The organism is Nocardia sp. NPDC004711, assembly GCF_053601595.1.
Genome location: NZ_JBSGCB010000067.1, coordinates 1 through 41844, shown reverse-complemented (window position 1 = coordinate 41844; position 41844 = coordinate 1). Strand labels below are relative to the sequence as shown.

28 protein-coding genes are annotated in these 41844 nt (G+C 67.2%); 16 read left to right on the top strand and 12 right to left on the bottom strand.

All coding sequences use genetic code 11. The annotated features are described in order from the left end of the window. Positions 1–495: 495 nt before the first annotated feature. A complete protein-coding gene (locus tag ACWEKS_RS41830) occupies positions 496–1497 on the bottom strand; it encodes a helix-turn-helix transcriptional regulator (RefSeq protein ID WP_452345264.1) in 1002 nt (333 codons plus the stop codon). 113 nt (positions 1498–1610) lie between these two features. Between ACWEKS_RS41830 and ACWEKS_RS41825 the strand changes: the two genes are divergently transcribed. The 9 genes from ACWEKS_RS41825 (at position 1611) to ACWEKS_RS41785 (ending at position 8044) form a co-directional block, all read left to right on the top strand. After that, the gene (locus ACWEKS_RS41825; RefSeq protein ID WP_452345263.1) at positions 1611–2072 is read left to right on the top strand and encodes a VOC family protein; all 462 of its coding nucleotides are present in this window, start codon (positions 1611–1613) and stop codon (positions 2070–2072) included. 429 nt (positions 2073–2501) lie between these two features. Continuing rightward, complete coding sequence (locus tag ACWEKS_RS41820; protein ID WP_452345265.1) at positions 2502–2996, top strand: diadenosine tetraphosphate hydrolase; 495 nt, start codon at positions 2502–2504, stop codon at positions 2994–2996. 315 nt (positions 2997–3311) lie between these two features. After that, positions 3312–4511 (top strand): SDR family NAD(P)-dependent oxidoreductase, encoded by a 1200-nt coding sequence (locus ACWEKS_RS41815; protein ID WP_452345262.1) that lies wholly within the window; start codon positions 3312–3314, stop codon positions 4509–4511. Positions 4512–4563: 52 nt separating this feature from the next. Beyond that, positions 4564–5442 carry an LLM class F420-dependent oxidoreductase gene (locus ACWEKS_RS41810; protein WP_452345261.1) on the top strand — a complete coding sequence of 293 codons (879 nt, stop codon included), beginning with the start codon at positions 4564–4566 and terminating at the stop codon, positions 5440–5442. A gap of 51 nt (positions 5443–5493) precedes the next feature. Continuing rightward, complete coding sequence (locus ACWEKS_RS41805) at positions 5494–6447, top strand: amidohydrolase family protein (protein WP_452345260.1); 954 nt, start codon at positions 5494–5496, stop codon at positions 6445–6447. Positions 6448–6503: 56 nt separating this feature from the next. Beyond that, a complete protein-coding gene (locus ACWEKS_RS41800; RefSeq protein WP_452345259.1) occupies positions 6504–6905 on the top strand; it encodes a hypothetical protein in 402 nt (133 codons plus the stop codon). 17 nt (positions 6906–6922) lie between these two features. Beyond that, the gene (locus ACWEKS_RS41795) at positions 6923–7546 is read left to right on the top strand and encodes an alpha/beta hydrolase (RefSeq protein ID WP_452345258.1); all 624 of its coding nucleotides are present in this window, start codon (positions 6923–6925) and stop codon (positions 7544–7546) included. Positions 7547–7730: 184 nt separating this feature from the next. Further along, positions 7731–7901: a hypothetical protein gene (locus ACWEKS_RS41790; RefSeq protein WP_452345257.1), complete on the top strand. Its 171-nt coding sequence runs from the start codon at positions 7731–7733 to the stop codon at positions 7899–7901. Between the two features lie 29 nt (positions 7902–7930). Continuing rightward, positions 7931–8044, top strand: a complete 114-nt coding sequence (locus tag ACWEKS_RS41785) for a DUF308 domain-containing protein (RefSeq protein WP_452345256.1) — start codon at positions 7931–7933, stop codon at positions 8042–8044. A gap of 8 nt (positions 8045–8052) precedes the next feature. On the opposite strand, the gene ACWEKS_RS41780 is transcribed toward ACWEKS_RS41785, so the two are convergent. Together ACWEKS_RS41780 and ACWEKS_RS41775 are read right to left on the bottom strand one after the other, a co-directional pair. After that, positions 8053–10506 (bottom strand): flippase-like domain-containing protein, encoded by a 2454-nt coding sequence (locus tag ACWEKS_RS41780; RefSeq protein WP_452345255.1) that lies wholly within the window; start codon positions 10504–10506, stop codon positions 8053–8055. Between the two features lie 69 nt (positions 10507–10575). After that, positions 10576–11439: an SDR family oxidoreductase gene (locus ACWEKS_RS41775; protein ID WP_452345254.1), complete on the bottom strand. Its 864-nt coding sequence runs from the start codon at positions 11437–11439 to the stop codon at positions 10576–10578. Positions 11440–11550: 111 nt separating this feature from the next. On the opposite strand from ACWEKS_RS41775, the gene ACWEKS_RS41770 reads away from it, so the two are divergent. Continuing rightward, the gene (locus ACWEKS_RS41770; protein WP_452345253.1) at positions 11551–12207 is read left to right on the top strand and encodes a TetR family transcriptional regulator; all 657 of its coding nucleotides are present in this window, start codon (positions 11551–11553) and stop codon (positions 12205–12207) included. 79 nt (positions 12208–12286) lie between these two features. Here ACWEKS_RS41770 and ACWEKS_RS41765 read toward each other — a convergent pair whose 3' ends face one another. Continuing rightward, the gene (locus ACWEKS_RS41765) at positions 12287–13213 is read right to left on the bottom strand and encodes a cupin domain-containing protein (protein ID WP_452345252.1); all 927 of its coding nucleotides are present in this window, start codon (positions 13211–13213) and stop codon (positions 12287–12289) included. A 75-nt stretch (positions 13214–13288) separates the two neighbouring features. On the opposite strand from ACWEKS_RS41765, the gene ACWEKS_RS41760 reads away from it, so the two are divergent. Beyond that, positions 13289–14140, top strand: a complete 852-nt coding sequence (locus ACWEKS_RS41760; protein WP_452345251.1) for an NmrA family NAD(P)-binding protein — start codon at positions 13289–13291, stop codon at positions 14138–14140. Next, positions 14137–14577 (top strand): nuclear transport factor 2 family protein, encoded by a 441-nt coding sequence (locus ACWEKS_RS41755; RefSeq protein WP_452345250.1) that lies wholly within the window; start codon positions 14137–14139, stop codon positions 14575–14577. The genes ACWEKS_RS41760 and ACWEKS_RS41755 overlap by 4 nt, the downstream gene beginning before the upstream one ends. A gap of 97 nt (positions 14578–14674) precedes the next feature. Here the strand turns inward: ACWEKS_RS41755 and ACWEKS_RS41750 are convergent, their stop codons facing one another. Further along, positions 14675–15370, bottom strand: a complete 696-nt coding sequence (locus ACWEKS_RS41750) for an alpha/beta fold hydrolase (RefSeq protein ID WP_452345249.1) — start codon at positions 15368–15370, stop codon at positions 14675–14677. Between the two features lie 161 nt (positions 15371–15531). Further along, the gene (locus ACWEKS_RS41745) at positions 15532–16137 is read right to left on the bottom strand and encodes a TetR/AcrR family transcriptional regulator (RefSeq protein WP_452345248.1); all 606 of its coding nucleotides are present in this window, start codon (positions 16135–16137) and stop codon (positions 15532–15534) included. Positions 16138–16193: 56 nt separating this feature from the next. Here ACWEKS_RS41745 and ACWEKS_RS41740 point away from each other — a divergent pair, with 56 nt between their 5' ends. Together ACWEKS_RS41740 and ACWEKS_RS41735 are read left to right on the top strand one after the other, a co-directional pair. Beyond that, on the top strand, positions 16194–17432 hold the full coding sequence (locus ACWEKS_RS41740; protein ID WP_452345247.1) for a cytochrome P450: 1239 nt from the start codon (positions 16194–16196) through the stop codon (positions 17430–17432). Positions 17433–17496: 64 nt separating this feature from the next. Then, positions 17497–17844 (top strand): nuclear transport factor 2 family protein, encoded by a 348-nt coding sequence (locus ACWEKS_RS41735; RefSeq protein WP_452345246.1) that lies wholly within the window; start codon positions 17497–17499, stop codon positions 17842–17844. Positions 17845–17901: 57 nt separating this feature from the next. On the opposite strand, the gene ACWEKS_RS41730 is transcribed toward ACWEKS_RS41735, so the two are convergent. The 3 genes from ACWEKS_RS41730 to ACWEKS_RS41720 all read right to left on the bottom strand — a co-directional run bounded on the left by ACWEKS_RS41730 (position 17902) and on the right by ACWEKS_RS41720 (position 18892). Continuing rightward, on the bottom strand, positions 17902–18048 hold the full coding sequence (locus ACWEKS_RS41730) for a hypothetical protein (RefSeq protein ID WP_452345245.1): 147 nt from the start codon (positions 18046–18048) through the stop codon (positions 17902–17904). A gap of 100 nt (positions 18049–18148) precedes the next feature. Continuing rightward, positions 18149–18475 carry a putative quinol monooxygenase gene (locus tag ACWEKS_RS41725; protein ID WP_452345244.1) on the bottom strand — a complete coding sequence of 109 codons (327 nt, stop codon included), beginning with the start codon at positions 18473–18475 and terminating at the stop codon, positions 18149–18151. Positions 18476–18517: 42 nt separating this feature from the next. Continuing rightward, entirely contained in the window at positions 18518–18892 is a 375-nt protein-coding gene (locus ACWEKS_RS41720; protein WP_452345243.1) for a nuclear transport factor 2 family protein, read from the bottom strand. A gap of 128 nt (positions 18893–19020) precedes the next feature. Between ACWEKS_RS41720 and ACWEKS_RS41715 the strand changes: the two genes are divergently transcribed. Beyond that, positions 19021–19839 (top strand): MerR family transcriptional regulator, encoded by an 819-nt coding sequence (locus ACWEKS_RS41715; protein ID WP_452345242.1) that lies wholly within the window; start codon positions 19021–19023, stop codon positions 19837–19839. Between the two features lie 56 nt (positions 19840–19895). On the opposite strand, the gene ACWEKS_RS41710 is transcribed toward ACWEKS_RS41715, so the two are convergent. The 3 genes from ACWEKS_RS41710 to ACWEKS_RS41700 form a co-directional block, all read right to left on the bottom strand. Continuing rightward, the gene (locus tag ACWEKS_RS41710; protein WP_452345241.1) at positions 19896–20549 is read right to left on the bottom strand and encodes a TMEM175 family protein; all 654 of its coding nucleotides are present in this window, start codon (positions 20547–20549) and stop codon (positions 19896–19898) included. 778 nt (positions 20550–21327) lie between these two features. Beyond that, complete coding sequence (locus tag ACWEKS_RS41705) at positions 21328–21921, bottom strand: hypothetical protein (RefSeq protein WP_452345240.1); 594 nt, start codon at positions 21919–21921, stop codon at positions 21328–21330. Next, the gene (locus ACWEKS_RS41700; RefSeq protein ID WP_452345239.1) at positions 21918–40139 is read right to left on the bottom strand and encodes an amino acid adenylation domain-containing protein; all 18222 of its coding nucleotides are present in this window, start codon (positions 40137–40139) and stop codon (positions 21918–21920) included. Before ACWEKS_RS41700 ends, ACWEKS_RS41705 begins: the two co-directional genes overlap by 4 nt. An 850-nt stretch (positions 40140–40989) precedes the next feature. Here ACWEKS_RS41700 and ACWEKS_RS41695 point away from each other — a divergent pair. Next, positions 40990–41736: a glucose 1-dehydrogenase gene (locus tag ACWEKS_RS41695; RefSeq protein ID WP_452345238.1), complete on the top strand. Its 747-nt coding sequence runs from the start codon at positions 40990–40992 to the stop codon at positions 41734–41736. The last annotated feature ends 108 nt before the right edge of the window (positions 41737–41844 follow it).

Below are 41844 nucleotides of genomic sequence, written 5' to 3'. Positions count from 1 at the left end.
CCAGTCCAGGGTGGTGGCTCGGCAGGATGAGCAGGCGTTGGTCATTGGTGCGACCAATGTTGCGCAGTCGGTGCAACGCCGGATCATCAGGGTCGCGCCGTCGTGGCGCCCGGTGGGGTCGTTGAGGTGTCGGGGGTTTTCCGGCTTGTGGTCGAACATCGCAATCCTCGCCAGTTCTTGCCTGCGCTGTCACTGACGAGCCTGCATTGCGGGCGCCCTTGCCCGCGACGGCAGAACTACCCACGACATACCTATTTTTGCCACCCCCGCCCAGCGGGGGTGCTGGTCGACGCGGGTTTCACCGTGTCCAGGCGATCAGCACAAACGGGCGGTCGTGGCCGATGGTCGCTCAGGGGCATTGGAGGTCGGCGGTATGACGACCTGCCGGCCTATCGAGGCCGCGCCTGGGGCATCGGCAGCGTCGAGGTCTCGTAGGAAAGCGAGTTGCAGATCTGGGAGGGGTGCCAGGTTCCGGCGGCGGCGGTGCCCTCGAACCTATGTCCTCGTGCGTGCGGCGCGGGCTGCGCGGCGCGACAGTTCAGCGAACGCGTCGCGTAGCGGATCCGGGCCTATGACTTCGATTTCGGTGTCGAAACGTGCCAGCGTCGCCGCGAGTGCGGGCCAGGACCAGGAGCCGGTCAGCAGTCTGGTTCGGGTGGGGCCGAGTTCCTCGATGATGCCGTCGGCGGCGAAGGGGGCCACCTGGGTGGCGGGGAGATCGAGGATCACCTCGCCTTGGCATGGCCAGGAGTTCGCGCCTTCGGAGCCTTTGAACCGGGCGGAGAGGAAGGTCGCGATGTCGCCACCCGGCAGTTGCCGGGGGGTGAAGCGCGGCCCGTTGGGGATACGAAGTGTCATCCGGTCGGCGCGGTAGATACGCCAGTCCGAACGGTGCGGGTTCCATCCGATGAGATACCAGCGTCCACCGCGGAACACGAGGTGATGGGGCTGTACTCGTCGCGGCGGCTGAGGGTCGGTGTCGTGCGGCGGTTCCGGTGACTGGTAGTCGAACCGCAGTTCCTCTCTGGATCGGATGGCAGCGCTCAGCGCGAGCAGGACGTGGGTGTCGATTTGGGGATCGGTCTCGCGCGCGGCTGGTTCGACGGTCGTGATTTCGAGCATGTCGATGCGCTGGCGCAGGCGGGATGGCAGGACCTGGCGGACGGTCGTCAGCGTTCGTGCCGCAGCTTCTTCGATACCCGCCCCGGTCCCGGCCGCGATCCGCAATGCCACGGCCAGCGCGACGGCCTGCTCATCATCGAACAGCAGCGGCGGCAGTTCGATTCCCGCTTCGAGCCGGTAGCCGCCCTCGGGTCCCTTGACCGCTCGGACGAGGTAGCCGAGCTCGCGCAGGCGATCGACGTCGCGGCGCACCGTGCGTTCGCTGACACCGAGCCGCTGGGCGAGCAGGCCTCCCGGCCAGTCACGGCGGACCTGCAGCAGCGACAGCAGTGAGAGCAGGCGGCGGGAGGTCACCGTCGAGGAGGCGGTCGGCATGGCGGCCAGACTGCCATAGGTAGCGGACGTTCCCTGTCCGGTATTGCTGACAGGGTGGCTCTCGTCGCGGGAAGAACCCGCGTCGAAACCACTTGTGAAGGGACCGAATCACCATGTCGGTAAACGCTGTTGCCCACCTCAACTTCCACGGACAGGCTCGTGCGGCCCTGGAGTTCTACCAGTCGGTGTTCGGCGGTCGACTCGCTGTGGCCACCTACGGTGACTTCGGGATGCCCGCCGAATTGCCGGACGCCACCAAGGTCGTGTTCGGCCAGGTCATCGCCGACAACGGATTCCGGGTCATGGCCTACGACGTGCCCGGTGAGAACGCGCCGGCCGCCCAGGGCGCGCCCACGACCCGCCGCGAGAACGGCACCACCATCACGGCGGAGCCGTTCTTCCTCTCCGTGCGCGGTGACACCATCGAGGAGGTCGGCGCGTTGTGGGAACGCCTCGCGGCCGGTGCGACCCTCATCGAAGAATTCGGTCCGGCCCAGTGGGCGCCCGGCTTCGGGATGCTGCGCGATCGCTTCGGTATCACCTGGATCCTCGACGTCGCGCGAGCGGCCCGGTAACAGTCCCCCGATCGCCGAGCCCGGCCATGACTGGGAGGCCGACCCGATCGCTCCGGACGGAAACCACTCCACGCCACAGGAATTCGTCGACGACGCTCGCGCACGACAAGTGCTCTCCGATGTCCGGTCACAGGGTTCGGTCGGCGTCGCCTCCCACGGCGACGACGTGGTGATCCTCCCCCTGAAAGACGCCCTTCCACGCTGAACCCACCACCTCGCAATGCGGATCCGTTCTCGGCGCATTCGTTCGGACAAGGCCCCACCATGATTTTGCAAGGGCGACAGGCATTCCCGACTGAGAATGGGCAGAGAGCGGGCGGCGAGGCCGGATCGACTGTCGATGCCCCACAAAGGTGCGTCCCACCCGAGTGGGGCACACTTCAGCGCACTCGAGTGGCTCGTCCCGCTCGGCACCCGTCGGTGCAGCTGATGCGGGCTCGCTCAAGTGTGGAGATGAGCGATTGGCGCGGTGACCGGATCGGCAGCGCCTTGGGTGGGGCGAATCCAACAGTGATGTGTCGGCTCACGGCCGGGTTCGCCGTCATCGGTGATACTCAGTTCCTGCCCGGCTATTTACTGCTACTGACCGATGATCCTGCGGTGCAACGCCTTTCCGGGTTGTCGCGCCCGCGGCGTGCTGCGTTTCTTGCCGATATGGATCGGTTGGGGGAGGCGGTCGAGCGGGCGTGCACCCGACTGGATCCGGCCTTCCGGCGGGTGAATCTGGAGATCCTCGGCAACACCGATGCCTTCCTGCACGTTCACATGTGGCCGCGATTCGATTGGGAGCCAGACGATCTGGTGGGCGGCCCGGTGTGGCTCTATCCGCCCGATCGATGGACCGATGAGCGCTACGTACTCGGCGCACGCCATGACCAGATCCGGCAGGCGATCACCGGCGAGCTGCATACGCTGTCCGCCTGAGAACGGCGCGCCCTCGTCAACGTTCGTACCGGGGAGCTTGATGACTGGCCCGACGTTCGGTCTCACAAAAAACTCTTGTCCCGCTTGGTATTCGGGCTTCCTGAAACTGCCTGCCCGGTCCGCCACTCACAAGATGGAGAGATTTGCCTACGGTGAAAAGAATTCGATAGCAGATCGGACATGAACAGGACCGTCCTGGTAATTACACCGTTTCGGTGACCGATGCTGGGCGTACAAGATACGACGATGCCAGGCCGGGGGGAAATCGGGGTGCGGACTCTGCGGCGGCGCCTGCGAGGTAGATGGAATGTTCATGTGTACATCGACTTCGACTGTGTTGGGCGTGACAATTGGATTGCTGGTAAGAGCGTCCTGGTCGGGAGTCGGTGCGGGCGGAGACGGTTTGCGGCTCGCCAGGCGGTGGGATTGTCGTTCGGTCGGTTGGATGGCCCGGCGGCGGGTTGGAGGAGTCCGGCGCGCACGGCGCCGATCGGTATTGCCGGCGGTGGAGACAGACGTTTTTTGCGTGTGCGGACGACGTGGATTCGGTTCACGCGGAAGGAGCTCACGATGCCCACTACTGTTTACGGCGCCGCGACCACGGCGGCCGAGATCGTCGCCGATATCGATCTTCATGGTCGGCGTGTCGTCGTCACCGGCGCGAGTTCGGGGATCGGTACCGAGACCGCTCGTGCGCTGGCCTCCGCCGGTGCGGAGGTGACCCTGGCGGTACGGAATGTAGAGGCCGGTAGGAAGGTTGCGGAGGAGATCGGGGAGAAGCTGCCGGGCGGGGGCGGTGGGGTGCACGTGGCCCGGTTGGATCTGGCCGATCCTGAGTCGGTGGCCGATTTCGGGCGTGCCTGGGACGGGCCGTTGCACGTGCTGGTCAACAATGCCGGCGTGATGGCTCTGCCTCGACTCACCCGCACCCGGGCCGGGTACGAAATGCAATTCGCTACCAATCATCTCGGTCATTTCGCATTGACGACCGGCTTGCACCGGTCCCTGGCCGCCGCAGGCGGTGCCCGGGTGGTCTGCGTGGCCTCGATCGGGCATTTGTTCTCGCCGGTGGTCTTCGACGATCTGCATTACCGGTTCCGCCCGTATGACCGGTGGACGTCGTATGGTCAGTCGAAGTCGGCCAATATCTTGTTCGCTGTCGGCGCTGCACGGCGTTGGGCCGATGACGGTGTCATGGTCAATGCGTTGATGCCTGGCAATATCGCCAGTACCGCGTTGGCGCGTCATATGAGTCCGGGCGACCTCGAGGCTTTCGGGGAGCAGACCGACCTGTCGTTGCCGCCGGTGAAAACGGTCGAGCAGGGTGCCGCGACATCGGTGCTGCTCGCCGCCAGCCCCCAGGTGGAGGGCGTTACGGGTCGCTACTACGAGGATTGCGCTCCGGCACCGAAGATCAGCGAACGCGCCGGCCACACCGGTGGGGTCGCGCCCTATGCACTCGATCCGGACAATGCCGAGCGTCTCTGGCGGGTCTCGGAGGAGCTGACCCGATGATTTCGAGGTTGATCCTGCCAGGAAAGGCTCGATGACGTCGCGAGGAGCAGCAATGACCGCACCAGAGAAGGCCACCGGCGACCTCGGCAAATTCGGCGTTTTCACTTTGTACGGCGCCAGCTCGGGCGGCCCCACCCCCGAGCTGGCCCAGGAAATCGAACGGCTCGGCTACGGCACGTTATGGGTCTCCGGTTCTCCGCCCGCCGAATTATCGTTCGCGGAGCCACTTTTGGAGGCGACAACCTCGCTGAAGGTGGCGACCGGCGTTGTCAACATCTGGTCGGCGGACGCCAAATCTGTCGCCGAGTCGTTCCATCGCATCGAAACCGCCTACCCGGGCCGATTCGTGCTCGGCATCGGGGCCGGTCATCCCGAGCACACCGAGGAATACCGCAAGCCCTACGACGCGCTGGTCGACTACCTCGACGCGCTGGACGAGAACGGCGTACCGGCTGATCGGCGCGTGCTCGCCGCGCTCAGGCCGCGCGTGCTGAGGCTGGCGGCACAACGCACTGCCGGGGCGCACCCGTACAACACCACACCCGAGCACACCGCACAGGCCCGCGACATCATCGGGCCGAACGCACTGCTGCTCCCCGAGCACAAGGTGGTGCTGTCCACCGACACCGACGAGGCCCGCGCGATTGCCCGCAAGGTCATGGCGGAAACGTACAACTACTTCGCCCTCACGAACTACGTGAGCGCCTGGAACCGGATGGGTTTCACCGACGCCGACCTCACCCGGCCCGGCAGCGACAGGTTCATCGACGCCCTGGTCGCCTACGGCACCCCCGACGACATCGCGGGCCGGCTGGGCGAGCATCTGCGGGCCGGTGCCGACCACGTCGTGATCCAGGTGCTCGGCGGGCCCGACAAGCTGTTGCCGACACTTTCCGAGCTGGCCGGTGCGCTGGGGCTGACTCCGCCATAACTTCGTCCTTTCCGGAGCGCCGATCGGGTCCCGAGAGTAGGAGGTATCCGAGTGCGAGTAGATGTGCATGCCCACTATTGGACCGACGACTATCTCGACCTACTGGTCGATCTGGGCAAGACCGACACCGATACTCAGCGCGGCATGGGTGCCGGCGGGGGCACCGAACTCGAGGCGCGGCTGCGGCTGATGGACCGCGCCGGAGTGGATGTGCAGATTCTGTCCGCGGCACCCCGGCTGCCCAATGGCCGCAACCGCGAAAAGGCCGTTGCCGCAGCACGCCTTGTGAACGATCAGTACGCGGACGTGGTGGCGCGCCACCCGGATCGGTTCCTGGCCTTCGCGACGACGCCCATGCCGCATATCGACGAGTCGCTCGCCGAGCTCGGCCGCGCGATCGACGAATTGGGCATGGTCGGAGCCGTCATGAACACCACGGTGCTCGGACGGGCCCTGGTCGACCCGGAATTCGCGCCGGTGTTCGCCGAACTCGATCGCCGTGGCACGGTGCTGCACCTGCACCCCGCGGGCAACAGCGCGTGCAGTCCGCTGATCGCCGACTACAACCTGACCTGGATGGTCGGCGCGCCGATCGAGGACACGATCAGCGTCATGCAGTTGATCACCCACGGATTTCCGGTGCGCTACCCGAACATCAAGGTGATCAACTCGCATCTGGGCGGAGCCCTGCCGATGATGTTGCAACGTGCCGACAACCAATACCGTTGGGAGGCACCGCAAACCCCGGACCTGCCGAGCGCTCTGGCCCGCCGGATGTGGTACGACACCGTCGGGCACGGCCATCTGCCCGCCCTGCGTGCCGCCATCGATTCCTTCGGCGCCGACCGACTGATCCTGGGCACCGACTTTCCCTACGAGGCCGACGAGATCTTCGTCCGTGCCGTCGACTACATCAACAGCCCCGACATCGCCGCCGCCGATGCGAAGGCGATCCTGGAAACCAACGCCGAACACCTCTTCCGCATCTGTCGTCGATATGGCTGAAACTGATTCGGGCACAATCGACTTCGGTCCGGCCCGACCCGATGCTGGGCAACCGGGTGGACGTCCTGACCCACGTCGTGGTCTTCGGCGATGTCAACACCTACCTCAGCGCCGAGCTGTCCGGGCTCGACCTCCGGTATCCGATGCCCGGCGACCACCCACTGCCGGGAGGCCGCGTCCCCGACGCGGACATCAACTCCGCGGCAGGCGACGAGCGGTTCTTCGACCTGCTCGTCACGGCACGCCCTGTCGTGCGCGCCTTGGCGGCGGGTGGGTGTCGTGTTGCCGGTCTCGAAGTGCCCCGGGCAGTCGACGACGGGCCGGACGCCGCGACCGCGCTCACTCATTCGGGTGAGTGCGACAGCGACGCCGACTGCTGCAAAGTGGGAACATGCCGAGCGCCCAGCAACCAACGAAGCGGTTACCGACCGGAAATGGACGCGAGGGAGGTTCGATGACCAGGACGCACATAATCGTGCTGCCCGGCGGTGGATACGCCGAACACGCACCACACGAGGGAGAACCGGTTGCCGACTGGCTGCGCTCCATCGACGTCCAGGCAAGCGTCTTCCGATATCCGCTCAATGTCCGGCACCCGGTTCCACTGCGGGCTCTACGCGCCGAGATCCGGCGCCGACGGGCCGAGGGGGCACAACGAGTCGGGCTCGTCGGATTCTCCGCCGGCGGCCATCTGGCCGGAATGGCGGCGTTGGCGCCCGGCGCGGACACCGACGAAGCGGTTCAGTTCGCCGTGCTCGGCTATCCGATCACGTCGATGGAGACCGAGACCTACCGTCCTTCCCGGCTGATCCTGCTCGGTGCGGATGCGGGCCCGGAACTACGCCGGTCGACCTCGCTGGACGCCCTCGTTACGCCGCAATCACCACCGTTTTTCATCTGGCACACCGCAGAGGACGCCTACGTACCGCCCGAACACACCTACCGACTGGCTTCCGCATTGGCTGCGAACGACGTGCCCCATACAGCGCACGTGTTCCCGCATGGCCCCCATAGCCTCGGCCTGGCACGCGGTGCCGGTGACGCCGCGATCTGGACCACGCTGGCCCAACACTGGATCCATGAACAAGTGAGAGCCTGATGCGCTTGTTCAGTTGCCGCAGGAACTGATCAGGACCACCTGACGATCATGCGGCGTGGCCGGCGTGGCGGCGGACGCGCGGGCCGCCACGCCGCACGGTGAAAATCGGTGTACCGGAACACCTTCGGTGAGCTGGCGTGATCCCCGATAATCGACGCACGGCGATCAGGAAGGCGGGTCCGTCATGACTGCCGTTGAGCCCCTGAACAATCCACTGTCCATGATGGCCCGGGTGGCCTGGCAGACGATCCTCCTCACCGGCATCCTGTCGGCCGTCCTCGGCGTGTTGATCCTGGCCTGGCCCTCTCCGACCCGGCGGTCCCGGCTCGTGGCTGGCAGGTCGTCTTCGGACTGATCATCGTGGCGGGCGGCATCGTCCTGATCGTGTCTCCATTCGCCTCCATCACCGCCCTGGCCCTGGTCACCGGCTGGTGGCTGATCGTGCTCGGCGTCATGGCGGCCATCCATGCCGTCCAAATGCGCCGCGCCACCAGCTGACCGCGGGCTCATACGAATTCGCGGCGCTGCGCGATGCCGAGGGCGGCCCAGCCCACCGGGACGTTGAGCCAGAAGCTGAGCAACCGGTAGACGAGCACGGCCGAGGTGGCCGCGCCGGCGGCCGCCCCGAGCGCGGTGAGTCCCGCGATGAGCGCGGCCTCGAGTGCGCCGAGCCCGCCGGGTGTGGGCGCGGCGTTCGCGAGCAGGCGAGCGCCGATGTACACCGCGCCCACCTGTACGAACGGCAGGCCGACGCCGAACGCGTGCAGACACAGTGCCAGACCGGCCATTTGCACGAGCGGCAGACCGAGCCCGCCCACCACACAGCGTGCGAGCTTGACCGGGTCGGCGGCGATCGCAGCGATCGCGTCGGCCGCAGAGCGCAGGAACCGCCAGACCTTCTCGCGCAGGAACCGCCGGCCCGGCCCGGTCATCGCCACACCCACTCCGGCAACAATGAGGACGAGCAGGACCGGCGCCAGCTCGCGGGTGGTGGGCAACTGCAGATGCACCTGGCCGCCGCGTCCGGTCCAGGCGAAGAAGACGACGGCCACGACCACCGAACCGAGCCCATTGAGCAGAGTCTGCAACCCGACCGAGGCGGTCGCCGCCCCGGCGTCGACTCCGGCCTTCTGCAGGAACCGCAGATTCAGCGCCATGCCCCCCACATTGCTCGGAGTTATCCGGTTGAGAAACGAGGCAGCGAACTGGACCGTGTAGTTGGGCAGGAACGGCAGTCGCTCCGGAATCGTGCCGGATTGCAGCATCGTCGAGAAGAGTTGTGAGACAAAGGTCGTCGGCAGGGCGGCCAGGATCCACCACCAGTCGGCAGTGCGCAGGGCAGCGACAGCGGCCCCGGCGTTCGACAGCTGCGGCAGGATCAGATGCAGGACCAGAAATCCGCCTGCGAGACCCAGCGCCTGCTTCCACGTGAACCGGGCGAGCGGCGCGGGTTTCTGCTCCGGGGCATTCGTTGCGGATCGCACGTGCGCGGCCAGGTCGCGCAGCAGGCTCGGGCGTCCGCCCGGATGTAAGGTCCGGCGTCGCTCCGACGCACGCGCGGCGCGTGTTTCGGCTCGATCCCGGTCGGTGACCGCGCGCCGTGTCGCGCTCGTCAATGCCAGCGGCTGGAGATATGGCATGACGCTGGCCAGCCGCTCCGGACCGAGTCCGGTGAGCGCGGCGGCGACGGCACGCTCCGGTCCGACCTGAATCGCGGTGGCGGCCAGCAACTCCGCCACATCGGACCCGAGTTGTCGTGTCGTCGCCGCGAGCCGTCCCCGGGCGAAGGCGGTCAGTCGGATGCGTCCATCCGGTGTCACCAGCACATGGTCGGGCCGCAGGGCGCGGTGGGCGATGCGATGCTCCTGCAAGCGCGCGACCGAGGTCCAGACGTCGGTGAGCAGCGCATCGGAGGGGTTCCGCAGGGTGGTCGTGGTGACGGGAGTGGTGGCCAGCAGCGCACCGCCTCCGGCGACCGGGTAGGCGATGGCCGGCTCGACCACCCGCGCGCCCGCGCGGTCGGCAGCCACCAGCATGAGCAGCTCGTGTTCGGTTGCGGCCAGGGGTGTTTGGGCGACATCGCCGGGTTCGCGCAGCAGGAGCCACCGCGACCAGCGCCGGAACAGGTCTCGACGCTGGTCGTCACCCGCGAGCACCCGGATGGTGAACGCCGGGCCGGAGGTTTCGGCGAGATACAGCACCCCTTCACCCGGGATGCGTTCGGCGGCAGGGAGTTCGGTGAGGCAGGTGACAGGTATCCCGCAATCGATGAGCGCCGCCGCGACGGCTCGAGCCGAGGGCCGGTCATCGGGTGCGCCGCCGATCAGCAGGATCGCGGATCCGGCGACCGCACCGATGGCCGGCGCAGCCACCGCCTCGAGCGGGAGGATCGAGGCGGTGGCTGCGCTCAGAATCGCGCACCACATCGGCAGCGCCCACACCGCGCGCCGTCCGCGTGCCGGGAGCCAGGGTCCGGCGGCGACGGCGGCCGCCGCGCATCCGGCGAGGTAGACCATGGATGGCCAGCCCGCGGGAACGAGGCCGCCGCGGCCGGCCAGAACGTCGGGCCACTGTCCCGGCCTGCTTCCCGCCAGCGCGAGATCGCTGAGCAGCCAAGCGACCAGCACGCCGAGCCCGGCCGCGGGAAGTATCCGCGCCAGCGCGTCCCAACGCTGCCGGGTGCGGACCGCCCAGAGCGCGGTCAGCGGTGCGGCGATGGCGACGACCTGCACGATTCCCACGAGCGCATCGCGCAGTCCCGGGGGCAGCGCGGTCACGGCCTGCAGCAGTCCCTGCTGTGAGGTCTGCGCGAAATAGCGTGTCGCGGTGGCCAATACGACCGTTACCGTCAGTACGGCGAGGGCTGCTGTCAGTCGAAGGGCATCGGCCGCGCGGCGGACGTCGCCCGGTGGCGGGGCGTCGATCACCGGCGGGACATCGGCGACGGTCCGGGTCGGCATGCAAACGCCCCTTTCACGGTGCTGCGGCCGGTTCTCATCCTTGCCGTCCCGGCCGCGATTCGCAGGGCTTCAGTTGTAGGGTGAGCTCGCTACCGGCTGCGGCATCATGGCCTGCCACAGCGAGGTCGGATCGCCGTGGGCGGCCCGGCGGAATTCCTCCCAGTACCAGTCCTGGCCGAGCAGTTGCTTGAGGCGGGGGATCGCCTCGCCGTCGGGGCCACTGTAGTAGCGGACCTTGCGGGCGTTGCCGTCGGTCACCATGCGGAAGATCACGTCGGCGGTGAGGGCCGGGTCGGAGCGGACCAGGTTCAGCGATCCGAAACGCGTCATCGAGTCCAGATATTCGGCCGGGACGTCGGTGGCGCGGTCGACCTTGTCGAAGATGCGGGTGTCCATGTTGCCGGGCAGCAGCGCCTTGACGACGACCCCGAATTCGGCGAGTTCGGTGTGCAGGCCCTCGCTGAGCGAGACGACCGCGGCCTTGGACGCCTCGTACACGGAGGTGTACGGATACCCCTGATCGGCGCTGATCGAGCCGACATTGACGATCACGCCCGAACCCTGCTTGCGCAGGATCGGGATGAACGCCTTGTTGAGCGCGATGAGCCCGAACACGTTGGTCTGGAACTGCCGGTGCGCCTGGTCCATGGTCGTGGCCTCCAGCGGTCCGGTCTGGCAATAGCCGGCATTGTTGACCAGGGCGTCGATGCGGCCGAACTGCGCGAGCGCGAGTTCGCCGAAGGCCAGGTCGGCGTCCTCGTCGTCCACGTCGAGCAGCAGGGTCGAGACATTGTCGATTCCCTTGTGCACGTCCAGATCTGATTCCTTGCGGACCGTCGCCACGACATTCCATCCGGCCGCGGCGAACCGCTCGACGCTGAGACGTCCGAAGCCGCTCGAGGTGCCGGTGATCACGATGGTGGGCTGGGACATTGCCACTCCTCACTGGTGGGTGCTGGTGGAACGAAGGGGCCTTCGAACCACTGGAATTAGTACAACACGGTTTCGTTAATAGCGCAACAGTGTTGCGCTATGCTGGCTGTCATGAGTCCGACCCCACCCCTGCGTGCCCGCAGTGCCGAGGCCAAACAGCAACGTGAACAGGCGATTCTCGATGCCGCGCGGACGCTCGCCGGTGAGCGCAGCGTGCGTGAGGTGACGCTCACCGATATCGCCGCTGCCGTCGGCATGCACAAATCCGCCATGCTGCGCTATTTCGAGACGCGGGAGCAGATCTTCCTGGCGCTCACCGCCGAGGGTTGGCGGGATTGGTCGGCCGAGGTCGGAACCCGGCTGGGCGAATCGGTCGATCGCGATCCCGGGGCGATCGCGTTCGCGCTGGCGAGTTCGCTGGTCGCGCGCCCGCTGTTCTGCGACCTGCTCGCGCAGGCCCCGATGAACCTCGAACGCAACGTCTCCCTCGAGACCGCCTACGCGTTCAAAACCGAGGTGCTCGCCGATGTCGCGACTCTGGCAACCGCATTGCGTCAACTGCTGCCGATCACCGAAATCGCGGCGACCGATGTCGTCTCCACGGCTACCAGCATGGCCGGGGCACTGTGGCAGATGGCCGCGCCCGGTACCGGCCTGCGCGCGCTCTACGAGTCCCGCCCCGAGCTGGCCCACGCCGTGGTCGATGTCGAACCGAAACTCACTCGCATCCTCACCGCCCTGCTGATCGGACTCGAAACGGGAGCGTGACCGATGGTCCTTCCGAGATTGGGACGGGCGCAACGGAATTGAATACGGGAGGTGCCGGGTCCGGATCGCCGTCGTCTGCTCATGTCCCGTGGATCGGCTGGTCGGGTCTCGCGAGCTCGGTCTGACGCCACTGGCCCGGCGGTTGCCCATGATGGCGGCGGAAGGCGGCGGCGAAGGCGTTGGGTGAGGTGTATCCGGTGCGGTCGGCGATCTGGGCGAGGGTCAGCTCGCCGGTACGGAGATGGTCACGAGCAAGGGTCATTCGCCATTCGGTGAGGTACTGCACGGGTGGTTGGCCGAGTGCGCGTTCGAAGTGCCGGGCGAATGCAGGACGTGAAAGCCGGCTCAGAGCGGCCAGTTCGGGCACTGTCCATGGATGACCGGGGTCGGAGTGGATGGCGTGCAGTGCTGGGCCCAGCCGGGAATCGCCGGCCGCTCGGTACCACGCGGGTGCTGTCGGGTCCTGTTCGAAGCAGGCACGTATCGCCAGCACCAGCAGCACGTCGAGAAGCCGGTCGAGGACGGTTTGCTGTCCGGGGGCCGGTCCGCTCAGCTCGCGCGACAGCATGGCGATGACATCGTGCAGGGGATCACCGGCGGTGGTGCGCAGGAGCAGGATCGGGGGCAGGGTCCGGATCAGGCCGTGGCCGACGTCGCCGGCGAATCGATATGCGCCACACAGGAATACCGTCGCATTCCGGAGGTCGGCGTGCTGGTCGTCGGTGTGGAGTTCGCGGAAGCGTTCCGGTGAGATGCAGGCTGCTCGGGCTTCGTGGGCGATGTGGTGGTCGGGGCCGCCGCGGACCAGTGCCAGGTCGCCGGGAGTCAGTTCGATCGCGTCCGGGTGATCGTCGAGCCACAGCCATGCGCGGCCCTGTACGACGGTGTGCGCGGTCAGCTGGATGGTGCCGGGCAGCCGCAGCCCCCACGGCGGCTGGGCGACCGAGCGAGCGAAGACCCCACCCGACGCGCGGGCACACGCCAAATGGTCTTGCAGAACATCCACTTGATGAGAGTATCTCATCGTAATTGGAGCGTTTCGCGCATTGATAAGCTCAATCGACGCCGCCAGGATGATCGTATGAATAATCCGACTGCTATCACCCTCGTGCTCGGCGCCACCGGGAAGACCGGTTCGCGCGTGGCGAGCACGCTGCGCGCGGCTGGGGTCGGGGTGCGCACCGCGGCCCGAACCGGCGCCGACGTGCGCTTCGATTGGGACGACGCGCGCACCCATGCACCGGCACTGGCGGGCGCCGAACGGGTCTATCTCGTCGGTCCGGTCGGGCGCATCGACTTCGCCGGGCAGGTCTCGGCGTTCCTGGATCGGGCCGAGGTCGCCGGCGTCGGTCACATCACCTATCTCAGCGCCTACGGGGTCGACGCCGCGCCACCGGAAATGGCCACGCGCAGTGTGGAACTCGACCTGATCGGTCGTACGGGCGTCGGCCACACGATCCTGCGCCCGGCGTGGTTCATGCAGAACTTCAGCGAAACCTTCCTGGCTCCGGTCAACGGTGTCATCGCGGTCCCCACCGGCAATGGCGCGGAGGCGTTCATCGACGCGGACGACATCGCCGCGGTCGCGAGCGCGACCCTCGCCGATCCGGCCGCGCACGCGAGCGCGCAGTACACGCTCACCGGTCCCGAAGCGATCACCGTCGCGGACGCGGCCGCCATCATCAGCCGCGTCTCGGGCACCACGGTGACTCATCTCGACATCGACCGCGACGAATGGATCGCCGCCGCCATCGCGGGCGGAATTCCGGACGAGTATGCGTCGGTACTGCGCATGCTGACCGAAACCATCGCATCCGGACATGGTTCCCGGGCCACCGGTGATGTGGAGAAGGTAACCGGTTCGGCGCCAACGGACTTCACCGATTTCGCTCACCGTACGGCAGCAGCCTGGAGTAAGGAGACAGCCCGATGACCCGGATCGCCAATCTCGAGGATTTCCGTGCCCTGGACCCGTTCTTCCGAATCATCGAGCAAGGCGTCGACGACCTCGTGGACGGCGACCATTTCTTCGACATGCTCGCCGACGACGTCGTCATCGAATACGTGATCACTGTTCCCGGCTATCCACGACGGGTCGTCGGCCGGCAAGCCATCGCCGACCTGTATCGCCCCTACGGCGAGACCTTCGTCCTCGACCGCTGCCACGACCTCGCCGTCCACCACGACAAGGACACCGGCGTGGTCGTTCTCGAATACGCATCCCAGGGCCGTACCGTCGCCACCGGTGCCGCCTACGCCAACCGCTATATCTCGGTGCTGACCATCGCCGATCGCAAGATCGTGCACTGGCGCGACTACCTCGACCCGCTGGCGGTCTTCGACGCCATCGGATGGCCCACCGCCTCCTGAGGTCTCCCGGCAATGATCTTCGCGTACAACGAAACTCGAGCAGCGGCTCGAATTCTCTCGAGCGTCTGCGGAAGCTCTTCCCGCTGTTCGGGGCCGGCTACGCCCCCTGGCAGGATTTCGCGGCGGTGCGGATCACATCGATCACCAGGCCGGGGTGGGACAGCATGGGGACATGGCTGCTGTCCACCTCGTAGGTGCTGGCGTTCATGCGTTTCGCGCAGAAGCGCTCCAGCTCAGGGTGCACGGTGCGGTCATTCCTGGCCACGATGTACCAGCTCGGCTTCGACTTCCACGCGGTGCCTGCTACCTGCTGGTCGAAGAGGTCCGCGGTGGGGACACCCTGGGTCGCGAGCACGAGTTGCTGCTCCTGTTCTGAGAGATCGCCCGCGAAGTACTCGATACCGTCCGGCCGCAACCAGATTCGACCCTCGGCGATCTCGATGTGCGCGAACAGCTCCGTCGTGGGGAACTTGGCCTGCAGACCCTGCGACGTCTCGTCCTCGTCCGGGGCGAGCGCGGCGATGTAGACGAGTCCCGCGACCCGGTCATCGGTCCCCGCGGCCGTGATGACGGTGCCGCCGTACGAGTGACCGACGAGGATGGCCGGACTGCTGACCCGGCCCAGCGCCCGCTTGACCGCGGCGACGTCACCTTCCAGGGTGTCGAGGCTGTTCTGCGTGGACACCACCTCGTGTCCCTCCGCCTGCAATGTGGGAATCACCTTGCTGAAGCAGGACCCGTCGGCCCACAAGCCGTGAGCGAACACGATGCTCGGTGTGGTCGGCGTCGACATGATGCGCACCCTTCCTCGGCACGGATCAGCCGGATCCGCACCGCACTAGGTTGGTTCTCCGTCTTCGAGCCGTGACGGCCGGATCGGCCCCACAGCCACCATCGTCCTCCCGCGAACCACGCTGGGCCGAGCTTTCGCGAGGTTTGTCCGATCGGTTGGCGTTATGGTCGGGTCTTCAGCCCGAGAGCGGGTACGAGTCGGCGGCGCAGATAGCCGCGCAGGCGTTCGGAGTCGCTGGTGGCGGGGGTGTCGAATTGCAGGATCGAGATGAGGAATCTGATTGTCGTTTCCGCGATTTCGTCGAGGTCCAGTTCCAGGTCGGGCTCGTATCGGCGGATGGGTTCGAGGTAGTGCCGGGCCAGCCGCAGTGACTCTGGTGTCATCAAGGTGGCGAGCCACTCGGCGTCGGCGGAGTCGGCTGAGGACAGGGCGGTCCGCTGGGTGTCACGCAGTAGTCGCGCGCCCGCGACGGTGGCCTCCACTACGAAATCCGCTGCCGTGGACGCATGGCTCGCCTCGTCGACGATGTGCTGGAACAACCCGGCCGAGACATGCGTCGCGGCGAGTTCGATCAACTCTTCGCGGCCGCTGAAGTGTGCGTAGACGGTCGGTCGCGAGACCCGCGCCTCGGCGGCGACCACGCTGATCGACGTGCGCGCGCGACCCAACCGGATCAGGCATCGGGCCGCGGCCTCGACGAGCCGCTGCCGCGCGCCGGCGCCGTCCATGGGTGGATCCCCACCCCAGGCCAACTTCGGAGCTGTCACAGTGGGTCATCCTAGGTTCTTTACAGATTTATCTAGAAGTGTATAGCTTGTAACACATGGCTGAGTCGCTCTCGTCCGTGGATCTCACCGATCTGGACAACTTCGCCGCGGGCTTCCCGCACGGCCTGTTCGCCCTGCACCGCACCGAATCTCCCGTGTACTGGCACGAGCCCACTGTGCACACTCCCGATGGTGAGGGGTTCTGGTCGGTGGCGACCTACGCCGAGACCAAGGAGGTCCTGACCAGTCCCGTGACCTACTCCTCGGAGACCGGCGGCGACCGGCCCTACGGCGGCACCGTGCTGCAGGACCTGCCGATGGCGGGCGTGGTGTTGAACATGATGGACGATCCGCGGCACTCCAGGATCAGGCGTCTGGTGTCGAAAGGCTTGACGCCCAGGACGGTTCGCAACCTGGAAGAGGATCTGCGGGCGCGTACCGGGCGCTTGCTGGACACCGTCGTCAGTGGCGGCGACCACGACTTCCTCACCGAGATCGCGGCCGAGCTTCCGATGCAGGCGATCTGCTTCTTGCTCGGCATTCCCGAGGCGGATCGTCACCGCTTGTTCGGGCTCATCGAGCATGTCTTCGACCTTCCCGACGGCCAGGACTACCTGACCATGAGCCCGGAGCGGACGGCGGCAATGGGGGAACTCTACGAGTACGGCTTGGCGCAGATCGCCCAGCGCCGGGCGGATCCGGGCGCGGACATGCTGTCGCTGGTCGTCCACGCGGAGATGCCGGACGAGGACCCGCCGCGCCTGTCCGACGAGGAATTGCGATCGTTCTTCAATCTGCTGTTCTCCGGCGGCTCCGACACCACCCGCAATGCCATTGCCGCCGGACTCCTCGCGCTGATCGAAAACCCTTCGCAGCTGGCCGAATTGCGTGACAACCCGGAACTGCTGCCGGTCGCCATCGAGGAGATCGTCCGCTGGACCGCGCCGTCTCCGTCCAAGCGCCGCACGGTCACCCGCCCTGTCGAACTGGCCGGGCACCGGCTGCAGCCGGGCCAGAAGGTATTGGTCTGGGAGGCCTCGGCCAACCGTGACGAGCTCCGATTCGACCATGCCGACCGCTTCGATATCCATCGAGATCCCAACCCGCACTTGGGATTCGGCCAGGGCATCCATTTCTGCCTCGGGGCGCATCTGGCCCGGTTGGAGATGCGGGTCGTATTCGAGGAGCTGTTCGCCCGCTTCGACGGCTTCGAACTCGCCGGACCGGTCGAGTGGACACGCAGCAGCCGCCACACCGGACTGCGTCACCTGCCGCTGCGCATGACCGCACGCTGACCGAATCCATTGCCGCCCTGCGGTACTCGCCGGCCAGACCCTCGCGAAGAAGAAAGTTGTTTCCATGGGCAAAGCTCGACAACTCGCCGACCGCTATGTGGACAGGGTCAACGCCGGTGACCTCGACGGCATCGTCGCGCTGTTCGCCGGCAACGCCGAGCTGCTCAATCCGTTCGGGCATTTCGCCGGTGCCGAGCAGATTCGCGGCTTCTACGAGAAGACCATCCTCGCGGTGACTCCCAGGGTCACCGCCGCCGGGTGGATCGAGCAGGACAACCGAATCGCCTTCGAACTCCAAGCGCGAGTCGACGGCTACGACGCGGTCCAATACGCCATGGACCATCTCACCGTCGCGGCCGACGGCGGCCACATCGCACGCATGGCCCTCTACTACCGTCAACTTTCGCAGTGACCCCGAAATCGACGAAATAGATTGCACAAGTGGAGATTCCGCGTCTGAGCGATGTGCTCAGGGGGAGCTGGGGCGCGTGTCGGTCCAGTCGACCATGAGGTTGCGTTCGGCGATCAGCCAGACGCCGTCCTGCTTGACCATGGTGTCGAGGTAACGGATCCAGGCCGTCATGATGGTGCGGGACCCGCCCTCGTTCTCGGTCACCGGATCAAAGGCTAGCCCAGGGACCATCCCGGCAATCGGCAGTGGCGGCTCGCGCGGCCGGGGACCATCCGCTGTAAAACGGAATGGGGTTGCCGGGCTGTCAGATTGCACGTGTGCGTGCTGCGATGCCCTGGTTCTGGAAGATCTGGTCGTAGTAGTGGATGACCAGGGGGCGAGTGAGCATGGCCTCGAAGGTGGCGGTGAAGCCGTGTTCGGTGCGCCAGCCGAGGTAGTCGGTGTAGTTGTGCCGCTCGGTCCATCGGGTCAGGCCTGCGACGTGGTCGGCGTCGTCCCGATCGCGCAGGATGCGGATTTCTTCGCACCCTTCGTGTTCGAGGCTTTCTCCCAGAATGTCCAGCAGCAGTTGCGCGACGTCGTCGCCGCGGCCGGGCTGGGCGAAGAATTCGGCGGTGACCAGTGTGCTCATGGAATGCTCCTGCAAGGTGTCGGCTGCTGACGTGGGCGCGGTTCAGTAGGGGGCCGGCTGGTTGTGCACGATGATCAGGGAAGTGATCTTGCCGTCGGCGGTGGTGAAGTAGCTGGTGAGTATCAGTTCGTCGGGCACATTCGTTTTGTCGTACTGCCCGTCGTAGCGTGCCCGCACGATCGTCAGGCCAGGGTGGGGGACTACCTCTGTCACCTCCATGGTGACCTTGTCGCCGACCAGTTCGTGGCGCGCCCAGGCACGGATCGACGCGGTGCCGGCGAATTCTCGGCGTACGTCGTTGACCAAGGCGTCCTCGGCGAAGGTGGCCACGATGGCATCCAGGTCGAAACCGTTGACCGCAGCGATATGGGCAGCGACGACCTCGGGCAGTGCGTCGGCCGGGGCGGTGGCGTTCATGGGAGCTCCTTCGATGGTCTCGGGGTGGAACGGTGCTCACCGAATACGTTGGGCGCTACGGCAACCGGAGAGTCAACGGTGATCTCCCGCTGGACCCTCCGGTAGGGGGAGGGTTGATACTGGCAGTCATGCAGACAGGGCTGACGGTCGGCGAGTTCTCTCGGGTGTCGCATCTGAGCATCAAGACGCTGCGGCACTACCACGACGTGGGGTTGCTCGCGCCGGCCGAGGTCGCCCCGGACACGGGCTATCGGTACTACTCCCTCGACCAGGTGCCCACGGCGCAGGTGATTCGTCGCCTGCGGGATCTGGAGATGCCCCTGGCCGATGTGAAAGCCGTGCTGGCCACCCAGGATGTGACCACTCGCAACGAACTGATCAGTGCGCACCTCGCACGGTTGGAAGACAGGCTCGCTCAGGCCCAGAGCGCCGTGGAATCGCTACGCGAGCTGCTGGTCCGGCCCGAGCGCGGGCCCACGATCGAGTACCGGACGGTTCCGGAGCTGCCGGCGATCGGGATCCGCGAAATCGTCGACCGGCACGACGTGCTGAGCTGGTGGCAGGGTGCCCTCGGCGAACTGCACGGCTTCGTCACGGCCCAGCGCCTGCGCTGCACCGGCCCGATCAGCGGGTTGTTCGCGAGCGAGCTGCTCGTGGACGAGCGCGGTGAGGCGATGGTGTTCATCCATACCGACCCGGACGTGCGCCCGGTCGGCCGGGTCGGCCCGTTGGTCGTGCCCGGCGCGGAACTCGCGATCGCTGTCCACCATGGCCCCTTGGACACCATCGACCTCACCTACGGCGATCTGGGCAGCTACGCGGCACGTCACGAGATCGGCGTCGACGGCCCGCTGCGCGAGTACTACCTGCGCAGCCCCTTGGACGTGGCCGGCGCGCAGGACTTGGTGACGGAGGTCGGCTGGCCCATCTTCCGCTCCAACCGCTAGCGGCGGACAGGCCAGTCGGGGCCGAGGCTGCGCAAGGTCCGATCCTGGTGTGGCAGTCAGTGTTCCGCCACACGGCCCCCGCCCCAATGCCGCCGTACCACGCCTGGCAGCGGCGCGGTGGCCACCAGCAACAACAGTGACCACAGCCCGACGTGCGGCACCGCGACCGCCACGACCAGGGCCGCACCCGCGGCGGCGACCGGAAGCCACCGGCTCGCCAGATCCACCGCCGTCAACTCGTCGGTGTCGATGAGCAGACGGGCGCGGAACAGCAGCCATTCCTCGATTCGCGCCACGGCCATCGCAAAGATGATGACGCCCACATAGATTCCGATGGCCAGTCGGTCGTCGTGGTGAGCGTAGACGTCGAGCACGGTGGCCACCGGAATCGCGACAATCGCGATCAGCCACAACATGTTCACGCGAATCAGCAAGGCCGTGTACCCCGTGGCACGTTCGAACAGGCGATGATGATCCCGCCAGAAGGCGCTGATGACCACGAAGCTGATCCCGGCGGCTGTCAGCGCATAACTGTTGTCCGCCAGGAACTTCGAGGTGCTCGAGTCCGCAACGCCGCGTGCGCTGTCGACCAACGGCAACGCGATCAGCGTTATCGCAATGGCCACCACGGCATCACTGAAGAAGACCAGCCGCTCCAGCCCGCGCTCGCTGTGGTCCGGACCCGACGAGGCGTGTTTCCGATCGCTCATTCCGCCGACTGTAGAGCCGCATCCGAGAGGGCGGCCACATTTGTGCGCTGCCCTGGAGAAGCCACCCGATTCCAATCCACAACGCCAGCAGCAGAATAGATTCCAGCGCGTCCCGGAAACAGCCACATTGGCGTCTGTGAACTCGATCTGAAACAACCCCGGCCATGGAATGTCGGTGAGCCATATGGCAGCGGTCGCGGGCAGTTCGCATACATGGTCTCTCCGCGTTGCGCTTCCGTGGAACATGTGTGGCACTTGCTCGTTTCGCGGCGCGGAAGAAAGCCGCGACTCGATGAGAATCCGGGGCCCTCAATTCTCATAGGAGTCGCCGGCATTGCGATCCCGCGCCACCCTGGCCCGGGCTCAGGTCCGCGGTCGGGAGCGCAGCGCTGGCCCGAACTGAGTAATTCGATGACAAGTAGCTAACGGCTGGCGCGGTTAGCGGGATATCGGCCGGGAGCATTCGGATGGCAGAGGGTGCTGTGTAACGTCTGGTGTGGCCACGGATTTGCCACGTGCGCATGGAATTCGGCATTTCTTCCCGATCCGGCCGTGCCTGCCGCTTAAGCTATCTACGCCGTACGACAAATGCTCGATGTAGAGAAGCTTTGAGTCCAGGAGGTGCGGAATGCCGGAAGCCAGTCGTTGGTGCCGCTCACGTCCACTATTGATTGCGAGTTTTTTGCCGGTTGCCGTCATCCTCGGAACCGGAGTCGCCGCGGCATCCCCGGATGGCACCGCGCCGCCACCTGCCGCGTTACCCACGACAGCGGACTGGCTACCGCTGAGGCAATTCCCGCAGGGGCAGGATCTGTTCGCGCTGCCGGCCGAACTCGCTCCGCTCGTCCAGTCGCCGGTCGGCGTCGCGCCCGCGGTCGAGATGAGCAGCGGCGATCCAGCCATCGGTCCGGCGAATCAGCTTGCCGCCGCGGGTTGGACCGGAATCGAGAATGCGGACGCGGCGGACTTGATACCCCCCGTGGATCAGCAACCGGTCCAGACGTTCTGCGCGTACCTCCCGGTGGATCCCCAGAGATGCTCCGTCGCCGTGGTCGACGCGGGCGTCGGTGCGGCAATCGGTGCGGGCCTCGGCGCGGGAGTGTCCGCGCCCATCGTGATAGGTGCGGCCCTGGTCGGGGCCGCCGTCGGGTTCGTCGTCGGTATCCCGTTCCTGCCAACCGGTTTGGTTGTCGGCCCGCTCCTCGGCGCGGCGGTCGGCGTGGCCGTCGTCGCCGGACCGGCCGCCCTGCTCGGTGGGGCGTTCGGGGCGTCGATCGGGGCGATACTGGGCCTCGCTTCGCCCCTCCCGCCGCCGGGCGGCCCGACCGATGGATCCGGCGCGCCCGTCACTTCGCCCTGAGGACGCGGTCATCGCTCCAATCGCGTGTTGAGAATCCGGGCGATCTGAGCAACCGCGCCCGGTTCGGTCATCGCGAGGTGGGCCGCATCGATGTCGAAGGTCGAGATCCGACCACGGACCACCTGCGCCCACCCCTCGTGACCCGCGGCATCGGATCGCCTGTCCTGTGTCGCGGTGAAATAGAGCATGTCGCTGTCCAGGACCGTCGGCCGCCAGGCACTGGCTGCCCGGATCGCCAGGTTGTAGGCGTCGGTCAGGCGCTCGATCATGGCGGCGTCGATGCCCAGGCCGCCCCCGAGGTGCCGTTCGATCAGATCGGCGACCTCCTCGGCGGTCGCATCGGCGCTCACGAAATCGACGCCCATGACCGGGCCGAGATTGCTGATGAGCTCGCCGGCCGTGACGGCGCGGACCGTCGACTCGTCGACACCGCCCACCTCGGCATCCAGCAGTGCCAGTAGCGCGACCTCTTCACCGGCGGCGCGCATCTCGCCGGCAATCGCATGGGCGATCACGCCACCCAGCGACCAGCCGAGGAGGTGATAGGGGCCGTGTGGCTGAACCGCCCGAATCTCCTCGAAATAGCGTTCCGCCATGTCCTGGATCGACGTCGGACCGGGGTCCTCGCCGCCGATCTGCGGCGCCTGAATGCCGTAGATCGGCCGGCCGTCGGCGAGGTACCTGTCGAAGGTGCGGTAACACCACGACAGGCCCAGGGCCGGGTGGATACAGAACAGTGGCGGTTGCGCACCGCCGGTCCGGATGGGCAGCAGCACGTCGAAGCCGATGTCGGTCCGCTCGACGGTGGTACCGGAGCGCATTCCGGATTCGATCCGCTTGGCCAGGTCGGCCGGGCAGGGATCGGACAGCATCCAGCTGATCGGAACCTCGTAGTCGAGTCCCTTGCGCAGCTCGCTCACCACTTGCACCGACTTCAGCGAGTTGCCACCCAAGGCGTAGAAGTCGTCGTCGGCACCCACCCGATCCACACCGAGGACCGCTCCGAAGGCCCGCGCGACCTCCTCTTCCAGCCATGACGAGGGCTCCCTGAACTCTCCCACCGCGAGCACCGGCTCCGGTAGTCGCGCACGGTCCAGCTTGCCCGACACGGTGAGGGGCACCGAGTCGAGCGCCATCACCGTGGTGGGCACCATGTAGTCGGGCAGTTCGCCGGCCGCGTGCGCCAGCACCGCCGCGGGGTCGATCGTCGCGCCTGCGGCGGGCGCCACGTAGCCGACGAGGTGGTCCGCCGTACCGGTGGTGTGCACCATGGCGATCGCGCGGGCGACGCCCGGGTACTCGGCGAGTACGGCCTCGATTTCACCGAGTTCGATGCGCAGGCCGCGCAGCTTCACCTGGAAATCGGTGCGGCCCAGGTATTCCAATTCGCCGCTGTGGCGCCAGCGCACCAGGTCGCCCGTGCGGTACAGGCGCCCGCCGTCACCGTACGGGTCGGCCACGAACCGTTCCGCGGTCAGGCCCGGACGTGACTGATAGCCGCGCGCGAGCTGGGCGCCGGCCAGGTACAACTCCCCGGCGACACCGGGCGGTACCGGATGTAACCGGTCGTCGAGTACGTATGCCCGCGCGTTCCATACCGGTGAGCCGATCGGCATGGTGCCGCTGTCGGATTCGATCACCCGATGCGCGGTTGCCGCCACGGTGAACTCGGTCGGCCCGTACAGGTTGTGCAACTCGACCCCGGGCCAGGTTCGCCGCACCTCGGCCACCACGTCGGGCCCGAATGCCTCGCCACCCACCAGGAGCGTCCGCACCGACTCCAGCGACTCCGCAGGCACCGCGTCCGCGAATACCGCCAGCATCGACGGTACGAGCGCGGTGATCGTGACCCGCTGGGCGGCAATGGTTTCGGCGAGATAGGCCAGGTCGGTATGCCCGTCGGCGCGCGCGATCACCAGCCGCGCCCCCATCGCCAGGGTCGTGAACACTTCCCATACCGACATGTCGAACGTGGCGGGGGACTTCTGCAGCACCACGTCGTTCGACGTCAACGCGTAGGTCTCGGCGTGCCATCGCAGCTGGTTCACCACCGAACAATGCGATACCGCAACACCTTTCGGCCGACCGGTCGACCCCGAAGTGAAGAGCACGTAGGCGACGTTGTGCGGTCGCAGCGGTGCGAGCCGATCGGCGTCGGTGACCGGCGCGTCATCGAATCCGGACAGCTCCAGCCCATCGAGGGTCGACAGCTCCAACACCGGTGCGGCGATCGACAGCATGTACTCGATGCGGTCGGCCGGCAGGTCCGGATCGACCGGCACGTACCCACCACCGGCGGCGTGCACCGCGTACATGGCGGTGACCTGGTCCAGTGAGCGCCGCATGCGCAGCGCCACCAGCGACTCCGGACCCACTCCACGGCCGATCAACCACCGCGCCAACCGGTATACGCGAGAAGCGAATTCCGCATAGCTCAGCGACTGTTCGCCGAACATCACCGCGGGCCGGTCCGCATGCGCCCGCACGGAGTCGGCGAAGACCGAGGCGAGCGTCTCGCCCGGAGGGAGCCGGTGATCGGTCGAATTCCACTGCGTCAGAACGGCTTCCCGTTCATCGGCGCCGAGCAGATCCACCTCGTGTACCGGCTGCGTCGAATCGGCCACCAGTGCGCCGAGCAACCGCAGCAGGCGATCGGCGATCGTGGTCACCGTGGCCGCGTCGAAGAGGTCGCTCGCGTAGGTCACCGCGCCGCTGATGCCGGCCGGGGCGCCGGTGGAGTCGTAGGAATCCGACACCGTGACCAGCAGATCGAACAGCGCGGTGTCGGTCTCGGCCGTCACGGCCGAGACCGACAGTCCCGGAAGGTCGAACTCGGCCTTGGCGACGTTCTGGAATGCCAGCATCACCTGGAACAGCGGATGGTGGGCGTGCGACCGCACCGGGTTCAGCTCCTGCACCAGCCGCTCGAATGGCACATCGGCGTGCCCGAACGCGGCCAGATCGGTCCCGCGCACGTGCTCGAGCAGCTGAGTGAACGTCATCCCCGGGGTCAACCGGGTCCGCAGCACCAGGGTGTTGACGAACATCCCGACCAGATCGTCGAGTTCGGGCTCGCCGCGTCCCGCGTACGGAGTGCCGATCGCTATGTCGTCCATATCGGCCAGCCGGGCCAGGGTGGCCGCCAGCGCCGCGTGGAAGACCATGAACAGCGTCGTGTTGTGTGCTCGCGCGACCTGCTGCAATGCCGCGTGCAGGTCGGCACCGACGGTGATCGGTACGGTCGCGCCCGCATAGGACTGCACGGGCGGCCGCGGCCGGTCGGTCGGTAGCTCCAGCAAGGGCGGGAGTTCCGCCAATTCGAGTGTCCAGTAGTCGATCTGGGCACGGAGTACCGAATCGGGATCGTGTTCGGTCCCCAGCACCGTCCGCTCCCAGATCGCGTAGTCGGCGTACTGCACCGGCAGCAGCGGCCAGCTCGGTGTCTCCCCGAGCAGGCGTACGGTGTACGCGGTCATCATGTCCCGGGCCAGCGGGCCGAGCGACGACCCGTCGCAGGAAATGTGGTGCGCCACCACGGCCAGGACCCACTCGTGCTGCCCGAGCTCGAACAACCGGATCCGCAGCGGCGCGTCGACCGTCACATCGAACACCGTCGAGACGAACGCCGACAACGACTCGGGCAGTTCCGATTCCGTCACCGGGGTCGCGGTGATCGGCGGAATCGCCTCGGTTGTGCGAAGAACAACCTGCGACGGCTCGCCCTCGGCATACGGGTAGACGGTCCGCAGTACCTCGTGCCGGTTCAGCACATCCGCAATGGCCGCGCGCAGCGCGTCGAGATCCAGCTCTCCGGACAGCCGCAGGATGATCGGAATACTGTAGGCGGCCGAGCCGGGCTCGAGCCGGTTCAGGAACCACATCCGTTGCTGTGCGTACGACAGCGGAATGCGTTGCGGCCGTGGCTGTGCGGTCAGCGCCACCCGCCCGGTGTGGGCCTGCGATTCGGCGCGCGCGGCCAACCTCGCGACCGTCGGCGCCTCGAAGATCATCGACACCGGCACGGTCGCGTCGAGCGCGGCACCGATCCGGGCGGCGACGCGGGTCGCCACCAGGCTGTTGCCGCCCAGTTCGAAGAAGTCGTCGTCAGCGCCGATCGGAGCGTCGATGCCGAGGACGTCGGCGTAGACGCCGGCCACTATCTCCTCCACCGGTGACGCCGGGGCCCGGAATCGCCTGGCCTGCACGACGGGTGCGGGCAGGGCCGCGCGGTCGAGCTTGCCATTCGGCGACAGGGGGATCGCGTCGAGGATCATCACCGCGGCGGGCACCAGATACGACGGCAGCATCTCGGCCAGCGCCGCCCGCAACTCCTCGCCCGAGAGGCTCGTCCCGGTTTCGGGCACCACATAGGACACCAGCTGCGCCGGGCCCGTGCCCGTACGCCACGGCGTCGTGATCGCGTATGCCACGTCCGCCCGCGCGCTCAGCGCCGCGTCGATCTCGCCGAGCTCGACCCGGTAGCCGCGGATCTTCACCTGGAAGTCGTTGCGCCCCAGGAACTCCAGGTCGCCGTTGGCATTCCAGCGCACCACATCACCGGTGCGGTACATGCGGCGTCCGGTTTCCCCGAACGGGTGCGCCACGAACCGCGCCGCACTCACCGCCGCCTTGTCCAGGTACCCGCGCGCCAGCGCCGGGCCGGCCAGATACAACTCTCCGGCCACCCCCACCGGAACCGGCTGCAGCCGGGCATCCAGGACCAGCGCCTGGATGCCCTGCAGCGGGGCGCCGATCGTCGGCCGGTCACCCGATCGCAGCGCACCCGTCGCCGTGGCGACAATCGTGGCCTCGGTCGGCCCGTACAGCTCCCGGAACTTCCGGGCGCCGGCGGGATCGGTTCCCGCCCAACGGTTCACCAGATCCGCCGGGACCTCGTCACCGCCGGACATCACCACCCGCACGTGGTCCAGCCCGGCGGGATCCACCGACGCGAGCGCCGCCGGGGTCATGAAGGCGTGGGTCACCCGCTGCTCGCGCAGGAGCTCGGCCAACTCTCCGCCGCCGTAGATCCCCGTCGGAGCCACCACCAGCGCGCCGGCCCGGCTGACCGCCATCAGGGTCTCCATCAGGGCGGCGTCGAACGACGGCGACGCGAAATGCAGCACCCTGGACGTGTGCCGGAGGTCGAGGTCGGCGCGGAGCGACGAGACGAAATCGGCGATGCCGGAATGGGTGACGGCGACGCCCTTCGGCACCCCGGTGGATCCGGAGGTGAAGACCACGTAGGCAACGTTCGAGGCCCGCAGCGGCCGGAGGCGCTCGTCATCGCCGATCGGGCTGCTCGCCAACGCGTCGATCCGTGTGGCCACGGCCGCGTCGTCGAGCACGATCCAGTCCACCGTATCGGGCATCCCGGCAGCTGCCGATGACACCGTCACGCCCAGCGTCGCACCAGAATCCGACACCATCTGCGCGATCCGGCCTTCGGGATAGGCGGGGTCCACCGGCACGAAGGCCGCACCCGACTTCACCACCGCCCACCACGCGACGACGGACTCCATCGACCGCGCTGCCGCCACCAGCACCGAACTCTCCGGTCCGGCGCCTCGGCTGATCAGCAACCTCGCCAGCCGGCTCGATCGCTCGTCCAGCTGTGTATACGACAACGTGGTATCTCCCGCGACGACGGCGATACCGTCGCCGTTGGCGCGGACGGCCGAGGCCAATACCTCCGGCAGCAATCCGGACGGCTCCGGCGCCGCCGAGGCGCGTGCCCCGACTCGCGAGGTGAGCGCCGAGCGCTCGTCGGCGTCCAGCCAGTCGATGTCCCCGACCACGACGGCCGGATCGTCGACGACGGCTGCCAGGACCCGCATCAGCCGCCGGATGATTCCCGCCGCGGTCGGCTCGTCGAACAGATCCCGCGCGTAGCTCATCATGCCCGAGATACCTTGCGCCGCACCGGTATCGGACGATTCCGACAGCACCAGTTGCAGGTCGAACTGGGTCGCCCCGGTATCCACCTCCGCCCGGGCGACCCGGACATCGGGCAGCGCCACCTCGACGTTCGACAGATTCTCGAACGCCAGGGCCACCTGGAACAACGGATGCCGCGCCGCCGATCGCTCCGGCTTCAACTCCTCCACTACCCGCTCGAACGGCACGTCCGCGTGTTCGAATGCCAGCAGGTCCGTGTCCCGGGCACGCGCCAGCAACTCGGTGAACGGCTCGCCGGTATCCACCCGGGTCCGCAATGTCAGCGTGTTCACGAACATCCCGACCAGCCCGTCCAGGCCGGGCTCGCCCCGCCCCGCGATCGGGGTGCCGATCACGACGTCGTCGGTATTGCCGAGCCGCCCCAAAACCGTTGCCAGCGCGGCATGCATCACCATGAACAGCGACGATCCCCGCGACCGTGCCAGCGTGAGCAGCTGCTCGTGCAGCCTGGCGCCGATCTCCAGCGGTACCCGGCCTCCCGACAGCGATGCGACGGCCGGGCGTGGCCGGTCCGCCGGGAGGTCCAGCCGGTCCGGTGCGCCCGCGAGCGTCGAGCGCCAGAAGTCCAGCTGGGTGGACATCAACGACGCCGGATCGTCTGCGGCCCCGAGCATCTGCCGTTGCCACCACGCGAAATCCGCGTACTGCACCGCGAGTGGCTCCCACTCCGGCGCGTGCCCGGCCAGTCGCGCGGCGTACGCCACCATGACGTCATGGGCCAGTGGGCCCATCGACTGACCATCGCCGGCGATGTGATGGACCACCAGCACCAGCAGGAATTCTCCTGTGTCACTGCCGGGTTCGGTGTCGAGCTCGAACAATCCCACTCGCATCGGCACGTGGGCGGTCACATCGAATCCGCGTCGCACGAATTCGCCCACCACATCCGGGGCCGCATCCGCCGGTACCCGCTCCGGCTCCATCGGCACCGCGGGCTCGTCGAAAACGACCTGCCGCGGCTCACCGGAGACTTCCGGATAGATCGTCCGCAATACTTCGTGCCGTGCGACCACGTCCGCGAGCGCGGCCGCCAGCGCTTCGGTGTTCAGCCGCCCCGACAACCGCAGCATCACCGGAATGTTGTAGGCCGGGGAGTCTGGCTCGAACCGGTTCAGGAACCACATCCGCTGCTGCGCCAGCGACAGCGGCACGGGGTCGGGGTGCAGTCCGGACACCAGGGGCACGCGGCCCCCATCGCCGAGTGACCCGGTGCGCGCGGCCAATTCGGCGACGGTCGGCGCCTCGAAAACCGATCGCACCGGCACTCGCGCGTTCAGGGCCGCACCCAGGCGCCCCACCACCAGCGAAGCGCTCAGCGAATCGCCGCCCAGCGCGAAGAAGTCGTCGTCGGCGCCCACCCCGGCCACGTCGAGCACCTGCTCGAATGTTCGCGCGACCAGCTCTTCCATCCCTGGCGCCGGTGCCCGGAACTCGCGCACGACGGCAACCGGCTCGGGCAGCCGGTCACGATCCAGCTTCCCGTTGGCGGTCAGCGGTACCTCGTCCAGCACGATCACCGCGGACGGCACCATGGTCCGGGGCAACGTCTCGGCCAGTGCCGCACGCAACTCCGCGCCCGATACCTCGGATCCGGTCGCGGGCATGACATAGGACACCAGCTGCACCGACCGGCCGTCCTCGCGGCGTGGCACGGTGACCGCATATGCCACATCCGCACGCGCGCCCAGCGCCGCGTCGATCTCCCCGAGCTCGATTCTGGTGCCGTGCACCTTGACCTGAAAATCGTTGCGTCCCAGGAATTCCAACTCGCCATCGGCGCTGCGGCGTACCACGTCACCGGTGCGGTACATGCGCTGACCCGGCCCCTCGAACGGGCATGCGACGAACCGCGCCGCGGTCAACCCCGTCCTGGCGACGTAGCCATCGGCCAGTCCGGTGCCGAACAGGTACAACTCGCCCGCGATACCGTCCGGTACGGGTCGGAGCCAGGTATCCAGGACCACGGCCGCGACAGTGCCGATCGGCCTGCCGATCGTGATCGCGGCACCGGGCGCCAGCGCAGCGCTGGTGGTAGCCCAGATCGTGGTCTCGGTCGGCCCGTACAGATTGACCATGGTGCGGTGCGGCGCCCACCGATCGACCAGTTCGGTCCCGACCGGCTCACCGGCTGCCGCGAGCACTCGCAGCCCGTCGAGACCGTCGGGCGAGACCGTCGCGAGCGCCGAGGGGGTCACGATGGCGTGCGAAATACGTTCATGTGCAATCAGATCCGCCAACTGGGGGCCGGCGTAGATCTCGGCGGGAGAGACGACCAGCCGGCCGCCCGAACCGTGCGCCATCAACAACTCGAACACCGAGGCGTCGAAGCTGGGCGAGGCGACCTGCAGGACCACCGACATCGGGTCGGCGCCGAACAGTCGCCGTTGCGCCGCGACGATTTCGGCCAGGCCGCGATGGCTGACGAGTGCGCCCTTGGGCGTTCCGGTCGACCCGGAGGTGTAGCTCACGTAGGCGATCTGATCCCGCCGGATCGACCCGCCGCGTTCGGCATCGGTGATCGGCAGGGCGGGCGCCGAGTCCACGGCGCCGAGCGCCTGGTCCTCGTCGAGGATCAGCCAATCGACGCCGTCGGGAGGACGTTTCCCGGCGGACGTATCGGTCAGTCCGAGCACGGTTCCGGAGTCGGACAGCAGAAATTCGATCCGGTCCGAGGGCAGGGCCGGATCGATCGGCAGGAATGCGGCACCGGTCTTCGCCACGGCCCACACGGTGACGGTCGCCGCCAGGGAACGCGGAAGTACGGAGGCGACGACCTGTCCCCGCCGGGCGCCGTGCCGCAGCAGGACCCGGGCCAGACGGGTGGATCGCTCGTCGAGCTGGCGGTAGGTCATGGTGGTCGTGCCGTATCGCACGGCGATCGCGTCGGGATCGGCGGCAGCGGAGGCGGCGAGCATCCGGTCCAGCGTGTCCGGGATCGTAGCTTCCGCACGGGAATCCGGCCACGATGGCCGCGGCTCCTCGTCGAGCGGTAGCTCACCGAGCCGCGTATCGGCGTTCGCGGCGAACCGGCACAGCAACTCGACGAAGCGGTCGAGGATGCGGCGCGCCGAGACGGTATCGAATTCACGGTCATGGAACCGGAGGGTGATCCGCAGTCCTTGTGGCTCGCCGTGCTCGGACAGCGTGGGTTCCACGATCAGGCTCAGCGGGTACGGTGTCGCGTCCAGTTCACTGAGTTCGTTCACCCGCAAGCCCGCCGAATCGACGAGCTGCTGCAGTGCCGTCCGGTCGACGGGGAACGACTGGAAGGTGAGGGCGGTGTCGAAGAGTTCGGGTAGGCCGGCGCTGCGGTGGATCTCGGGCAGGCCGATATGGTGATGCTCCAGCATGCGGGCCTGCCGCGCCTGAATGCCGATCAGCAACTCGCGGACCGTCATCGTGGGTTCGAGCGGGACGCGCACGGGAATCGTATTCAGGAACATGCCGAGCGCCTGATCGACCAGCGGCAGTTCCGGGGGCCGGCCCGACACCGAGGAACCGAAGATCACGTCGGTCTCGCCGGTGAGTACCCGCAGATTCAGGGCCCAGGCCCCGGCCACGGCCGTATTGATGGTGACGGCCGCCTCCGCCGCCATGCGACGGAGTGCTCCGAAACGATCCGCCGTCACCTCGGCCCCGACCTCGGCGGCGGATACCGCGCCCGCCGCGCCCGCGTCGCGGGACACCCGGGTGGGTGCGCCGACATCCGAAAAGGCTTGCGCCCATGCCGCTTTGGATGCGGCGCTGTCCTGCCGGCCCAGCCAAGCCAGATAGTCGCGGTAGGAGGGCGCGGGTCCGGCGGAGTCGATATGTTCGGGAGATCCGTAGTAGTCGAGCAGTTCTCGCATCAGCAGCGGCATCGACCAGCCGTCCAGGATCACATGGTGATTCGTGACCAGCAGCCGGAAGGACTCCGTATCGAGACGGATGAGCGTCAAGCGCAACAGCGGGGGAGCCGACAGGTCGAATCCCGCCGCCGCGTCCGCCGCGGCAATCGATTCCGGGTCGGCCGGGGATTCCGCATCGCCGCCATCGGCGAGATCGATCTCCCGGAAGTCGATCTCGGCATGGTCCAGCACGATCTGGCACGGCCCGGCCGACGTTTCCGCGAAAGCGGCCCGCAGGATGTCGTGCCGGTCGACCACGGCCTGCGCGGCACGCCGCAGGCGCTCACCGTCGACCGCGCCGGAAAATCCGATCATCGTCTGGACGGTGTAGTTGTCCGCCGCTTCCGGATCGAACGTCGAGTCGAAGTGCATTCCGGATTGCATGGGCGACAACGGCCATACGTCGGACAGCCCGGGGTACTGCCGCTCGAGCCGATCGATGTCCTGCTGCGTGAGCGTGACGAGCGAAGAATCCGAGGCGCGATACGCGTGATCGGCCTTCGGGAGTCGCGGGGGTTCCTCGATGGTCACCGGAGCCGCATCGCCGCCCGCGGTCACGGCGAGAGCGGCAACTGTCTTGCCTTCGAACACATCTCGCGGCGTGAGCGTGAGCCCGGCGGATCTCGCCAGCGCCACCAGCCGCATCGAGACGATGCTGTCCCCGCCGAGCGCGAAGAAGTTGCTGTCGGCGGATACGGTGTCGAGATGGAGCACATCGGCGAAGAGTTTCGCCATGATCTGCTCCGTTGGCGTCGACGGCGGTCTGCCACCCGTGGCGTCGGCATCGAAGGCGCGCTGCTGCAAGGCTTTCCGATCGACCTTGCCCGTGGGTGTGCGCGGCATCTCCGCCAGCCGCACGATCGCCGCGGGATTCATATAGCGCGGCAGCCTGTCCGCGAGATCGCCTTCGATGGCCGCCACATCGACGGCAGCGCCCGGCGCGGAGACGACATAGGACACCAGAACCGGTTCGCCGGCAGGCCCTTGCACCGCCACGGTGGCGACGCTCGCCACGTCCGGGCGCCGGGCCACGTGCGCATCGATTTCCCCCGGCTCGATCCGCAGGCCGTGAATCTTGACCTGCTGATCGCAGCGGCCCAGGTATTCCAGCGCCAACCCGGCGGGTCCGCGCACCCAGCGCACGGAATCACCGGTGCGGTAGATCCGCTCGCCGCGGGTGGATCGCGGATCCGCGACGAAGCGCGACGCGGTCACGCCTCGTCGGCCGACGTATCCGCGCGCGAGTCCGGGCCCGCCGATATAGAGTTCGCCCGCGACACCGACCGGCACCGGTCGCAGCCACGGGTCGAGCACCATCGCGGACGCGCCCCGGATCGGGCCACCGATCGTCACCGGGTCGCCGGGTGCGAGGGCATCCGACCCCGTTGCCCAGATCGTGCACTCGGTCGGTCCGTAGTGATTCATCAGCCGTCGCCCCGGGGCCCACCGGTTCACGGTGTCCGGCCCGACAGCTTCGCCGACGACCGCGAGCGATGTCAGCGACGGTATCCGGGACGGATCCATGGTGTTGAGCACGGTCGGGGTGATGATCGCGTGCGAAACCTGGTGCGACCGAAGCAATTCCTCGAGGTCGGTCCCGGCGAATACCTCCGGCGGCGCCACCACGAGACAGGCGCCGTTGCTGTGCGCCAACAGCAACTCCGCCACGCAGGCGTCGAATCCCGGCGACGCGACCTGCAACACCACCGAATCCGGCGTCGGCGCGAAGGCATCTGCCTGCGCCGCGACCAGATCGGCCAGACCTCGATGGCTGAGGTGGACCGCCTTCGGTGTGCCGGTCGATCCGGACGTGTAGATCACGTATGCCGCATTGTCGGCCGACAGGCGGTCGCCCCCGGCCACACCGGACGGGTGGGGGAGACCCTCGTGCGCGTCCGATGTGGCAGCATCCAGGATCAACCAGTCGACGGTATCCGGAAGCTGCTGTGCCACAGCGCTTGTCGTCACACCCAGCGTGGTCCGCGAGTCGGACAGCAACTCCCCGGTCCGCGCGGCGGGATTGCCGGGATCCAACGGCAGGAAGGCCGCACCTGTTTTCGCCACCGCCCAGATCGCGACGACGAGTTCGGCCGAGCGGGGCAGGGCCAGGGCGACGATCGACTCGGCACGAGCACCGCGGCCGACCAGCAGGCGAGCGAACGCGTCCGCGCGATGCTCCAGCTCACGATAGGTCCACGTGGTGTCACCGCACCGGACGGCCACGGCATCCGGATACCGCCGCGCCGTCCCCGACAGCATGTCGCGGAGCACGAGGTCCGCGGCCGGCTGCTCGCTGCCGACCGAAAGCAGTTGCGCGCGTTCGGAATCCCAGCAGGAGGAGATCGAGGAGACCTTCCGGGCGGGATCGCCGACGATCTGCGTGAGCAGCAGCTCGAATCGTTCGAGCAGCGTGCGGGCCTCGTCCGAGTCGAATCGGTCGGTGGCGAATTTCAGTGTCACCGTGTAGGTTCCGGGCTCGCCGGTGTCCGGTCCGCCCTCGCGACTCGTCCGCGGCGGGGTCACCTGCAGACTCAGCGGATACGGCGTGGCATCGTGCGCGACGATCTCGACGAGCCGCAATCCGGCGTCGGAGAGATCGTGTGCCAGCAATTCCCGGTCGAACGGATAGGACTCGAGCACCGTCGCGGTATCGAACATGTCGGTGATACCGGCGGCCCGCTGCAGCTCCGCCAAGCCGATGTGCTGATGATCCAGCATCGTCGCCTGCTCGGATTGCACGCGGACGAGCAGGTCGCCGACGGTCTCGTCGGGTTCGAGCCGGACGCGGACGGGCAGCGTGTTGACCATGAGCCCGACCATGCGCTCGACATCCGGAATCCGCGGCGGGCGGTTCGACACCGTATTGCCGAACACCACGTCCGGCCGTCCGGCCTGGACGGCCACCAGCAATGCCCACGCCACGTGCAGGGCCGTGTTGGGGGTGACGCCATGCGAGCGGCCGAGATCGAGAATCGCGGCGGTGGTCGCGGCGTCCAGGTTCAGGCCGACTTCGTCGGCGTGCGCGGTGACGGTCCGATCCGGCCCGTTCGTGATGCGCGTCGGACTGTCGATTCCGGCGAGCATCTCCCGCCACGCGGCGGTCGCGGCGTCTCGGTCCTGAGCCTGCAGCCACTGCAGATACTCACGGTACGAACGAGGGGGCGCGAGCTGGGCCGTATCGCAGTCGGATATGTACAGCGCGAGTAACTCGTGGATCAGCAGGGGCATCGACCAGCCGTCGAGCACGAGGTGGTGGTTGGTGACCAGCAACTGGAACATATCGACGCCGGTGCGGACGAGGTGGAAACGCACCAGCGGCGGCCGGGCCGGATCGAACGGAGCCGCGGCCGCCGTCGCGAGTCGCCGCAGTGCTTCCGCCTGCCGGCCGACACCGCTGAGATTCGACTCGCCCCAATCGACCGTGGTGTCGCGCAATACGATCTGGCGTGGCCCATCGTCACTCTCGACGAACGCGGTCCGCAGACTGTCGTGCCGGTCGATGAGCACCTGTGCGGCCCGTCGCATTCGGTCCCCATCCACCTGCCCGGCGAACGTCAGCGCCGCCTGCACGATGTAGCCGTCGACGCCGTCCGGGTCGTAGATCGTGTGGAACAGCAGCCCGGACTGCAGGGCGGTGAGTGGCCACACATCGGTCATCGACGGGTATTCCCGCAGCCAGCGGTCGACATCGTCCTGCGATACCGCGGTGAGCGGGAAGTCGGATGGCGTGAAGCTGTAGGTGGTTTCGGACCGGACGTGATCGGCCAGCGCCCCCAGGGCTCGAGCCCACAGTCCGGCGAGCTCGCCGACCTCCTCACCCGTCAACACCTGTGCGGCGAACTCCCAGGTCGCGGCCAGTTCGAGCCCGTCGTGGCCTTCTTCGGCGATCGCGTTGATATCGAGCACGGCCGGCAGCGCCATCGCCGGATCGCTCGTCGCGGTCAGCGCGGTGAATTCCGTGGTAGGTGCCCAGGGCCCCGAGCGTTCACCGGAACCCACCCGCCCGAGGTAGTTGAAGCTGACCTGAGGTTCGGGCAGCTCTGCGAGCTCGGCGCGACCCTGGGAATCGAGATGGCGCAGTACCTGATAGCCGATGCCGTTGCCGGGCACCGCGCGCAGCTGCTCCTTCACCTGCCTTATCGCCAGTCCCGCACTTACGCCGCCGGCCAGCGCATCATCGAGATCGACGTTCTCCCAGTCGATCCGGACCGGGAAGCGGGAGGTGAACCAGCCGACGGTGGCGCTCGGATCGGCGCCGGGTACGGCCGACTCCTCACGGCCGTGTCCTTCCAACGAGATCAACTCTCCGGCCGCCGCCGTACCACGCCCCCGCCGCCACTCACCGAGGGCGAGCACCAGAGCCGCCACCAGCGGATCGTTGGCGCTGCAGTGGAAGCGGTCCGGAATGGTGGTGAGCACCGCCTCGGCAACCGCTGCCGGGATACGCTGATCGACCCGGCCCGCCGTGGCCCCGATGTCACGATCCGGGATCAGACGACGCGATCCGAGTAGCTGATCGCCGCGCTCGAGGACGTCTTTCCACAGCTCGAGCTCCGCCGCCCGCCTGCCCGGCGCCTGCTCGACCAAGCCGTGCACCCATCGCCGAAACGAGGTGGTGAGCGGGCCGAAATGCGGCTCGCCGCCGGCGGAGACCTGCGCCCAGGCCTGCGCGAGGTCGGTGAGGATGATGCGCCACGACACCGCGTCGACGGCGAGATGGTGGATCACCAGCCACATCAGGTCGGGTCCGGAGCCGCTGCGATCCTGAATCCAGACGGCCTGCACGAGCACACCGTTGCCCGGGTCCAATCGATCCGCGGCTCGGTTCAGGTGCCGGTCGACTTCGGCGGCGTCACGTCGATCGAGCCGGACTTCGACGAGCGCGGCCTCCGGGTCGACCGCTTCCCGATCGAGTACCTCGACGAACCGATCGGCCGAATCGCTGCCGCGCAATACCGCGCGCAGCATGTCGTGGCGGTCCAGCAGGGATCCCAGCGCGCGCACCAGACCCGCCCGATCGACCCCCTCGGGCAGCTGCACCAGCGCGGCCTGCGCAAATCGGTCGTAATGACCGCGGTCCAGCATGGCGTGCATGATCGGCGACAACGGCATCGGTCCCACACCGCCACCGGGCAACTCGGCCAGCCCGGGAGTATCGCCGACTTCCGTCGCCGTGGCCGCCAGGCCCGCAACGGTCTTGTGCACGAACACGTCCTGCGTGGAGAAGCTCAGGCCTTCGGCCTTGGCCCCCGCCACCAGCCGGATCGACAGAATGCTGTCGCCGCCGAGGGCGAAGAAGCTGTCGTCCGCCCCGACCCGCGGGACGCCGAGCACCTCGGTGAACAACCGTGCGATCGTCTTCTCCCGGGCCGTGGCCGGTGCCCGCCCGACCGGCGCGGTCCCGAATTCGGGCTTCGGCAAGGCATGGCGATCGAGCTTGCCGAAGGCGTTCACCGGGAGGCTGTCCAACGGGAGGACCACCGCCGGGACCATATGCGGCGGTAGCGAATCGCGAGCGAAGCGCAGGATTTCGACCGGATCGATCCGGCGGCCGCTGACCGGGACGACATAGGACGCCAGCACGGTCGTGCCGACGTTGTTCTGCGCCGGCACCGTGACACACAGATCCACGTCGTCGTGTGTGGTGAGCGCGGCGTCGACTTCACCCGGTTCGATCCGGTATCCGCGGATCTTGATCTGGAAGTCGCTGCGGCCCATCAACTCCAGCGTCGTCTCGCCGTTCTCGCCGGTCCAGCGCGCGATGTCGCCGGTGCGATACATGCGCGCGCCGGTGCCGCCGTACGGATCGGCGACGAACCGGGCGGCGGTTTCGACGAACAGATGGCTGTATCCCCGGGCCAATCCCGGCCCGGCGAGGTACAACTCGCCCGCGGTGCCCCTGGGCACTGGCTGCAGCGCCCGGTCCAGCACCATGGCCGAGACGCCACGGATGGGGCCGCCGACCGTGTGGGCGCGGCCGGGTCTCAGCATGGCGCCGGCGGCGGTCACGGTGGATTCGGTGGGTCCGTACTCGTTGTACATGGACGCCGACAGGGTCCACCGCTCCACGAGGTGCGGTGGGCAGACGTCGCCCCCGACCACGACCACCTGCACGTCGGTCGGCAGCTGCGGGTCGACCGTGGCCAGCATCGTGGGCGTCAGCGTCAGGTGGGTCACGTGCTCATCGGCCAGCAGTTGCGTGAGCGACTCGCCGCCGGTCACCTCGGGCGGCACGATCACCAACGTGGACCCGTTCGCGAAACAGGTCAGAAACTGTTCCAGGGAGGCGTCGAAACTGGGCGAGAGGGCATAGGACACACGGGATTTCGTGTCGATGCCGTACGTGGCGCCGCGATCGGCAACGAGATTCGCGAGGCCGGTGTGCGTGACCTGGACGCCCTTCGGTGCTCCGGTGGATCCCGAGGTGTAGGTCATATAGGCGACGTTGGACGGTCGTAGTGGGCGGATGCGGTCCGCATCGGAAATCGGCCCGCTCGCGGTGTCGCCTTTGGCCAGGGTTGCGGGGTCGTCGAGAACCACAGGGTGAATCCCCCGCGGGAGCCGCCCGCGCAGGGCGTCGACCGTGATCGCCACGGTCGCGCCGCTGTCGGCAACCATGTGGTCTATCCGCTTCGACGGGTACTCGGGGGCCAGCTGGACGAACGCCGCCCCGCTCTTCGCGACCGCCCATGTCGCCACGACCGATTCGACCGAGCGTCGCAGCATGATCGCCACCGCCGTGTCCGGACCACACCCCAGCGCGATCAGATGCCGGGCCAGCTGCGAGGATCTCGTGTCCAGCTCGCCGTACGTCATCGTCTTGCCGCCCGAGGCGATCGCGCACCCGCTACTGTTCCCGCGCGCGCTTTCGCTGAGAATCTCTGGAAGCAGCCGTGTTTCGACCGCGCTGGGCCCTCGCACAGGTAATAGCGCAGAGCGTTCTTGCATTTCGAGTAGCGGCAGCCTGCTGACCTTGCATTCCGGTCCGCCGGCGAGGAATTCGTGCATGAACATGCGGAACCGTCGATGGTGATCAGCGAGTTCTTCAGGGCTGTACGAATTCGGATTTCCCTGGAAGTCGATATGCGTGCTCTCTCGGCCCGCGCCCGGGTAGATATTGACGAAGAGGTCGGCGGTGGGTCCTGAGGTGAGGACGTGCAGGCGGCCTGTCGTCTTGCCCAGTACAACCTCGTTCTCGACCATCATGAGGTTCACGGCCGGCCCGAATGATGCCGCCTCGTCGCGCGCAATCCCCATGTCATGGAATATGTCCTCTTGGCGGTAGCGCTGCCGCCGGAGTGCACTCGTCAACTCGCTTTTCACCGCGGCGATCAGTTCACCGACGCTTTGACCGGCGACCTGTACTCGCAGCGGGACCACATTTGCCACCATCCCCCCGGAACGGCGCAGCACGGCGGAGTGCCGGCCCGAAACGGGCAGGCTCAGCAATACTTCATCGCTTCCGGTCATCCGCGCGAGATAAGCCGCGAACGCCGCAACGATGATCGGAGTCACGCTCGACTCGTGCTCGAACGCAACGTTTTCGAGCAGCTGCGCGGTGTCGTCCCCCAGCTCTGTGCTGACCAGCGTGGGATGAATGGTGGGTTTGCTCAACCGGGCGGCCAGGCTGACGACGGGAGGTGCGCCCGCCAGGTGCTCCATCCAGTGTGCGCGGTCATTGTCGAGACGCGTCGAATCGCGGTACGCCAGATCTTGCTCGACGACTTCCCGCAGGTCCTGCGCCTGACACGGCGCCGGCTCCTCGGACTTCACCCAAGCGTTGTACAGCTCGGTCATCCGATGCAGCATTGTTACCGCGGCGAATCCGTCGAGCGCGATGTGGTGTGCGCGCTGATACCACAGGTAATGGTTCTCGCCGACCTGGAACACGATGCTCGTCATGAGGTGGTCGTTCAGCAGGTCCAATGGAGCGGAATAATCCTCGACCATCATTCTGTGCGCAGTCGCAACGGGATCGGCGTGCCGCCGCAGGTCCATGACCGACGCCGGGCCGCCATTTTCCTCGTCGACGAACTGGCAGGGCTCTCCGTCGACCTCGATCAGGCGCATATGTCCCGATCCGAACTCCCGACCGGCGGTTCTGCATGCCTCGGCAAGGAGTTCCGCATCCAACTCGCCGACGATCTCGACGTATTGGGCGACAGATATCGGCGTGGATTCCGCGAGATGCTGAGCAAACCAGATTCCCCGCTGCGCCGACGTCAGCGGAAGAATATCGGCCGGCGATGGATTACTGCTGGGCGTGTTGGAACTGTTACCCGAATGTGTGTGCCTGGAGGATTGACTGGAGGATTGAAATGTGCCTGTTGGCAACGATTTGGAACGGTCGGGATCGCTTTCGATGCCACTCTCCGGTTGGCGCATTTCGACCTCCGCAAAATATCGTTCATTTCAGGAACTCAAAACGCCCGAGGACCGGCTGATACGCTGTCGCGCGCCGGTCCGGGGACCACGAACGAGGCCAGGGCGGGGACCATTTCCAAACCCGCATAGTGCTGAATACGTCGAGTCCGTCGCCAAGATCATTACAGCCGATGCCGACCGATTCGGGACTCATTACGCCCACGGCTAATTTCCGGCCACCAGTTGCGGTACCTTCGACCGGCGCTCGACCGTCGACCGATACACGATGGCAACATCCCCGACCCCGGTAACACCCCCCGACTCCTCGACGAACGGTCCGGTACGTCAACGCCCCCAGCGTCGACCACACGCCGGCGCAGACGCCGCTGTACCGACCGGCAAACCTTCCCCGGCGGTCCCTCCGCCGACGCAACCCCGCGCACCACCGTCTGCTCCGTTGCAGCTTCGACTGAGGCCATGCCGGACATCCCAACTCCAAAACCGACTGTCCATTATGATTCGACGCCGACGCCGCAACCGATTGGTCCCTCGACCAAAATTTTTGAAACAGATGCACTCCAGTGATGCATGCCTACGTTGTCGAGCGCCTCGGCACCTGGTCTGACCTGCGTAATCGGTGTGTCTTGGTTGCGGTTCGGCTGGTGGCGCGACCTGGCGACACGCCGGAAGCTGCCCGCGCTGACGGTGTCGATCGGCGATGAGTGGGCGGTCGTCGAACAGTCTGCAATCCCTGGTTCCGTTCCATCGGGGCCATACCGCATTCCACTGTTTCAATCAATGATTGAAACAGTGATTGAAGACATGCTTAGCTGCCCTCATGACCGAGAAGCTCTCAATGGAAAGCCCGAGCATGAACAAGCGAGTCGCGGGCAAGGTGGCCCTCGTCAGCGGAGGCGCGCGTGGCATGGGCGCGGCGCATGCCCGTGCTCTGGTCGAGCACGGAGCCCGCGTGGTGGTCGGCGACCTGCTCGAGACCGAAGGCAGAGCGCTGGTGGCCGAATTGGGTCCGGCGGCTCGCTTCGTTCACCTGGACGTGACCGACCCCGAGCACTGGAAGCGGGCCGTGAGTGTCGCCGTCGAGGAATTCGGTTCGCTGACCGTCCTGGTGAACAATGCCGGAATCGTCAACGGCAACACCATCGTCGACTTCGAACTGGCGGCCTGGCAGCAGATCGTCGACATCAATCTGACCGGTACCTTCCTCGGCATCCAGGCCTCGGCCACGGCGATGATGAATGCCGGCATCGGGTCGATCGTCAATATCTCGTCGGTCGAAGGCCTGCGCGGCAGCGTCGGACTGCATGGCTACACCGCCACCAAGTTCGCGGTCCGCGGATTGACCAAGTCGGCCGCACTCGAGCTGGCGCAGCACAACATTCGCGTGAACTCGGTCCACCCCGGCATGGTGCGCACCCCGATGACCGAGGGCATCCCCGAGGACTTCCTGCAGATCCCGCTCGGGCGCGCCGCCACCGCCGACGAGGTCGCCAATCTCGTCGTCTACCTGGCCAGCGACGAATCCAGCTACACGACCGGCGCGGAGCACGTCATCGACGGCGGGCTGATCGTCGGCGTCCCGCACAAGACGCTCGGATAACGGCGCTACCCAACGGATTCGAGGATTTGATTCATGACCAATGCCGTTGATCTGCAGGCTCTGGCCGCTCGGGTGGCCGGGAAGCTGACCGGGCCGGGTGGGCCGTTC

Bases quoted from the DNA above. Each gene is read 5' to 3' on its own strand.
- ACWEKS_RS41725 (WP_452345244.1), bottom strand. From the start codon at position 18,475: ATGAGCACACTGGTCACCGCCGAATTCTTCGCCCAGCCCGGCCGCGGC.
- ACWEKS_RS41760 (WP_452345251.1), top strand. From the start codon at position 13,289: ATGAATAATCCGACTGCTATCACCCTCGTGCTCGGCGCCACCGGGAAG.
- ACWEKS_RS41820 (WP_452345265.1), top strand. From the start codon at position 2,502: ATGCGGGCTCGCTCAAGTGTGGAGATGAGCGATTGGCGCGGTGACCGG.
- ACWEKS_RS41755 (WP_452345250.1), top strand. From the start codon at position 14,137: ATGACCCGGATCGCCAATCTCGAGGATTTCCGTGCCCTGGACCCGTTC.
- ACWEKS_RS41705 (WP_452345240.1), bottom strand. From the start codon at position 21,921: ATGACCGCGTCCTCAGGGCGAAGTGACGGGCGCGCCGGATCCATCGGT.
- ACWEKS_RS41775 (WP_452345254.1), bottom strand. From the start codon at position 11,439: ATGTCCCAGCCCACCATCGTGATCACCGGCACCTCGAGCGGCTTCGGA.
- ACWEKS_RS41750 (WP_452345249.1), bottom strand. From the start codon at position 15,370: ATGTCGACGCCGACCACACCGAGCATCGTGTTCGCTCACGGCTTGTGG.
- ACWEKS_RS41700 (WP_452345239.1), bottom strand. From the start codon at position 40,139: ATGCGCCAACCGGAGAGTGGCATCGAAAGCGATCCCGACCGTTCCAAA.
- ACWEKS_RS41715 (WP_452345242.1), top strand. From the start codon at position 19,021: ATGCAGACAGGGCTGACGGTCGGCGAGTTCTCTCGGGTGTCGCATCTG.
- ACWEKS_RS41790 (WP_452345257.1), top strand. From the start codon at position 7,731: ATGACTGCCGTTGAGCCCCTGAACAATCCACTGTCCATGATGGCCCGG.
- ACWEKS_RS41710 (WP_452345241.1), bottom strand. From the start codon at position 20,549: ATGAGCGATCGGAAACACGCCTCGTCGGGTCCGGACCACAGCGAGCGC.
- ACWEKS_RS41735 (WP_452345246.1), top strand. From the start codon at position 17,497: ATGGGCAAAGCTCGACAACTCGCCGACCGCTATGTGGACAGGGTCAAC.
- ACWEKS_RS41780 (WP_452345255.1), bottom strand. From the start codon at position 10,506: ATGCCGACCCGGACCGTCGCCGATGTCCCGCCGGTGATCGACGCCCCG.
- ACWEKS_RS41740 (WP_452345247.1), top strand. From the start codon at position 16,194: ATGGCTGAGTCGCTCTCGTCCGTGGATCTCACCGATCTGGACAACTTC.
- ACWEKS_RS41720 (WP_452345243.1), bottom strand. From the start codon at position 18,892: ATGAACGCCACCGCCCCGGCCGACGCACTGCCCGAGGTCGTCGCTGCC.
- ACWEKS_RS41825 (WP_452345263.1), top strand. From the start codon at position 1,611: ATGTCGGTAAACGCTGTTGCCCACCTCAACTTCCACGGACAGGCTCGT.
- ACWEKS_RS41830 (WP_452345264.1), bottom strand. From the start codon at position 1,497: ATGCCGACCGCCTCCTCGACGGTGACCTCCCGCCGCCTGCTCTCACTG.
- ACWEKS_RS41695 (WP_452345238.1), top strand. From the start codon at position 40,990: ATGAACAAGCGAGTCGCGGGCAAGGTGGCCCTCGTCAGCGGAGGCGCG.
- ACWEKS_RS41770 (WP_452345253.1), top strand. From the start codon at position 11,551: ATGAGTCCGACCCCACCCCTGCGTGCCCGCAGTGCCGAGGCCAAACAG.
- ACWEKS_RS41810 (WP_452345261.1), top strand. From the start codon at position 4,564: ATGACCGCACCAGAGAAGGCCACCGGCGACCTCGGCAAATTCGGCGTT.